The 56431-nt window shown below is 71.2% G+C and carries 57 protein-coding genes and 1 pseudogene (2 of these 58 running past the window's edge); 47 read left to right on the top strand and 11 right to left on the bottom strand.

Features of this window, described 5'->3' with window-relative positions; translation table 11 throughout:
• The 7 genes from xylA to treZ all read left to right on the top strand — a co-directional run.
• Window positions 1-46: the final stretch of a xylose isomerase gene (gene xylA, locus ABCS02_RS11070; protein ID WP_345835688.1), read on the top strand. Its footprint begins 1145 nt before the window's first position; only the last 46 of its 1191 coding nucleotides appear in the window; the start codon falls outside the window, past its left edge; it ends in the stop codon at window positions 44-46.
• 132 nt (window positions 47-178) lie between these two features.
• Window positions 179-1486 (top strand): xylulokinase, encoded by a 1308-nt coding sequence (gene xylB, locus ABCS02_RS11065; RefSeq protein WP_345835687.1) that lies wholly within the window; start codon window positions 179-181, stop codon window positions 1484-1486.
• 137 nt (window positions 1487-1623) lie between these two features.
• A complete protein-coding gene (locus ABCS02_RS11060; RefSeq protein ID WP_345835686.1) occupies window positions 1624-2301 on the top strand; it encodes a GTP pyrophosphokinase family protein in 678 nt (225 codons plus the stop codon).
• A 313-nt stretch (window positions 2302-2614) separates the two neighbouring features.
• A complete protein-coding gene (locus tag ABCS02_RS11055; protein ID WP_345835685.1) occupies window positions 2615-3103 on the top strand; it encodes a glutaminase in 489 nt (162 codons plus the stop codon).
• Between the two features lie 51 nt (window positions 3104-3154).
• Complete coding sequence (glgX, locus tag ABCS02_RS11050) at window positions 3155-5365, top strand: glycogen debranching protein GlgX (RefSeq protein ID WP_345835684.1); 2211 nt, start codon at window positions 3155-3157, stop codon at window positions 5363-5365.
• A 2-nt stretch (window positions 5366-5367) separates the two neighbouring features.
• Window positions 5368-7728 (top strand): malto-oligosyltrehalose synthase, encoded by a 2361-nt coding sequence (gene treY, locus ABCS02_RS11045; protein ID WP_345835683.1) that lies wholly within the window; start codon window positions 5368-5370, stop codon window positions 7726-7728.
• Window positions 7725-9467: a malto-oligosyltrehalose trehalohydrolase gene (gene treZ / locus ABCS02_RS11040; protein ID WP_345835682.1), complete on the top strand. Its 1743-nt coding sequence runs from the start codon at window positions 7725-7727 to the stop codon at window positions 9465-9467. Before treY ends, treZ begins: the two co-directional genes overlap by 4 nt.
• Before the next feature lie 9 nt (window positions 9468-9476).
• On the opposite strand, the gene ABCS02_RS11035 is transcribed toward treZ, so the two are convergent.
• Window positions 9477-10073 (bottom strand): LysR family substrate-binding domain-containing protein, encoded by a 597-nt coding sequence (locus ABCS02_RS11035; protein ID WP_345835681.1) that lies wholly within the window; start codon window positions 10071-10073, stop codon window positions 9477-9479.
• A 33-nt stretch (window positions 10074-10106) separates the two neighbouring features.
• Here ABCS02_RS11035 and ABCS02_RS11030 point away from each other — a divergent pair, with 33 nt between their 5' ends.
• Complete coding sequence (locus ABCS02_RS11030) at window positions 10107-10493, top strand: DUF1304 domain-containing protein (RefSeq protein ID WP_345835680.1); 387 nt, start codon at window positions 10107-10109, stop codon at window positions 10491-10493.
• Between the two features lie 13 nt (window positions 10494-10506).
• Here the strand turns inward: ABCS02_RS11030 and ABCS02_RS11025 are convergent, their stop codons facing one another.
• The 4 genes from ABCS02_RS11025 to ABCS02_RS11010 form a co-directional block, all read right to left on the bottom strand.
• Window positions 10507-10914 carry a transferase gene (locus ABCS02_RS11025; RefSeq protein ID WP_345835679.1) on the bottom strand — a complete coding sequence of 136 codons (408 nt, stop codon included), beginning with the start codon at window positions 10912-10914 and terminating at the stop codon, window positions 10507-10509.
• 95 nt (window positions 10915-11009) lie between these two features.
• On the bottom strand, window positions 11010-11783 hold the full coding sequence (locus tag ABCS02_RS11020) for a DNA-formamidopyrimidine glycosylase family protein (RefSeq protein ID WP_345835678.1): 774 nt from the start codon (window positions 11781-11783) through the stop codon (window positions 11010-11012).
• A 46-nt stretch (window positions 11784-11829) separates the two neighbouring features.
• Window positions 11830-16488, bottom strand: coding sequence for an ATP-dependent helicase (locus tag ABCS02_RS11015; protein ID WP_345835677.1), 4659 nt, complete (start codon window positions 16486-16488; stop codon window positions 11830-11832).
• A 51-nt stretch (window positions 16489-16539) separates the two neighbouring features.
• Window positions 16540-16722: a PspC domain-containing protein gene (locus ABCS02_RS11010; RefSeq protein WP_345835676.1), complete on the bottom strand. Its 183-nt coding sequence runs from the start codon at window positions 16720-16722 to the stop codon at window positions 16540-16542.
• Window positions 16723-16919: 197 nt separating this feature from the next.
• On the opposite strand from ABCS02_RS11010, the gene ABCS02_RS11005 reads away from it, so the two are divergent.
• Window positions 16920-18107, top strand: coding sequence for a hypothetical protein (locus ABCS02_RS11005; protein WP_345835675.1), 1188 nt, complete (start codon window positions 16920-16922; stop codon window positions 18105-18107).
• A 4-nt stretch (window positions 18108-18111) separates the two neighbouring features.
• Here ABCS02_RS11005 and ABCS02_RS11000 read toward each other — a convergent pair.
• A pseudogene (locus ABCS02_RS11000) lies at window positions 18112-18769 on the bottom strand (alpha/beta fold hydrolase).
• Between the two features lie 128 nt (window positions 18770-18897).
• Here ABCS02_RS11000 and ABCS02_RS10995 point away from each other — a divergent pair.
• From ABCS02_RS10995 to ABCS02_RS10975, 5 genes are all read left to right on the top strand, one after another.
• A complete protein-coding gene (locus ABCS02_RS10995) occupies window positions 18898-19521 on the top strand; it encodes an NUDIX hydrolase family protein (protein WP_345835674.1) in 624 nt (207 codons plus the stop codon).
• Window positions 19522-19591: 70 nt separating this feature from the next.
• On the top strand, window positions 19592-20758 hold the full coding sequence (locus ABCS02_RS10990) for a histidine kinase (protein ID WP_345835673.1): 1167 nt from the start codon (window positions 19592-19594) through the stop codon (window positions 20756-20758).
• Window positions 20755-21393: a response regulator transcription factor gene (locus ABCS02_RS10985; RefSeq protein WP_345835672.1), complete on the top strand. Its 639-nt coding sequence runs from the start codon at window positions 20755-20757 to the stop codon at window positions 21391-21393. The genes ABCS02_RS10990 and ABCS02_RS10985 overlap by 4 nt, the downstream gene beginning before the upstream one ends.
• A 79-nt stretch (window positions 21394-21472) precedes the next feature.
• Complete coding sequence (locus ABCS02_RS10980) at window positions 21473-22249, top strand: ABC transporter ATP-binding protein (RefSeq protein WP_345835671.1); 777 nt, start codon at window positions 21473-21475, stop codon at window positions 22247-22249.
• Window positions 22246-23703 carry an FtsX-like permease family protein gene (locus tag ABCS02_RS10975; protein ID WP_345835670.1) on the top strand — a complete coding sequence of 486 codons (1458 nt, stop codon included), beginning with the start codon at window positions 22246-22248 and terminating at the stop codon, window positions 23701-23703. The genes ABCS02_RS10980 and ABCS02_RS10975 overlap by 4 nt, the downstream gene beginning before the upstream one ends.
• A gap of 5 nt (window positions 23704-23708) precedes the next feature.
• Here ABCS02_RS10975 and ABCS02_RS10970 read toward each other — a convergent pair whose 3' ends face one another.
• The 4 genes from ABCS02_RS10970 to ABCS02_RS10955 form a co-directional block, all read right to left on the bottom strand.
• Complete coding sequence (locus ABCS02_RS10970) at window positions 23709-24206, bottom strand: hypothetical protein (protein ID WP_345835669.1); 498 nt, start codon at window positions 24204-24206, stop codon at window positions 23709-23711.
• Between the two features lie 186 nt (window positions 24207-24392).
• Window positions 24393-24881: a SprT-like domain-containing protein gene (locus ABCS02_RS10965; RefSeq protein WP_345835668.1), complete on the bottom strand. Its 489-nt coding sequence runs from the start codon at window positions 24879-24881 to the stop codon at window positions 24393-24395.
• Window positions 24882-24916: 35 nt separating this feature from the next.
• Window positions 24917-25432 (bottom strand): hypothetical protein, encoded by a 516-nt coding sequence (locus ABCS02_RS10960; protein WP_345835667.1) that lies wholly within the window; start codon window positions 25430-25432, stop codon window positions 24917-24919.
• A gap of 85 nt (window positions 25433-25517) precedes the next feature.
• Window positions 25518-26381 (bottom strand): fused MFS/spermidine synthase, encoded by an 864-nt coding sequence (locus tag ABCS02_RS10955; protein WP_345835666.1) that lies wholly within the window; start codon window positions 26379-26381, stop codon window positions 25518-25520.
• Between the two features lie 146 nt (window positions 26382-26527).
• Here ABCS02_RS10955 and ABCS02_RS10950 point away from each other — a divergent pair, with 146 nt between their 5' ends.
• The 5 genes from ABCS02_RS10950 to ABCS02_RS10930 all read left to right on the top strand — a co-directional run bounded on the left by ABCS02_RS10950 (window position 26528) and on the right by ABCS02_RS10930 (window position 37409).
• A complete protein-coding gene (locus ABCS02_RS10950) occupies window positions 26528-27283 on the top strand; it encodes a 5-oxoprolinase subunit PxpA (RefSeq protein WP_345835665.1) in 756 nt (251 codons plus the stop codon).
• Window positions 27280-28908, top strand: a complete 1629-nt coding sequence (locus ABCS02_RS10945) for an urea amidolyase family protein (RefSeq protein ID WP_345835664.1) — start codon at window positions 27280-27282, stop codon at window positions 28906-28908. Before ABCS02_RS10950 ends, ABCS02_RS10945 begins: the two co-directional genes overlap by 4 nt.
• A 213-nt stretch (window positions 28909-29121) precedes the next feature.
• The gene (locus ABCS02_RS10940) at window positions 29122-32619 is read left to right on the top strand and encodes a DNA-directed RNA polymerase subunit beta (RefSeq protein WP_345835663.1); all 3498 of its coding nucleotides are present in this window, start codon (window positions 29122-29124) and stop codon (window positions 32617-32619) included.
• Between the two features lie 43 nt (window positions 32620-32662).
• On the top strand, window positions 32663-36538 hold the full coding sequence (rpoC, locus tag ABCS02_RS10935) for a DNA-directed RNA polymerase subunit beta' (RefSeq protein ID WP_345835662.1): 3876 nt from the start codon (window positions 32663-32665) through the stop codon (window positions 36536-36538).
• A gap of 256 nt (window positions 36539-36794) precedes the next feature.
• A complete protein-coding gene (locus ABCS02_RS10930; RefSeq protein ID WP_345835661.1) occupies window positions 36795-37409 on the top strand; it encodes a hypothetical protein in 615 nt (204 codons plus the stop codon).
• A 195-nt stretch (window positions 37410-37604) separates the two neighbouring features.
• Here the strand turns inward: ABCS02_RS10930 and ABCS02_RS10925 are convergent, their stop codons facing one another.
• The gene (locus tag ABCS02_RS10925) at window positions 37605-38180 is read right to left on the bottom strand and encodes a hypothetical protein (RefSeq protein WP_345835660.1); all 576 of its coding nucleotides are present in this window, start codon (window positions 38178-38180) and stop codon (window positions 37605-37607) included.
• A 126-nt stretch (window positions 38181-38306) separates the two neighbouring features.
• Here ABCS02_RS10925 and ABCS02_RS10920 point away from each other — a divergent pair, with 126 nt between their 5' ends.
• From ABCS02_RS10920 to rpmD, 28 genes are all read left to right on the top strand, one after another.
• Window positions 38307-39293 carry an ABC transporter gene (locus ABCS02_RS10920; protein WP_345835659.1) on the top strand — a complete coding sequence of 329 codons (987 nt, stop codon included), beginning with the start codon at window positions 38307-38309 and terminating at the stop codon, window positions 39291-39293.
• A gap of 4 nt (window positions 39294-39297) precedes the next feature.
• Window positions 39298-39774 carry a hypothetical protein gene (locus ABCS02_RS10915; RefSeq protein ID WP_345835658.1) on the top strand — a complete coding sequence of 159 codons (477 nt, stop codon included), beginning with the start codon at window positions 39298-39300 and terminating at the stop codon, window positions 39772-39774.
• Window positions 39775-39838: 64 nt separating this feature from the next.
• Window positions 39839-40504 carry a spermidine/putrescine ABC transporter substrate-binding protein gene (locus ABCS02_RS10910; protein ID WP_345835656.1) on the top strand — a complete coding sequence of 222 codons (666 nt, stop codon included), beginning with the start codon at window positions 39839-39841 and terminating at the stop codon, window positions 40502-40504.
• Window positions 40505-40561: 57 nt separating this feature from the next.
• A complete protein-coding gene (locus ABCS02_RS10905; RefSeq protein WP_345835655.1) occupies window positions 40562-41767 on the top strand; it encodes a DUF5684 domain-containing protein in 1206 nt (401 codons plus the stop codon).
• 234 nt (window positions 41768-42001) lie between these two features.
• Window positions 42002-42370, top strand: a complete 369-nt coding sequence (rpsL, locus tag ABCS02_RS10900; protein WP_029145644.1) for a 30S ribosomal protein S12 — start codon at window positions 42002-42004, stop codon at window positions 42368-42370.
• A gap of 5 nt (window positions 42371-42375) precedes the next feature.
• On the top strand, window positions 42376-42846 hold the full coding sequence (gene rpsG, locus ABCS02_RS10895; protein ID WP_345835654.1) for a 30S ribosomal protein S7: 471 nt from the start codon (window positions 42376-42378) through the stop codon (window positions 42844-42846).
• 44 nt (window positions 42847-42890) lie between these two features.
• Window positions 42891-45005, top strand: a complete 2115-nt coding sequence (gene fusA, locus ABCS02_RS10890; protein WP_345835653.1) for an elongation factor G — start codon at window positions 42891-42893, stop codon at window positions 45003-45005.
• Window positions 45006-45115: 110 nt separating this feature from the next.
• Complete coding sequence (gene tuf, locus ABCS02_RS10885) at window positions 45116-46309, top strand: elongation factor Tu (protein WP_345835652.1); 1194 nt, start codon at window positions 45116-45118, stop codon at window positions 46307-46309.
• Between the two features lie 266 nt (window positions 46310-46575).
• Window positions 46576-47115 (top strand): hypothetical protein, encoded by a 540-nt coding sequence (locus tag ABCS02_RS10880; protein ID WP_345835651.1) that lies wholly within the window; start codon window positions 46576-46578, stop codon window positions 47113-47115.
• Window positions 47116-47534: 419 nt separating this feature from the next.
• Window positions 47535-47843, top strand: coding sequence for a 30S ribosomal protein S10 (gene rpsJ, locus ABCS02_RS10875; protein ID WP_045246810.1), 309 nt, complete (start codon window positions 47535-47537; stop codon window positions 47841-47843).
• Between the two features lie 8 nt (window positions 47844-47851).
• Entirely contained in the window at window positions 47852-48511 is a 660-nt protein-coding gene (rplC, locus tag ABCS02_RS10870; RefSeq protein ID WP_345835650.1) for a 50S ribosomal protein L3, read from the top strand.
• 4 nt (window positions 48512-48515) lie between these two features.
• On the top strand, window positions 48516-49175 hold the full coding sequence (gene rplD / locus ABCS02_RS10865; RefSeq protein ID WP_345835649.1) for a 50S ribosomal protein L4: 660 nt from the start codon (window positions 48516-48518) through the stop codon (window positions 49173-49175).
• The gene (rplW, locus tag ABCS02_RS10860; RefSeq protein ID WP_345835648.1) at window positions 49172-49474 is read left to right on the top strand and encodes a 50S ribosomal protein L23; all 303 of its coding nucleotides are present in this window, start codon (window positions 49172-49174) and stop codon (window positions 49472-49474) included. The genes rplD and rplW overlap by 4 nt, the downstream gene beginning before the upstream one ends.
• Before the next feature lie 26 nt (window positions 49475-49500).
• Window positions 49501-50340, top strand: a complete 840-nt coding sequence (gene rplB, locus ABCS02_RS10855; RefSeq protein WP_345835647.1) for a 50S ribosomal protein L2 — start codon at window positions 49501-49503, stop codon at window positions 50338-50340.
• A 13-nt stretch (window positions 50341-50353) separates the two neighbouring features.
• On the top strand, window positions 50354-50635 hold the full coding sequence (rpsS, locus tag ABCS02_RS10850) for a 30S ribosomal protein S19 (protein ID WP_091484831.1): 282 nt from the start codon (window positions 50354-50356) through the stop codon (window positions 50633-50635).
• Window positions 50635-51033: a 50S ribosomal protein L22 gene (rplV, locus tag ABCS02_RS10845; protein ID WP_345835646.1), complete on the top strand. Its 399-nt coding sequence runs from the start codon at window positions 50635-50637 to the stop codon at window positions 51031-51033. The genes rpsS and rplV overlap by 1 nt, the downstream gene beginning before the upstream one ends.
• Window positions 51033-51794, top strand: a complete 762-nt coding sequence (gene rpsC / locus ABCS02_RS10840; protein ID WP_345835645.1) for a 30S ribosomal protein S3 — start codon at window positions 51033-51035, stop codon at window positions 51792-51794. The genes rplV and rpsC overlap by 1 nt, the downstream gene beginning before the upstream one ends.
• Window positions 51794-52213, top strand: a complete 420-nt coding sequence (rplP, locus tag ABCS02_RS10835; protein WP_345835644.1) for a 50S ribosomal protein L16 — start codon at window positions 51794-51796, stop codon at window positions 52211-52213. The genes rpsC and rplP overlap by 1 nt, the downstream gene beginning before the upstream one ends.
• Window positions 52213-52521 carry a 50S ribosomal protein L29 gene (gene rpmC / locus ABCS02_RS10830; protein WP_345835643.1) on the top strand — a complete coding sequence of 103 codons (309 nt, stop codon included), beginning with the start codon at window positions 52213-52215 and terminating at the stop codon, window positions 52519-52521. Before rplP ends, rpmC begins: the two co-directional genes overlap by 1 nt.
• Window positions 52522-52646: 125 nt before the next feature.
• Window positions 52647-52913, top strand: a complete 267-nt coding sequence (gene rpsQ, locus ABCS02_RS10825; RefSeq protein WP_067165812.1) for a 30S ribosomal protein S17 — start codon at window positions 52647-52649, stop codon at window positions 52911-52913.
• On the top strand, window positions 52910-53278 hold the full coding sequence (rplN, locus tag ABCS02_RS10820; RefSeq protein ID WP_345835642.1) for a 50S ribosomal protein L14: 369 nt from the start codon (window positions 52910-52912) through the stop codon (window positions 53276-53278). Before rpsQ ends, rplN begins: the two co-directional genes overlap by 4 nt.
• 2 nt (window positions 53279-53280) lie before the next feature.
• A complete protein-coding gene (rplX, locus tag ABCS02_RS10815; protein WP_345835641.1) occupies window positions 53281-53640 on the top strand; it encodes a 50S ribosomal protein L24 in 360 nt (119 codons plus the stop codon).
• 2 nt (window positions 53641-53642) lie between these two features.
• Window positions 53643-54233, top strand: coding sequence for a 50S ribosomal protein L5 (rplE, locus tag ABCS02_RS10810; protein WP_345835640.1), 591 nt, complete (start codon window positions 53643-53645; stop codon window positions 54231-54233).
• Between the two features lie 79 nt (window positions 54234-54312).
• Window positions 54313-54711, top strand: a complete 399-nt coding sequence (gene rpsH, locus ABCS02_RS10805; protein WP_345835639.1) for a 30S ribosomal protein S8 — start codon at window positions 54313-54315, stop codon at window positions 54709-54711.
• Between the two features lie 6 nt (window positions 54712-54717).
• Entirely contained in the window at window positions 54718-55254 is a 537-nt protein-coding gene (rplF, locus tag ABCS02_RS10800; RefSeq protein WP_345835638.1) for a 50S ribosomal protein L6, read from the top strand.
• Between the two features lie 2 nt (window positions 55255-55256).
• Window positions 55257-55616 (top strand): 50S ribosomal protein L18, encoded by a 360-nt coding sequence (rplR, locus tag ABCS02_RS10795; protein ID WP_345835637.1) that lies wholly within the window; start codon window positions 55257-55259, stop codon window positions 55614-55616.
• Window positions 55617-55651: 35 nt separating this feature from the next.
• A complete protein-coding gene (rpsE, locus tag ABCS02_RS10790) occupies window positions 55652-56302 on the top strand; it encodes a 30S ribosomal protein S5 (RefSeq protein WP_345836331.1) in 651 nt (216 codons plus the stop codon).
• Window positions 56302-56431, top strand: partial view of a 50S ribosomal protein L30 gene (gene rpmD, locus ABCS02_RS10785; RefSeq protein WP_345835636.1) — the 5' portion only. The gene runs 56 nt beyond the window's last position; only the first 130 of its 186 coding nucleotides appear in the window; it begins with the start codon at window positions 56302-56304; the stop codon falls past the right edge of the window. Before rpsE ends, rpmD begins: the two co-directional genes overlap by 1 nt.

Below are 56431 nucleotides of genomic sequence, written 5' to 3'. Positions count from 1 at the left end.
GCTGCAGCAGCTCGCCACCGAGCACCTGCTGGGCGCCCGCGGCTGATGCCGTTGCCCGCGCTCGGCCCGCACAACTCCTGCACGCCGTGCGGATTCCCGGACGACGCACGGGCTGCGGCGTCCGGCAGACCTGGATTGCAGGAGTTGTGCGGGCGAGGCGCGGGGAGAGGATGACGGGATGACACTCGTGCTCGGGGTCGACTCCTCGACCCAGGCGTGCAAGGTCGTCGTGGTGGATGCCGCGACCGGCGCGGTCGTGCGGCAGGGGCGCGCGGCGCACCCGGGCGGCACCGAGGTCGATCCCGAGGTGTGGTGGACGGCGCTCCAGGCGGCGATCGCGGAGGCGGGCGGGGTCGGCGACGTCGCGGCGTGGGCCGTCGGCGGGCAGCAGCACGGCATGGTCGCGCTCGACGCGGAGGGATGCGTCATCCGGCCCGCGCTGCTGTGGAACGACACCCGCTCGGCGGGTGCCGCGCGCGACCTCGTCGCGGAGTTCGGGGCGGACGCCCTCGTGGAGCGCACGGGCCTCGTGCCGGTGGCGTCGTTCACGATCACGAAGCTGCGCTGGCTCCGCGACCACGAGCCCGAGCACGCCGCTCGCGTCGCCGCGGTCGCGCTGCCGCACGACTGGCTCACGTGGCGGCTCCGCGGCTTCGGCCCGGAGGGGGACGCGCCCCGGGGCCCGCGCCTCGAGGAGCTGGTGACCGACCGGTCGGATGCCTCCGGCGCGGGCTACTGGGATCCGGCGACCGGCGGTTACGACCGGGAGCTCCTGATCGCAGCGCTCGGGCACGACGCGATCCTGCCGCGGGTGCTGGGTCCGCGGGAGCACGTTCTGGACGCGGACGGCCGGCGCGTCGCCCCGGGCGCGGGCGACAACGCGGCCGCGGCGCTCGGGGTGGGCGCGCGGGTCGGGGACGTCGTGGTCTCGATCGGGACGAGCGGCACGGTCTTCGCGGTGAGCGCGCAGCGCACGATCGACCCGAGCGGCACGGTCGCGGGCTTCGCCGACGCCGACGGGCACTTCCTTCCGCTCGTGGCCACGCTCAACGCCGCGCGCGTGCTCGACGCGATCGCCGGCGTCCTCGGCGTCGATCACGACGAGCTGAGCCGCCTCGCGCTCGCCGCCGAATCCGGGGCGGGCGGCCTCACGCTCGTGCCGTACTTCGAGGGCGAGCGCACCCCGAACCTGCCCGATGCGACGGCATCCCTCACCGGGATGACCCTCGCCTCGACGACGCGGGAGAACCTCGCCCGCGCCGCGGTGGAGGGGATGCTGTCGGGCCTCGCCGCGGGCCTCGAGGCCTTGCGCGGCCTGGGCGTGCCCCTCGAGCGCGCGGTGCTGATCGGCGGGGGCGCCCGATCCGCGGCGGTGCAGCGGATCGCTCCGGCGATCCTCGGGCTGCCCGTGCAGGTGCCGGCGCCCGGCGAGTACGTCGCCCTGGGCGCCGCGCGCCAGGCGGCATCCGTCCTGTCGCCGGTCTGACCCGCTCGTCGAGACTCGGCATCCGCCGCGACACACGGTGGGAGCGCAGGAGTCTCGCCGCAGCGGCCGAGTCTCGCTCGGGGATTCGCGCGGTGCTTCACAGGCCCCTCGTATTCGGGCGGCCTAGCGTGGGGACCATGAGCCTTCCCGCCGCCGAGGACGAGGTGACCGTCTCACTCGCGCAGCTGCGCTCCACGCGCGACGAGTTGCAGCGTTTCCTGCTGGAGTACCGCTTCGGCCTCCAGGAGATCGAGACGAAGATCGCGATCCTCCGGGACGAGTTCCTGCATCTCCACGAGTACAACCCGATCGAGCATGTCTCGAGCCGTGTGAAGTCCGCGGACAGCCTCGTCGAGAAGGTCGGGCGCAAGGGCGTGGCATCCGACTACGCGTCGATCCGCGAGAACATCACGGATGTCGCGGGGGTCCGCGTGACCTGCAGCTTCGTCGCGGACACGTACCGCCTGTTCGACCTGCTGACGCAGCAGGACGACATCTCGGTGCGCCTCGTGAAGGACTACATCGCGCACCCGAAGGCGAACGGCTACAAGAGCCTGCACGCGATCGTCGAGGTGCCGGTCTTCCTGTCGACCGGCCGGGTGCAGGTGCCGGTCGAGGTGCAGTTCCGCACGGTCGCGATGGACTTCTGGGCGAGCCTCGAGCACAAGATCTACTACAAGTACGACCGGCAGGTGCCCGACGGCCTCCTCGCTGAGTTGAAGGATGCCGCGGACACGGCGGCCGAGCTCGACACCCGCATGGAGCGCCTGCACCGGCAGGTGCACGGCCCCGCGACCCACGCCATGTCCGTCTGACCCGCCCCCTCCCTCCGGCCCCCTCCCGCTGAGAACGCGCGTGTGTCACGTTCTGGGGGCATTTTCGTGACATACGCGCGTTCTCGCGGGGAGGTGGCCGGGCCTCGCCGGCCCGGGGAGGTGGCCGGGCCTCGCGGGGAGGTGGCCCGGGCCGCCCGGCGGGCGTCGGGCGTGAGGCACGGACGGGGCGGACGTACGCTGGGCGGGTGGGCGTGGGGGGGGGGTGGGCCTACCGCCCCCCACCACCCCCGGCGCCCCCCCCCCGGGGGGGTTGCCGGGGGGGGGGCGGCGGGGGGGGGGGGGGGGGGGGGGGGTGGAGGAGGTCGAAGACCTCCTCCACCACGCGCGGGCCCGCCTCGCGCGGGTGCCGCGCGAGGCGCTCGGCACCTGGCGGGACTCACGCCGCGTGCTGGGCTTCGGGCGCGGCGCGCGGATCGTGCCGGCGGGCGACGCCTGGCACCTCGGGGTCCTGCTGCTGACGGACGACGCGGCGCTCGCGACCGGGGAGATCCTCCGCGCGCGAGAGCCCGTGCCCCGGGGCTACGCCGCGCAGTCGCAGCGTGAACGCGCCGAGCGCGCGGAGGCCGCGTTCCGCGGCGGGTTCCCCGCGGGCGCGCTCGTGCACGTCGGGTGGACCCCGCTGGATCTCATCGCGCTCGACCGCGCCGGGGACGCCGGACCCCTCACCCTCCTCGGCGGGAGACCGGCCGTGCGCTGGAGCCGCGCGGCCGGCGCCATGCCCCTCGCGGACTACCTCGACGAGCGGATCTCCCTCGCCGGCTCTCCATCTCCGGGCGCGTAGCCTGCCGTTACGCGCACCCAATAGGGTGAAGCTCTGGTGAGGAGTCCGTCGATGCAAGCTTGGCCCGGATCCGCCTATCCGCTGGGCGCGACGTTCGACGGGAACGGCACGAACTTCGCCCTGTTCAGCGAGGGCGCCGAACGCGTGGAGCTCTGCTTCTTCGACGACGACGGCGCGGAGACCCGCGTCGAGCTCGTCGATGTCGACGCGTTCGTCTGGCATACATACATCTCCAACATCGAGCCCGGTCAGCGCTACGGCTACCGGGTGTACGGGCCGTACGATCCGGGTTCGGGGCGCCGGTTCAATCCGAACAAGCTCCTCATCGACCCGTACGCGAAGGCGGTCGAGGGCCAGACGGTCTGGGGTCAGCCGGTCTTCGGCTATGACCTCGACCAGCCCGACAGCCTCAACGCCGAGGACTCCGCGTCGCACGCGGCCAAGAGCGTCGTGATCAACCCCTTCTTCGACTGGGGCGGCGACCGTCAGCCGAAGACGCCGTATGCGGAGAGCTTCATCTACGAGGCGCACGTCAAGGGCCTGACGATGCGGCATCCCGGCATCCCGGAGTCGATCCGCGGCACGTACAGCGCGATCGCGCACCCGGCGATCATCGAGCACCTCAAGAAGATCGGCGTCACGGCGATCGAGCTCATGCCGGTGCACCAGTTCGTGAACGACGCGCGCCTCGAGGAGCAGGGCCTCTCCAACTACTGGGGCTACAACACGATCGCTTTCCTGGCGCCGCAGAACACGTACTCCTCGACCGGGCAGCTCGGCCAGCAGGTGCAGGAGTTCAAGGGGATGGTGCGCGCCCTGCACCAGGCCGGGATCGAGGTGATCCTCGACGTCGTCTACAACCACACGGCCGAGGGCAACCAGCTGGGTCCGACATTGTCGATGCGCGGCATCGACAATGAGGCGTACTACCGGCTCGACCAGAACGACAAGCGCTCCTACACGGACTACACCGGCACGGGCAACAGCCTCAACGTCGGCAATCCGCACACGCTGCAGCTCATCATGGACTCGCTGCGCTACTGGGTCCTCGAGATGCACGTGGACGGCTTCCGGTTCGACCTCGCCGCCACTCTCGCGCGGGAGTTCTACGACGTCGATCGCCTCGCCGCCTTCTTCGAGCTCGTGCAGCAGGACCCGGTGGTGTCGCAGGTGAAGCTCATCGCCGAGCCGTGGGACGTCGGACCGGGCGGCTACCAGGTCGGCAACTTCCCCCCGCAGTGGACGGAGTGGAACGGGCAGTACCGCGACACGGTCCGCGACTACTGGCGGGGCGAGCCGCAGGCGCTCGGCGAGTTCGCCTCCCGCCTCACCGGATCGAGCGACCTGTACGAGCACTCCGGGCGGCGGCCGGTGGCCTCCATCAACTTCGTGACGGCGCACGACGGCTTCACCCTCCGCGACCTCGTGTCGTACGAGCAGAAGCACAACGAGGCCAACGGCGAGGACAACCACGACGGCGCGAACGACAACCGCTCGCGCAACTTCGGCGTCGAGGGTCCGACGGACGATCCCGACATCCTCACGCGCCGCGCGCGTCAGCAACGGAACTTCATCGCGACGCTCCTGCTCTCGCAGGGCGTGCCGATGCTGCTGCACGGCGACGAGCTGGGCCGCACGCAGCGCGGCAACAACAACGGCTACGCACAGGACAACGACACCAGCTGGATCGACTGGGATGCGGTCGACCAGCCGCTCGTGGAGTTCACGGCGGCGCTGGCCCGCCTGCGCCGCGAGCACCCGACGTTCCGCCGGAGCCGCTTCTTCAACGGACGCCCGGTCCGCCGCGAGGAGGGGCGCGTCCCCGACATCGTGTGGCTGAAGCCCGACGGCACGCAGATGCAGCCGGAGGACTGGGACTCCGGGTTCGGGCGTGCGATCGGCGTGTTCCTGAACGGCAACGGCATCCGCGAGCGGGACCGGCGCGGCGGCGACATCACCGACGACCACTTCATCGTGCTGTTCAACTCCGGGGACGACGTGGTGGACTTCACCTTCCCGGACGTCGACTTCAGCCCCCGCTGGGACGTGCTGGTCGACACGGCCGGGGTGTACGCCAACACGCCCCCGATCGAGCCGGGGCGCACGCTCCCCGTGCACGCGTCGTCGCTGCTCGTGCTGTGCGAGCACCGGGAGCCCGAGCTCGAGGCCGACCACTCGGTCGCCGCGTCGCTCGCGGCGGCGCACACGACCGCGATCGACGAGGTGCCGGCCGCGGCCCCCCGCACCGAGCTGCCGCGGTAGCCATGCGCGTGCCCGCGTCGACGTACCGCCTGCAGATCCGCGCGTCGTTCGATCTCGACGCGGCCGCGCACGTCACCGGCTACCTCCACGACCTCGGCGTGGACACGGCGTACCTGTCGCCCCTGCTGACGGCGGCGGCGGGGTCCGACCACGGCTACGACGTCGTGGACCCGACACGCGTCGACCCGGCTCGCGGTGGCCGCGCCGGGCTCGAGCGCTTCGCCGCGGCCGCCCGCGAGGCGGGACTCGGCATCCTCGTCGACATCGTGCCCAACCACATGGGCATCGCCGCGCCGGCCGAGAATCCGTGGTGGTGGGACCTCCTGCAGCACGGTCAGGCGTCGCGCCACGCCGACGCGTTCGACGTGGACTGGGCGTACGGCGGAGGCCGCGTGCGCCTGCCGATCCTCGGGGACGAGCTCGACGCCGTGCTGGATCGCGGCGAGATCACGGTCGAGGCGGATGCCGGGGTGCTCCGCTACTTCGGGCACGTGTTGCCGCTCGCGCCCGGATCGCGGGACCGGCTGACGGATGCCGCGGATCCGGCATCCGTCCGGGCCGTGCTGGACCGGCAGCACTACGAGCTCCTGTTCTGGCAGCGCGAGGCGTCGGAGCTGAACTACCGCCGGTTCTTCGCGGTGTCGACGCTCGCCGGCCTCCGCGTCGAGGACCCGCGGGTCTTCGAGGAGAGCCACGCGGAGGTCCTGAGCTGGATCCGCGAGGGGCTCGTGGACGGGCTGCGCGTCGACCATCCGGACGGGCTCGCGGCCCCGGGCGAGTACCTCGAGCGGCTCGCCGCCGCGACGGGCGGGGCCTATGTCGTGGTGGAGAAGATCCTCGAGCACAGCGCGACGGCGCACCCCGAGGCGCTGCCGGCCTGGTGGGCGACGGCCGGCACGACGGGCTACGACGCGATGGCGGAGGTCGACCGCGTGCTCGTGGACCCGGCCGGCGAGGCGCGGCTCGACGCGCTCGACGTGCGTCTTCGGGGTGGCGCCGCGCAGACGTGGCCCGACCTGATCCACGCCACGAAGCGGATGGTCGTCGACACGCTCCTCGTGTCGGAGGTGCGCCGCCTCGCGCGCACGCTCCCGGTCGCCGTGCCGGACGCCGAGGACGCGCTGGCCGAGCTGCTCGCGTGCTTCCCCGTGTACCGCGCCTATCTGCCCGTGGGGCACGAGCACCTGGAGTCGGCCGCGGCCGAGGCATCCGCCCGCCGCCCCGAGCTCGCCGACGCGATCGCGACGCTCCTGCCGCTGCTGGCGGACACGTCGCTCGAGGTCGCCCGGCGGTTCCCCCAGACGACCGGTCCGGCGATGGCGAAGGGGGTCGAGGACACCGCGTTCTACCGCGCGACCCGGCTCGGCAGCCTGACCGAGGTCGGCGGGGATCCGTCCGTGTTCGCGCTGTCGGTGGACGGGTTCCATCGCGCGTTCGCGGCCCGGCACGCCTCCTGGCCGCACGCGATGACGACGCTGTCGACGCACGACACGAAGCGCGGCGAGGACGTGCGCGCGCGGCTGTCCGTGCTCGCCGAGATCCCGGACCGGTGGGCGGAGGTGCTCGACGCGCTCCGCTCCGTCGCGTCGACGGGGCACGGTCCGTTCGATGCGCTCCTGTGGCAGGCGATCGTCGGTGCCTGGCCGGCGTCGCGGGAGCGGCTGTACGCCTACGCGGAGAAGGCTGCGCGCGAGGCCGGCGAGGCGACGACGTGGTGGCGGCCCGATCCGGCATTCGAGGAGCGCGTGCACGCCATGGTCGAGGCGGCGCACGGGCCGGCGGCCGGGCTTGTGACCGCGTTCGTCGACGAGATCGCGCCCGCCGGATGGTCGAACGGACTGTCCGCGAAGCTCCTCCAGCTCGCCGGGCCCGGGGTCCCGGACGTGTACCAGGGGTCGGAGCTGTGGGAGACCTCGCTCGTCGACCCGGACAACCGCCGGCACGTCGACTTCGCCCGGCGCGCGCGGATGCTCGCGGGCCTGGATGCCGGGATGCTCCCGCCCATGGATGCCTCCGGCGCCGCGAAGCTGCTCGTGACGTCGCGGGCGCTGCGGCTGCGACGTGACGCGCCGGGGCTGTTCACGCGCTACACGCCGCTGCCGGCCGCCGGCGCGGCATCCGGGCACGTCGTCGCGTTCGACCGGGGCGGGGCGATCGCGGTCGCCACGCGCCTCCCGGTGGGCCTCGCCGCCCGCGGCGGCTGGGGCGACACGGTCGTTCTGCTGCCGCCCGGCGCCTGGCGCGACGCCCTCACGGGCGCCGTGCACGCGGGCGGCCCCGCGCCTCTGGCCGCGCTGCTGGCGCGGTATCCGGTGGCGCTGCTCACCCGCGAAGTCTCGGACGCGGAAGGAGGACTCGCATGATCGAGGTGTGGGCGCCGCGGGCCGAACGCGTGCGGGCGCGGCGGCCGGGCCGGGCGGATGCCGAGCTCGCGCGGGACGCCGCCCGCGACGGCTGGTGGACGGCGGATGTCGTGCTCGCCGACGGCGACGAGTACGGCTTCGTGCTCGGGGACGGCGACGTGGTCCGGCCCGATCCGCGGTCGCGCCGGCAGCCGCGGGGCGTGCACGAGGCATCCGCGTACTTCGATCCGGACGCGTTCGCGTGGACGGATGCCGCGTGGACCGGCCGGCAGCTCGCCGGTGCGGTCGTCTACGAGCTGCACATCGGGACGTTCACGCCCGAGGGCACCCTCGACGCCGCGATCGGGCGGCTCGGTCACCTCGTCGACCTCGGCGTGACGCACGTCGAGCTGCTGCCCGTGAACGCGGTCAACGGCGAGTGGAACTGGGGCTACGACGGCGTGCTCTGGTACGCCGTGCACGAGCCCTACGGTGGGCCGGCCGCTTATCAGCGCTTCGTCGACGCGGCGCACGGCCTTGGGCTCGCGGTGGTGCAGGACGTCGTCTACAACCACCTCGGTCCGTCCGGCAACTACCTGCCCGAGTTCGGCCCGTACCTCCGCGATGTCGCGCGCAACACGTGGGGCCTGTCCGTCAACCTCGACGAGCCCGCCGTGCGCGCGTTCATCGTCGAGAACGCCCTCCTGTGGCTGCGGGACTTCCACGTCGACGGGCTCCGGCTGGATGCCGTGCACGCGCTGCACGACGAGCGGCCGGTGCACATCCTGCGCGAGCTCGCGGAGGCGACGGATGCGCTGTCCGCGCATCTCGGCCGACCGCTCGCGCTCATCGCCGAGTCCGACCTCAACGACCCGACGCTCATCCTGCCGCGCGAGGCGGGCGGGTACGGGCTCACCGCGCAGTGGAGCGACGACTACCATCACGCGCTGCACGTCGCCACGACCGGGGAGACGGTCGGCTACTACGAGGACTTCGGCGCCGCCCGCGCCCTCCCCAAGGTCTGGACCGGCGGCTTCTTCCACGACGGCACGTACTCGTCCTTCCGGGGGCGCGACCACGGGCAGCCGATCCCCGCGGCCGTCCCGGCGTGGCGGCTCGTGACGTTCGCTCAGGACCACGACCAGATCGGCAACCGCGCGATCGGCGATCGCCTCAGCCAGGCCCTGAGCTACGACCGGCTCGCCGTCGCGGCGGTGCTGGCGCTGACGACGCCGGGCACCCCGATGCTGTTCATGGGCGAGGAGTGGGGGGCCTCCACCCCGTGGCAGTTCTTCACCTCGCACCCCGAGCCCGACCTCGGCGAGGCGACCGCGAAGGGGCGGATCGCGGAGTTCGCACGGATGGGGTGGGATCCCGCGGTCGTGCCCGATCCGCAGGATCCCGCGACCTTCCACCGCTCGAAGCTGGACTGGGCCGAGCGCACCGAGGGCGATCACGCGCGGCTCCTCACCCTGTACCGCGCGCTCATCCGCCTGCGGCGCGTGCGTCCGGAGCTGACGGATCCGTCGTTTTCGGCGCTCGCGGCAGAGATCGTGGTGGATGCCGCGGATCCGTCGCGTCGTGCGTTCGCGCTGCACCGCGGCCCGCTGTCCGTGCTCGTGAACCTGACGCCCGGGTCCGTGTCGTTCCCCGTGCACTCCGGGGCCGAGGTGCTGCTCGCGACCGCCGCCGTGCCCGTACCCGCCGGTGGCGCGGTGGCCCTCCCCGCGGACTCCGCCGCCGTGGTCGCCCCCGCCTGATCCCCGGGGTCAGCGGCGTGAGGAGTTCGCCGTGCGACCTCGGACGATGCCCACGAACGCCTCCACCTCGGGGGTCGTGCGGTCGGCGAGCCAGGCCAGGGCGACGCCCGAGACCGGTCCCTCGCGGAGCGGGCGGTACTCCACGTCGCGGCGGTGGTGCAGGCGCGCGAGCGACATCGGCACGATCGTGACGCCGACGCCGGCGGCGACCAGCTCGATCGCGTCCCCCGCGCTCGCGGGGGGCTCGAACGCCGGCGTCGCCGCCTCCGGGACGTGCGCGCCCAGCACGTCATCCGCGGGGACGATCAGCACCTCGCCGGCGAGGTCCGCGGCATCCAGCTCATCCACCGCGAGGAGCGACGAGTCGATGGATGCCACCACGACGGGGCGCTCCTCATACAGCGGGATCACGTGCAGCGCGCCCTTCTCGACCGGCTGCCGGACGAGCGCGGCGTCGACGCGGCCCTCGAGGAGCGCGGCGACCTGGTCGGCCACGGTCAGCGGGACGAGCTCGAGCGGGATCCGCGGCATCCGCTCCCGCCAGGCGTCGATCCATCGGCCGGGGGTCGCACCGGGGATCGCACCGAGCACGAAGCGATCCGCCATGGGTCCAGGCTATCCGCGCGGTATGGTCGGGCCATGATCATCGCCATCCTCGCGAGCGTGTTCGGCGCGGCGGCAGCGCTCCTGCACGTCTACATCTTCGTCATGGAGAGCGTGCAGTGGACGCGGCCGGCCGTCTTCCGGCGCTTCGGCGTGCCCGACCGCGAGACGGCGGACACGCTCCGCTCGATGGCGTACAACCAGGGCTTCTACAACCTGTTCCTCGCGATCGGTGCGGCGCTCGGCATCATCCTCTTCTGGGCGGGAACGGATGCCGCGGGCAAGACCCTCGCGCTGTTCAGCCTGCTCGCGATGGTCGCGGCCGCGGTCGTGCTGCTCACGACCGGCGCCCGCTACCTGCGCGCGGCCCTCATCCAGGGCACGCTGCCGCTGATCGGCGCGGTGCTGTTCCTGTTCGCCTGATCAGGCGGCAGGGTCAGGCGGCGAGCCAGAGGCCGCGGCGGTCGGTCGCGACGCGTTCGCCGTCGCCGATCGTGACGTCGTCGCCGATGAGCGAGGCGGCCGCCACTTGCGCGTCGCGCCCCACCTGCGTGCGGACACCGATCCGGGCGCCCGCGCCGATCGCGGCGTGCCGGCCGACGTGCGCGTGCGGGGCGATCTGCGCCTCCGGGCCGATCACGGCATCCGCCTCGATCCAGGCCCCGGCGCCCACGTGGGCGCCGGCGGCGATCTGAACTCCCGGTTCGACATACGCGCCCGCCTCGATGGTCGCGGTGGCGTGCACCTTCGCGCCGTGCGCGATGAGGCCCCGCCCCTTGGCGTGCTTGCGGTACCGCAGCGTCTCGCCGCGGTCGTTCTCGATGTCGACGTAGTTCTTTCCCACGATGTCCTCCGACGGGCGGATTGCCCTGACGTTGTGCCTAACACTCGCGCACCCGGATCCATTCCCGGGAATCGGTCCGGTCCGTTTGCGCCGCGTCAGCGCTGGCAGCGCGGGCACCAGAACACGGTGCGCTGGCGGGTGGGGTCGGCGCCGAGCTGGCCGGATTCGATCGCCGTTCCGCACCGGCGGCAGGGTCTACGGGCGCGCCCGTAGACCCACGTGGTGGCGCCGGGACGGGTGTCGCCCGTGAACGTGCGGACCGGACGGTCGCGGTTCGCGCGGATCATCCGCATCCCCGTCTCGAGCAGCGGGACCACGTCGACCTCGGTCGCCGGACGGAACGGCAGGATGCCGCGCACGAACAGCAACTCGTTCGCATACTCGTTCCCGAAGCCCGCGAGGTGCCGCTGGTCGAGGAGCGCGACGTGGATGGGACGCGGGTCGGCGGCCACACGACGTGCGGCCTCCGCGAGATCCCAGTCGTCGCCGAGGAGATCGGGCCCGAGATGCCCGACGACGTTCGCTTCCTCGCGGGTCGGGAGCACGTCCACCATCGCGAGGTCGAAGCCGACGGCCTGCCGGTCGGCGTTCTGCACGATTGCACGCGCCTTGTGCGACGGCACCCGCCACGGCTCCCCGACACGGTAGACGCGCCACTCGCCGTCCATCTTCAGGTGCGAGTGCAGGGTCCATTCCCCGATCCGCACGAGGAGGTGCTTGCCGCGCGCGACGACCTCCTCCACGGTCTCGCCGGTCAGATCGGCCGCGGCAGCGCGCGGCACGCGGATCTCGAACCGGGTCACCGCGCGACCGGCGAGCGCCTCGTGGAGCCGCTGCGCCGTGCGGAAGACGGTGTCGCCCTCAGGCACGAGGGATCACCCTCCTTCCACGCCGGCGGGCGGACGCGCGGCGCGATTACGCATGCGAGGTCGTCTCCAGGGAGCGACGGAGGGTCAGGCCGCGGGGCGACTCGACGAAGCCCGCCTCGCGCAGCATCCGGGACAGCGGCGTTGTGAAGACCGGCTCACCGTCGACCTGCTCGATCGTGAGCGTCTCGAGCCGCCTGCGGCGGGCCGTGTCGGCGAGCGAGCCGACCGCCGAGGCCAGCGCCTCGGGGTCGTCGCCGAAGGTGAGCGCGGTCTTGCCGCCGCGCTCGAGGTAGAGCGTCAGGGCGCCGTCGACGAGCACGACGAGGGCACCCGCCTTCCGGCCCGGTCGATGCGACACGCCTGCGCGCGCGGGCCAGCCGAGCGCCGCGCCGTAGGGGTTGGCCGGATCGGTCGCGGCCAGCGTCACGGCGGCCCGCGGCGGCGGATCGGCGAGGCCGCCGAACGTGCGCAGTCGGTCGACCGTGGCGGATGCCGCGAACTGCGCCGCCCCGAGCTTCTCCACGAGGTAGCCGCGCCGCGCGTGTCCCGCGTCCTCGAACCGGGACAGCACCCGGTACACGTGGGCGAACCCGCCCGTGATGCCCTCGGCCTGGACCGCGCCGCGCGTGACGACGCCGTACCGCTCGAGGAGCTGCGACGCGGTCGCGGCGGCGAGGACCGCGGCATCCGTCTCCCGCTCCGGCAGCAGCGACCAGCGCCCGCCCGCGGACGGCGTGCGCGGCCCGGGGAGCGTGGCCCGCGCACCGCGGTAGAGCCGCGAGCGCGGTGCGCGACGGACGGTGCGGTGCGCCTGCCCGCCCGAGCCGAGAAGCGCCCGGACCGGTGCGAACGTGTCGTTCGTCACGCGGCCCGCCCAGGCGAGGCTCCACAGCGCCTCGACCACGGACTTCTCGTTCTCGGCGCCTGTGAGGCCCGTGAGCTGGCCCGCGAAGAATGCGCCGCCCGACGCCAGCGCGCCGAGGAGCTGCGCCTCGAGCCCCTCCGCGGGGATCTCCACGTCGTCGTCGGGGAGCGTCACCGCGACGGCGTCGGCGGGATGCAGCGCGATCCACCCGTCGTGCCCCGGGAGTGTGCCGTGCCCCGACCAGACGATCTCGCCGGTCGCGGTCAGCTCGTCGAGCATGGACGGCGCGTAGTCGGCCACGCGCGACGGGAGGATGAGCGTCTCCCACGCGCTCGCGGGGAGCGCGACCCCGGCGAGCTGCTCGACGACGAGCGCGACCCCGTCGATCCCCTCCAGCGGCCGGTCAAGGTGCTGCCACGACGGCAGGAACCGGGCGAAGGCGTCCTGCGAGACCGGCTCGACGCTGCCGCGGATCGCCGCGAGCGACCGCATCCGCAGGCGGCGCAGCACCTCCGCGTCGCACCACTCGGTCGCATCGGCGCGCGTGGCCCCCGTAGCGGGGAGGAAGAAGCCGCTCGCGATCCGCCCCTGACCTTCGAGCCGCTGGAGCGTGGCACGCGCGACGGCGACGCCGATCCCGAGCCAGGCGGCGAGGTCGTCGGGGAGGAACGGGCCGTGCGTGCGCGCGTACCGGGCGACGAGGTCGCCGAGCGGGTCGTCCACGGAATCCAGGAACGCGGTCGGGATGCCGACCGGGAGCGCCGCCCCGAGCGCGTCCCGGAGGCGCGCCGCGTCCTCGATCGCGGCCGTACGGGATCGGCCGCCGACCGTGACCGGGATCGCGCGCCGTGCCGCGACCAGCTCGGCCAGCAGTTCGGCTGCGGATGCCGCATCCTCGGGGCGCAGCCGCGCGGAGACCTCCGCCGCGTCGAGTGGGCCGAGCACGCGCAGGAGGTCGGCCACGCCCTCGACGCCGCGCGCGTGCCGCTCCGGGTCGAGGCGCTGCAGCTCGCGCTCGGTCTGCGCGATCACCTCCGGGTCGAGCAGCTCGCGCAGCTCGACCGTGCCGAGGAGCTCGCCCAGGAGGGCCGGATCGACCGACAGCGCGGCCGCCCGCCGCTCGGCCAGGGGAGAGTCGCCCTCGTACATGAACGCGCCGACATACCCGAAGAGGAGGTCGCGCGCGAAGGGCGAGGGCTGCTGCGTGGTGGTCTCGACGAGCCGGATGCGGCGCTCGCCGATCCCGCGCGCGAGGTCGAGCAGGGCGGGGACGTCGTACACGTCCTGCACGACCTCCCGCAGAGTCTCGAGGATGATCGGGAACGTCGGGTGTTTGTGCGCCACCTCGAGCAGCTGCGCCGAGCGCTGCCGCTGCTGCCACAGCGGGCTCCGCCGGTTCGGGTTCGTCCGCGGCATGAGGAGGGCGCGCGCCGCGCACTCGCGGAACCGCGACGCGAACAGGGCGGAGCCGCCCACCTCGTCGATCACGATCCGCTCCAGCTCGTCGGGGTCGAACACGAACAGCTCGGCGCCCGGCGGTTCGGCCGCGGCATCCGGCACGCGCGCGATGATGCCGTCGTCGCTCGCGACCGCCGATCCATCGACGCCCAGGCGCTCGCGGATGCGCGCGCCGACGGCCAGCGCCCACGGTGCGTGCACCTGCATGCCGTACGGGGAATGCAGGATGACGCGCCAGTCGCCGACCTCGTCGCGGCCACGCTCGACCGTCAGCGTGCGATCGCTGGGGATACTCCCGGTCGCCTCCCTCTGCTCGGACAGGTAGGCGAGGAGGTTGTCGATCGCGCGGTCGTCGAGGCCGGCCGCGCGCAGCCGCTCGGTCGCCTTCTCCCGCGTCGCGGCGTGCACCTCGCGCGAGAGCTTTCCGAGCGCCTCCCCGAGCTCGGCCGGCCGCCCGATCCCGTCGCCGTGCCAGAACGGCCCGCGGCCGGGCTGGCCGAAAGCGGGCACGACGTTGACGCGGTCGTGCGTGATCTCGACGATCCGCCAGCTCGTCGTGCCGAGGGTGAACACGTCGCCCACGCGCGATTCGTACACCATCTCCTCGTCGAGCTCGCCCACGCGCGCGTTCTGGGTCTCGCCCGCCACGAACACGCCGAACAGCCCCCGATCCGGGATCGTGCCGCCGCTCGTGACGGCGAGCCGCTGCGCGCCCGGCCGCGAGGTGAGCGTCCCCAGGTCGCGATCCCAGATGAGGCGCGGCCGGAGCTCCGCGAACTCGTCGGACGGGTAGCGGCCGGCGAGCAGATCGAGCGTCGCCTCGTACGCCGAGCGCGGCAGGGCGCGGAACGGCGCGCTGCGGCGGACCGTCTCGTACCAGTCCTCGACCTCGAGCGGCGCGAGGGCGGTGGCCGCGACCGTCTGCTGCGCGAGGATGTCGAGCGGGTTCTGCGGGATCCGGATCGACTCGATGCGGCCCGCCAGCATCCGCTCCGCCACGACCGCCGTGTGCAGCACGTCGCCGCGGTGCTTCGGGAAGAGGGCGGCGCGGCTGATCTCCCCCACCTGGTGGCCCGCGCGGCCCACGCGCTGGAGGCCGGAGGCCGCCGACGGCGGCGCCTCGACCTGGATGACCAGGTCGACCGCGCCCATGTCGATGCCGAGCTCGAGGCTCGAGGTCGCGACGACGCAGCGGAGGATGCCGGACTTCAGCTCGTCCTCCACCTGCGCCCGCTGCTCCTTCGAGACCGAGCCGTGGTGCGCCTTCGCGAGCACGGGCTCGGCGCCCGCCGTCGCCCCGCCCTGCGCGGGCATCGCCGCCGGAATCGCGGGCTCGGGAAGCTCGAGGCCCAGCCGCTCCGCATAGATCTCGTTGAGCCGGCCGGTGAGCCGCTCCGCGAGCCGCCGCGAGTTCGCGAACACGATCGTGGAGCGGTGCGCGAGCACGCGGTCGACGATCGCCTCCTCGACGTGCGGCCAGACCGACCCGGTCATCTCGGTGTTCTCCGGCGGTCCGTACCACTCGCCGTCGGAGCCGGCCTCGTCGGCGGGCGGGTCCGGCCGCACGGGCGGGGGCGGGTTCGTGAGGTCGTCGACCGGGACGACGACCTGGAGATCGAACGTCTTCGACGCGGGCGGCGCCACGATCTCGACCGGCGCCGAGCCCCCGAGGAACCGCGCGACCTCCTCGAGGGGCCGCACGGTGGCGGACAGCCCGATCCGCTGCGCGGGAGGACGATCGGGATCCTCCGCGCGACGCAGCGCGTCGAGGCGTTCGAGGCTCACGGCCAGATGGGCGCCGCGCTTGGTCGCCGCGACGGCGTGCACCTCGTCGACGATCACGGTCTCGACCCCGGTCAGCGTGCGGCCCGCCTGGCTCGTGAGCATGAGGTAGAGCGACTCGGGCGTCGTGATGAGGATGTCGGGCGGGTCGGTCAGGAGCCGCCGGCGATCGGCCGTCGTGGTATCGCCCGAGCGCACGCCCACGGTCACGGCCGGAGCCGGGAGCCCGAGGCGCCGCGCGGACTGGGCGATGCCGACCAGGGGCGAGCGCAGGTTGCGCTCCACGTCGACCCCGAGGGCCTTGAGGGGCGAGATGTAGAGGATGCGCGTCCGCGGCATCCCTTCCGCGGGCGGTCTCGCAACGACCTGGTCGATCGCCCAGAGGAAGGCGGACAGGGTCTTGCCCGAGCCGGTTGGGGCGACCACGAGCGCGTGCCGGCCCCGCGACACGGCATCCCATGCACCGCGCTGCGCCGGCGTGGGCTCGGGGAACGCGCCGCGGAACCAGTCCTGCGTGGCGGGCCCGAACCGCGCGAGCACGTCAGCGGTCGCATCGCCCCCCTCGGGCGTTGTGCGCGCCGGCGCGTTCCGCGTGCTCATGCGTCCATCTTGACTGCCCCCGCCGACACGCGGCGCGGACCCGTGAGCGGATCAGCTCTCGGCCGGGATGAGGATCCAGAGCAGCAGGTAGACCCACAGCGAGAGGCCGAACAGCAGAAGGGAGGCGACGAAGAGGATGCGGACGGGGATCGGGTCGACGCCGAAGCGCTGCGCGATCCCGGCGATCACGCCGGCCACGAGGCGCCCCTGGCGCGGACGGGTGAGCGAGTTCATGCGCTCATCCTCCCGCAGCGGAAGATGTCGCAACAGTGACCCCCCGCTGAACGCGGGCCGGAATCTCCGCGGCGCGCTTGACAGGATCGCGACCGCTTCGATTTCGTGGCTTCACGCGTGGTCGTCGACCCGCTTGGGGGCGGGAACGGTGGGGAAGCAATGACGGGCGACGGATCGCCGCACGCGACGGTGCGCGCATGACGCTCTTCGAGCCGTCGCCGCCGCGGATGCCGCGGTCCTGGCGCGGGGAGGATCCCTCGCCGTTCGCGGCGGTCCACCGGCATCGCCGCCGACGGGCGCTCGCGTGGCTGTGGGTCGGCTCGCTGCTGCTTGCGCTCGCCCTCGCCGGCACCGTCGCGCTGCTGGCGCTGCCGCTGGAGACCCGTATCGGCCTCGGCGAGGCGATCCCGGCCGCGCGCGGTCTGCTGCACGTGCCTGATCCGCCGACCGCGGAGGTCGCGGCCCTCGCCGATCGCATGTACCTGACGGACGAGGGCCGGCAGCTGTTCTACGGCACGAAGCCCCGTCTCGGCGGCGACGAGGTCGCCGAGCTCTGCGCGCGCCCGGGGGACGATCGCCAGCACGGCGTAGCCGACGGGTGCTATCGCCCGGGCGTGGCCGGGGTGGGGAGCATCGTCATCTACCGGCCCTCGGACGAGCGGCTGTCCGGATCCATGATCACCACCGCCGCGCACGAGATGCTCCACGCGGCATATGACCGGCTGGATGTCGACATCCGGGTGCGGGTAGACCAGCTCGTCGCGGCGGAGACGGCGCGCGTGCCCGCGGAGGACCCGGTCCACCGGCAGATCGAGTGGTCCGTGGGCGGGTATCCGGGGAACGTCGGGACGGAGGAGTTCGCCTACCTGGGCTCGCAGATCGAGCTCGACGGAGGCTTCGCGCCGGAGCTGGAGGCGGTCTACGCCCGGTACTTCACGGACCGGGCCGCGCTCGTGGGCGCCTACACGCAGTCGAACGCCGTGCTCCAAGGTGTCGCGGACCAGCTGCAGGCTGCGTCGAATGCGGCCGCCGACGCGGAGCTGTCCGCCGCCACCGCGCGGGCGCAGTACGAGGCGGATCGGGCCTGGGACACGGACGCGGTGCAGACCTACAACGCGGATGCCGCCCGCTACAACGCCGCGGATCCTGCGACCCGCGATCGCGTCCGCGTCGCCTGGGTGCTGCGCGACGGCCGGACGACGACCGGGAGTTGGGGCGACGTCCTCGCGAGCCGGCTCAGGGAGCTCGATGCGCTTCGGGCGGACCTCGATGCGCGCGGGCCTCAGGTCGTCGCCCAGGAGCAGTCCGCCGCTGACCTCCGCACGAAGGCCGAGGCGATGGCCGCCGACGTCAAGGCCCTCTTCGCCGACGCTGCGCCCGGGTAGGGGCTCAGGCGAGCTCGGCGAGGCGCTGGTCGAGGAAGGCGCGGATGTCGTCGAGCTCGGGCTCCGACACGCTGTGGGTGAGGCCCGGATAGACGCGACCGCTGAGGTCGGCGTGGTCGGGCAGCCATCGCGTCGTGTGCTCGACGAGGAAGCTCGGGATGACCTCGTCCCGGGCGCCGCGGCCCCAGAAGACGGGCGGGCGGCGGGCTGCGAGCGCGGCGTCGCCGGGCAGGGCGCCCGGCTCGGCGTAGCCGCTGAGGTTCACGGCGAACGCGAACCGCTCGGGCTCGAGCCGGAGGGCCTGGAGCGACACGGCCCCGCCCTGCGAGAACCCGAGCAGCCCCACCGAGGGCGCGGCCGGCGCCTCGGCGTCGAGCCAGGCGAGGAGCGAGGACGCGGCATCCGTCACACTGCCGGCATCCCGTCCGTCGAGGCTCTCGATCGGGTACCACGAATAGCCGGGCGCGGGCCAGGGGGGGCGCGAGCGGAGCGCGGACCGCCGCCACGAGGAACGCCTCGGGAAGGTAACGCACGAGCCCGAACAGATCGCGCTCGTCGGCGCCGTAGCCGTGCAGCAGGACGAGGAGCGGTCGACCCGAGCGCTCCTCGGCGGGTGCGGACCACAGGACCGCCCCGGCATCCAGCTCAGGCGTCTCATCCACCGTTTCATCCTGGCAGCCTCCCCCGCGAGAACGCGCCTATGTCACGTTTGGGGGCCCATTTCATGACACGGGAGCGTTCTCGGGGAGGTGGGGGACGCCGCTGCGGGCGCGTGGGGTATACAGGAGTCATGCCGGTCCGCACCCCCGATCCCGAACCGGGCGCAGAGGGCGAAGGGCGCGATCCGCTCGAGGGGATCGACGACGCCTTCGACGCCCTGTCCACCGTCTCGAACGCGAATCCCGCCTGGCTCACGGACGTCGAGCTCACCGAGGTCCGCCGACGGCTGCCGATGCTGTACGTCGAGGCGGTGCCGGTGCGCACCGATGGTCTCGGCGCGGTGACCGAGGTCGGCATCCTCCTCCGTGCGACGCCGCTCGGCGAGATCACCCGCACGATCGTGTCGGGGCGCGTGCGTTACGGCGAGACCGTGCGCGACGCCCTGTTCCGGCACCTCGAGAACGACCTCGGGCCGATGGCGTTCCCCCTCCTTCCCCCGTCGCCCACGCCCTTCACCGTCGCGGAGTACTTCCCGATCCCGGGTGTCAGCGCGTTCCACGACGACCGGCAGCACGCTGTGTCGCTGGCGTTCGTCGTCCCGGTGTCCGGCACGTGCGAGCCTCGGCAGGATGCCCTCGAGGTGACGTGGATGCCGCCGGAGATGGCCGCCACCGACGCGCTCGCGGCCGAGATGGAGGGCGGCCGCGGGACTCTCGTGCGCCTCGCGCTCGCGAGCGTCGGCGCGCTCCGGTAGTCCCCAGGGCTCGTGCGGATACATCCCAGGACGGATGCCCCGGCGTACCGCGCTCACGTACCGTGAGGGGATGTTCCGCGCGCTGAAGTCCTATCAGGTCGCGGTCGACCTGATACTCGCGGGGATGTACCTGGCGTTCGCCCTGCTCGCCGACGGGGCGCTGCGGGGCGCCGGCCCGTCGTTCGTGCAGATCGCGTACGTCGTCCTCTTCGCGGTCGCGGTGGGGCTACGGCGCTTCGCGCCGGGGCTCGCGCTCGCGGTCGCGTGGACGGCGGCGATCCTGCAGATGGTCGGCGCACTGCCGCCGGCCCCCGCGGACATCGCCGTCTTCGCCATCCTGTACGCGACCGCCGCGTACGGCACGCGGGTGGAGTTCTGGCTCGCGCTCGCGTCGGCCGGCGCGGGTGCCGTCGCCATCACGGTCTACCTCTTCTGGGGTCCGCGCTCGCTCCTGCTCGACGGCCGCCTCGCGCTCGTGCCGGTCGTCGTCGTGGTGCTCGCCGCCGCGCTGTTCGCGCTGTCGCTCGCCTGGACCGCCGGCGCCCTGGTGCGCTCGGTCAACCGCACGCGGGAGACCCGGATCGCGCAGGCGCGGGCCGAGATCGAGGCCGCGGCGGAGCTCGAGCGCGTCCGCATCGCGCGCGACATGCACGACGTCGTCGCGCACTCGCTCGCCGTCGTGATCGCGCAAGCAGACGGGGCGCGCTATGCCGCGGCATCCGATCCGCGTGCCACCGACGAGGCGCTCACCGCGATCGGCTCCACGGCGCGCACGGCGCTGGCCGACGTGCGCGTTCTGCTCGGACAGCTCCGGCAGCGTCAGCCGGCCGGGCCCCAGCCCACGCTCGCCGACCTGGACGCGCTGTTCGCGGACTTCCGCGCCGCGGGGATGGTGCTGCGTGCGCACGTCGAGCCGTCCGCAGACGAGGTGCCCACGGCCGTGCAGCTCGCCGTGTACCGGATCCTGCAGGAGGCGCTCACCAACGCCCTCCGACATGGCGACGGCGGCCCCGTCTCCGTCGCGCTCGCTCGTCTACAACCGGAGCGGGGGCGCGCCCGACCGGAGCTGCGGATCGAGGTGCGCAACGGGGTCGTGCCCGGAGCGGCGCCGGGCGGCGGCCACGGGCTCGTCGGCATGGGCGAGCGCGCGGGGCTGGTGGGCGGCGCCCTGCGGGCCGGGGCGGACCAGGGGGAGTTCGTCGTGCGGGCCGAGATTCCGCTGGGGTCCGCGGCATGATCCGGGTCGCGCTCGTGGACGATCAGGCGCTCTTCCGCGCCGGCATCCGTATGCTCGTCGACTCACAGCCCGACCTCGAGGTCGTGGGCGAGGCGGGCGACGGACGGCAGGCGGTCGGACTCGTTCGCGAGGTGCGCCCCGACGTCGTGCTGATGGACATCCGGATGCCGGTCATGGACGGGCTCGCCGCGACCGAGGAGCTCCTCCGGGATCCGGATCCGCCGCGCATCGTCATGCTGACGACGTTCGACCTCGACGAGGCCGCCGCCCGCGCGATCCGGGGCGGGGCGAGCGGCTTCCTCTTGAAGGATGCCGACCCGGAGTTCCTCCTGGCCGCGATCCGCACCGTCCACGCGGGGTCGGCGGTGGTGGCCGCGTCGGCCACGCGCGACCTGTTCGCGCACTTCGCCTCGCCGGGCGTCCGCGCGGTGCCGCCCGCATACCAGGACCTCACGGACCGCGAACGAGAGATCTTCGCCCTCGCCGCCCGCGGCCTGTCGAATGCTGAGATCGCCGAGCGCGAGTTCCTCTCCGAGGCGACGGTGAAGACGCACGTGAGCCGCATCCTCGGCAAGCTGGCGTTGCGCGACCGGGTCCAGCTCGTGGTCTTCGCATTCGAACACCACCTCGTCTGACCGGGATCATCCTCGGGATGTAGGCGGATGCCTCTCGAGGCGGATGTGCGCGGCCGGCCGGGTTCCTAACGTCGAAGGCATGCAACTGACATCGACGGAGTTGGGCCTCGCGGCCCGCGTGCATCAGCTGACGAAGACCTACGGCACGGGCGAGGGAGAGGTCCGCGCGCTCGACGCCGTCTCGGTGGGCATCCGACGGGGAGAGTTCACGGCGATCATGGGTCCGTCCGGCTCCGGCAAGTCGACCCTCATGCACATCATGGCGGGCCTCGACGCGCCGACCTCGGGCAGCGTCTGGATCGGCGACACCGACATCACCGGACTCTCCGACGGCGAGCTCACGCTGTTGCGCCGCCGCCGGGTCGGCTTCGTGTTCCAGGCCTTCAATCTCGTGCCGACGCTCGATGCGGCGGCGAACATCCTCCTGCCGTTCGACCTGGACGGACGCCGCCCGACCGCGCTCGAGCGGGCGCGGATCGACAGTCTCATCGACACGCTCGGCCTGCGGGACCGCTTGGGCCATCGTCCGCACCAGCTGAGCGGCGGGCAGCAGCAGCGCGTCGCGATCGTGCGCGCGCTCGCGACGGCGCCCGACCTCGTGTTCGCGGACGAGCCGACCGGCAACCTCGACTCGCGCAGCGGACGCGAGGTGCTGGGCCTGCTCGCGGACGCGAGCCGGACGCACGGGCAGTCGATCGCGATGGTGACCCACGACGCGCTCGCCGCGAGCCACGCCGACCGGGTGCTGTTCCTCGGCGACGGCCGGATCGTCGCCGACAAGCCGCGGCAGACGGCGGAGGAGATCGCGGCCTACATGCTCGCGGCTGAGCTCGGCACGGTCGGGGCGCGGGCATGAGCACGGTGGCGGAGGCGCGGATGCCGCGCCGTCGGGGCTCGCTCGGATGGCTGCGCGATCGCGGCATGGGCGCCAGCATCCTCGTCGCGGCGGTGTCGTCCGCGTTCGGTGCGATCCTGCTGTCGGCGGTCGGCTACATCTCGGCGCTCCTGCGCGCCGATCCGCTGATCGGCGACAGCCACACGCTCGCGCTCGTGCTGTCGGTGCTGGCGGTCCTGTTCGTCGGGGTGGCGGTGTACGTCGGCGCGATCGTTACGGCGAACACGTTCGCGACGGTCGTCGCCGGGCGCACCCGGCAGATCGCGCTGCTGCGGCTCATCGGGGCGTCGGCGCGCTCGCAGCGGGCCGAGGTGACGCGACAGGGACTCGTCGTCGGATGCTTCGGAGCGGCCGCGGGACTCGTGTTCGGCATCCTCGTCGCGTTCGCCAGCATCCCGATCGTTGAGGCGTCCTTCACTGTGGCACACGTCTCATACGGGGTGCTGCAGCCAGTGCTGCTCGTGCCGGCGGTCGTGGTGGCGCTCACGACGTGGGCCGCCGCGGGGATCGGCTCGCGGCGCGTGCTGACGGTCACGCCGCTGCAGGCGCTGGGCGGCTCGACCGAGGCCGCGCACGCCGCGCTCGCGCACCGCGGGGGCCGCAACCGCGTCGCGGTGGCGCTCATCCTGGCGGGCGCGGTCCTGCTCGGGGGCGGCGTCCTGCTCGGCCTCCTCACGCCGCTCGGCATCGGGGTCGCCTTCTTCGGCGGCGTGCTCTCGTTCACCGGGCTCTCGCTCGGGGCGACGGTCGTGATGCCGCCGGTCCTCCGGCTGGTAGGACGCTGCTTCGGACGGTCCGCGGTCGCGCGGCTCGCGGCGGAGAACGCGATGCGGTACCCCGAGCGGTCGTCGCGGATGGCCATCGGCGTCGTCATGGGTGTGACGTTGGTGACGATGTTCGCGGTCGCGATCGCGAGCGTGCGGACCGTCCTCACGGCTGCCGCGGGCGGCCAGCTCCCACCCGAGATCGGCACCGTGCTCGACACGTTCACGACGATCATGTCCAGCCTCGTGGGAGTGTCCGCCGTGATCGCGGCGATCGGACTCGTCAACCTGCTGACCCTCGGGGTCGTGCAGCGGCGCCGTGAGCTCGGGCTGCTCCGTGCGCTCGGGCTCTCGAAGGGCCAGGTGCGGCGCGTGGTGCTGCTCGAGGCCGCGCACATCACGATCGCGTCGGTCGTGGTGGGCCTCCTGCTAGGGGTGCTGTACGGGTGGGTCGCCGCGCAGTCGCTGCTCGGCTCCGTCCGTCCGACGGTCGGCGGCGCCGCGTCCGCGCCCGAGCTCGTGGCGCCCGGCATCCCGTGGATCCCGCTGGCGGTCGTGGTCGCCGGCGCGGTCGTGCTGACCCTGATCGCCTCTGCGACCCCCACCCGCCTGGCGACCCGAGTGCCTCCGGTGGCGGCGCTCGCGGAGTAGCCGGCTCAGGCGGTCGGCGGCTCGGGATCGTGCGCCCAGCTCGGGGCGAGGGAGCGGATGCGGCTCGCGCGCCACTGCCACGTTGCCCACAGCACGGGCCACAGGGCCGGGGCCGCGCGGCCGCCGATCACGAGGCGCTCCCGCCACAGGGTGCGTGACCCGTCCTCGGCCGGGGCGACGGCGATCTGGTGATCCCAGACGTCGAGTGCGGCGAGCGGACCGGAGAGGGGGATGCCGCTGTCTCGGAGGATCCGGACATCGCCCTCGCGGGAGGCGACGACGCGATCACTGACGTGGATCAGCTGTCGCCCGAGCGGCACCACCCCGCCGAGCGCGAGGTCGACCGCCGCCTCACCGCCGGCCTCCCATGACGACGGCATGACCGCAAGCGGCTGCAGCTGGAGCAGCGGACCGTACAGTTCCGCGAGGGCCGTAGGTGAGTGCAGCGCCCGCCACGCGGCATCCGCGTCGCAATCCACGATGAGCTTCAGCAGGACCCGCATGCCCCGAGTCTCCCACCCCGGCCCCGCATCCCGCCCCCGCACCACCTGCGCCGTCCGTCCCATTCCGGTGACGGAGGGAGGAGATGTGACGACGGGAGGATCATCCGCCCCGGTTTGCTCCTCCCTTGCTCCCATCTCCTCCCTCCGTTACGCGCCGCGTCTCGCCCCGGCGGCCCGCGGGCGAGGTCAGCGGGGGAGGAGAGCTGCGGCGCGGGCGGCGGGCGTGATCTCCCGCCGGGTCCACGTCAGGAGGTAGCGCTCGTCGAACTGCGGTGCGCACTTCGCGCACGAGGTCGGACGGCTCGTGCGGCGGTGGCGGTACGCGACGTGACCCGCGGAGCAGACCCCGACCCACGGGGCGAGCTCGGTCGCGGTCTCGCCGTCGTGCGTCGTGCCGCCGACGTAGCCGAGCTCGCGCGCGGTGCGCTTCCAGACGCGGCCGTGCCCCGCCGTGGGGCCCGCCAGCGCGTGCGCGACCTCGTGCAGCAGCGTCTGGTGATTCGTGTCGTCGTCGTACCGCGACGCGAGGTAGCGCGACACGGTGATGCGCTTGCGCGTGTAGTCGCACAGACCGGCGCGGCGCTTGGCGTTGTCGAACCCGAAGCTCCACGAGTCGTCGAGATGGAGCGCGATGAGGGCCTCGGCCCACCGGCGCACGCGACTCAGATCCGACATAGCGGCAGAATACGATGCGCCTCGGACACGCGGGGTCAGATCGCGATCGCCGATTGCGCCAGCCGTCGGTCGGCCGCGTCGATCGCGAGCAACATGGTCTCGAGCTCGGCCGAGTCCTTCCGGAGGAACAGTGCCCGCTTGAAGTCCGCGCGGGCGCCGTCGTAGTCGCCCGCGTCGAAGCGGGTCTTGCCGCGGTGCTGGTACGCGAACGCGCCGATCGGAGCCCAGCCGTGCCCTTCGGCCTCCTCGGCGCAGGCCGTGAGCTCCTGCTCGGCCGCGGCATACGCGCCGCGGAACTGGAGGACGGTGGCGTGCAGGATCCGCGCCCGCAGGAGATCCTTGCGCGTGCCGGCCATCCGCGCGGTCCGCACCGTGTGCGCGGCGACGTCCCCGGCCTCGTCGAGTTCGCCGAGGACCTTCAACAGCCAGACTCGCTCGAGCAGGGCCGGCAAGGACCGCTGCCCACCGATCTCCTCGAGGCGCTCGGCGCACTCCCGCGCATCGACGATCTCGCGGAGGGTCGCCGGGTCGTATCCCTTGATGTAGGTCACACGACTCCCCTCGGCACGGGACTATCCTTCCGGCCCTTCCGGCCGCCGCGTCGGAGACTCGCCGCGGCCGAGTCGGTGCGGGTGCTCAGCGGTCGAACAGGGTGGGGATCGGGCGGGGCGAGGGGGTCGCGTCCGCGTCGGTCGCGGGCCGCACACCCCGGACGAACTCGTCGAGCTCGTGCCCGTACGCGACCTTCGCGGGGTGGGGTCCGGCCGCCATGAGCCGGGGCAGCCAGCCAACCGGCAGCGGGGCATCGGATGCTGCGATCACGAGGTTCCCGAACCGCCGGCCCTTCAGCGTCTGCACTTCGGCGAGCACGACCACGTGCTCGAGCACCGCCCGCACGGTCGCCACTTCGCGGCGCGCGAACGCCAGGCCGGATCCGTCCGCCACATTCGCCATCAGCACGCCGCCGGGCGCGAGGAGTCGCGCCGCCTCCGTGAAGAACTCGACCGTCGTGAGGTGGGCGGGTGTCTGGGCGCCCGCGTACACGTCGCTCACGACGAGCTCCGCGGCGCCGGTCAGGGCCGCGGGCAGTCGCCGGATCCCCTCCCGCGCGTCGCCGATCCGGATGCGGATGCTGGCGCCGGGCGGCAGCGGCAGCTGCTCCCGCACGAGGTCGGCGAGCGCGGGCTCCAGCTCCAGGACCTGCTGCCGCGACCCGGGCCGCGTGGCCTCGACGTACCGCGGGATCGTGAGCCCGCCGGCGCCCAGATGCACCGCCGTGATCGGCTGCCCCGGGGCCGCGAGGAGGTCGATGACCGCCCCCATCCGCGCGACGTACTCGAAGTGCAAGTGCGTGGGATCGTCGAGGTCGACGTGGGACTGCGGCGTCCCTTCGACCTCCAGCTCGTAGCCGCTCGTGAAGCGGGACGGCACGACCCGGGCGATGGATCCATCGGACAGTCGCGTCTCCGGAGCCTCTTCGCGCGCCCGCCGCCGTCCCATCCCCTCACGCTAGCCCCCGTCCGACCTCGGTCTCCGGCGTGCCCGCCGCACAACTCCTGCGAACCTTGCGCGGCGGGCCCCGAGCCGGGCGTTCGCGACCGTCTGCGGACCGGATTGCAGGAGTTGTGCGCGGGTACCGTGGGGGCATGCGGGCGATCGACCTGAATGCGGACCTCGGCGAGACCGTCGACGGGGTCCCGACGGCCGACGACGAGGCGATGTTCGCGCTCATCTCCAGCGCCAGCGTCGCTTGCGGCGGGCACGCCGGGGATGCCGCCTCCATGGCGGCGTCCGTCGAGCGCGCCGCGCGGTTCGGCGTCGCGATCGGCGCGCATCCCTCGTATCCGGATCGTGCGGGCTTCGGCCGCTCCGCGCTCCGGATCGAGCCCGCGGCGCTGAGCGCGTCGATCGCGGAGCAGCTCGCGGCCCTCGTCGGGGTCGGCGCCGAGGTCCGCTACGTGAAGCCCCACGGTGCGCTCTACCACGCGGCGGGCCGCGACCCGCTGGTCGCGCGGGCCGTGGTCCGGCCGGTGGCCGCGCTCGCGGAGCGCCTCGGCCGCCCGCTCCCGATCCTCGCGCTCGGCGACGCGCTGCGGGATGCCGCGCGCGAGGCCGGCCTGCCGTTCATCCGCGAGGCGTTCCTCGATCGCGGCTATCGCGCCGACGGCGCGCTCGTCCCGCGCGGTGAGCCCGGCGACCTCCTCCGCGATCCGGACGCCGTTGCGGCGCAGGCCCTGAGCCTGGCCCGCGACAGCCGCGTCACCGCTGTCGACGGCACGGTGGTGGAGACGGATGCCGCGTCGCTGTGCCTCCACGGCGACAGCCCGGGCGCGGTCGCCCTCGGCCGCGCCGTGCGGCGCGCGCTCGACGACGCCGGTGTGCCGGTGCGCGCGTCGTGGTGACCGAGCCCGCATCCCTGCGGATCCTCCCGATGGGGGACCGCGCCCTCCTCGCGGAGGTCGCCGACCTCGACGCGGTCCTTCTGCTCCGTGACGCGCTCGCCGCCTCACGGCCCGACGGCGTCGTCGACCTCGTGCCGGCCGCGCGCACGGTCCTCGTCCGTGTCGATCCGACGGTCCTTTCGTTGGCGGCCGCCGAGGCCTGGATCGCGCGCGCCGCCGGAGCCTCGGCATCCGCGGTGCCCACCGAGGCCGCGCGCGTCGAGCTCGACGTCGTGTACGACGGTCCGGACCTCGCCGCCACCGCGGACCTGCTCGGCCTCAGCTCCGAGGCGTTGGCGGCCCGCCACGCGGCGGCCGTGTGGCGCGTCGCCTTCACGGGCTTCGCGCCGGGCTTCGGCTACCTCGTGAGCCTGGACTGGCCGTTCGACCTCCCGCGCCTCACCGCCCCGCGCACGCGTGTCCCGGCCGGATCCATCGGCGTCGCGGGCGGGTTCTCCGGCGCGTACCCCCGCGAGTCGCCCGGCGGCTGGCGCCTCCTCGGGCGCACGGACGCGGTCCTGTTCGATCCCGCCGCCCCCGCCCCGGTCCTCCTCCCGCCCGGCACCGAGGTGCGCTTCCGCCCGGTCCCGGCTCTCCGCCCAGCCCCCGTCCTCACCCACCCGGATCAGGTGATCTCGCGTATTCAGGACGAATCAGCCGCATTCGGTCCTGATTCGGCGAAATCACCTGATCTCGGCGGCGCGGGGCGCGGCCGCGGGCGGGCGATCGAGGTCGGGCAGCCGGGGCTCCTCGCGACCGTGCAGGACCTCGGCCGCCCCGGACGGGCCGCGCTCGGGATCGCCGGATCCGGCGCGCTCGATCGCGGCGCCCTCCGCACCGCGAACCGGCTCGTCGGCAACCCCGAGTCCGCGGCCGGGATCGAGATCACGCTCGGCGGGCTGACCGCCACCGCCCGCGGCGACCTCTGGGTCGCGGTCTGCGGCGCGTGGGGATCGATGCGGATCGACGGTCGCGCGGTCGGCGCGTACGAGGCGCATCCCTGGCCGGACGGCACCCGGCTCGAGGTCGACGGGTTCGCGAGGGGGACGCGCGGCTACCTCGCGGTCCGCGGCGGCATCGCGGTGCCCGAGGTCGCCGGGGCTCGCTCCAGCGACCTCCTCGCCGGGCTCGGCCCCGCCCCGCTGCGCGCGGGCGATGTCCTGCCGGTCGGCGTCGCGGCCGGCCCGGTGCCCGCGCTCGAGATCGCGCCCTGGGGGATGCCGCACGACGACGCGCTCGTCGTGGAGCTCGCTCCCGGCCCGCGCGCGGACTGGTTCGCGGCATCCGCCCGGCGTGCCCTGTTCGAGGAGCTCTGGCGCGTCACGGCGGAGGCGGACCGGATCGGGATGCGGCTGTCCGGCCCGCCGCTCGACCGGGTCCGGGCGGGCGAGCTGCCGAGCGAGGGGATGGTGCCCGGTGCGATCCAGGTGCCGCCGTCGGGCATGCCCACGATCCTGCTCGCCGACGGTCCGGTGACCGGCGGATACCCCGTGATCGCGGTCGTCGCGGATGCCTCGCTCGACGCGCTCGCGCAGGCCCGCCCGGGCGCCGGCATCCGCTTTCGTGGCTTATACCGCAGGATCTGAAAGTCGTCAAGAATTCCGCTGGACACGGCGAGCCTTCTGGCGTAGAGTCGATCTCTGCGCTCTTGGATTCCCCTATGCCCTCATATGGTGGTCGGCTGAGCCTCTTCGTCCCCGAGATTCACGGTGTGCGACGCGAGGCTTCCGGGATGACTGAGCACTCCACCTGACGACAGAGGATCACGAGCCCGCTCCCGGGCCCATGGAGGTTATCCCTTGGCTGCTGCGCCCCACGCATCCAACCCCACCACCACCCCCAAGAACGGCCGCGGAGCATCCCGCCTCTCGTTCGCCAAGATCTCCGACACCCTGACGGTCCCCGACCTTCTGGCGCTGCAGACCGAGTCCTTCGACTGGCTGGTCGGCAACGAGGCCTGGAAGGCGCGCGTCGAGGCGGCCAAGGCCGCGGGTCGCACGGATGTCCCGGAGGCGAGCGGCCTGGAGGAGATCTTCGAGGAGATCTCCCCGATCGAGGACCTCTCCGAGACGATGCAGCTGTCGTTCACGAACCCCTACCTCGAGCCGGAGAAGTACTCGATCGAGGAGTGCAAGGAGCGCGGCAAGACGTACGCCGCCCCGCTGTACGTCGAGGCCGAGTTCATGAACCACCAGACCGGTGAGATCAAGACGCAGACGGTCTTCATGGGCGACTTCCCGCTCCAGACCGGCAAGGGCACGTTCATCATCAACGGCACCGAGCGTGTCGTCGTCTCGCAGCTCGTGCGTTCCCCGGGCGTCTACTTCGACAAGACCCCCGACAAGACGAGCGACAAGGACATCGTCTCGGCGCGCATCATCCCGAGCCGCGGCGCGTGGCTCGAGTTCGAGATCGACAAGCGCGACCAGGTCGGCGTCCGCGTCGACCGCAAGCGCAAGCAGTCCGTCACCGTCTTCCTGAAGGCGCTCGGCCTCACGAGCGAGCAGATCCTCGAGGAGTTCGCGGGCTTCGTCTCGATCGAGGACACGCTCTCGAAGGACACGATCCTCACCAAGGAGGACGCGCTCCGCGACATCTACCGCAAGCTCCGTCCGGGCGAGCAGGTCGCCGCCGAGGCGGCGCGTGCGCTCCTCGACAACTTCTACTTCAACCCGAAGCGCTACGACCTCGCGAAGGTCGGCCGCTACAAGCTGAACCAGAAGCTGGGCCTCGACGAGCCGCTGACGGCCTCGGTCCTCACGGTCGAGGACATCGTCGCGACGATCAAGTACCTCGTCCGCCTGCACCGCGGCGACTCGGTCTTCGACGGCCTCCGCGGCGGCAAATCCGCCGAGATCCGTCTGGACGTCGACGACATCGACAACTTCGGTAACCGCCGCATCCGCGCGGTCGGCGAGCTCATCCAGAACCAGGTCCGCACGGGCCTGTCCCGCATGGAGCGCGTCGTGCGCGAGCGGATGACGACGCAGGACATCGAGGCGATCACGCCGCAGACGCTCATCAACGTGCGTCCGGTCGTCGCCGCGATCAAGGAGTTCTTCGGAACCTCGCAGCTGTCGCAGTTCATGGACCAGAACAACCCGCTCGCGGGCCTGACGCACAAGCGCCGCCTGTCGGCGCTCGGCCCCGGCGGCCTGTCGCGTGAGCGCGCGGGCGTCGAGGTCCGCGACGTCCACCCGTCGCACTACGGCCGCATGTGCCCCATCGAGACTCCGGAAGGCCCGAACATCGGCCTCATCGGCTCGCTCGCGTCGTTCGCGCGCATCAACGCGTTCGGCTTCATCGAGACGCCGTACCGCAAGGTCGTCGATGGCCGCGTGACCGACCAGATCGACTACCTCACCGCCAGCGAGGAGGAGGACTTCGTCGTCGCGCAGGCCAACGCCCCGCTGAAGGCCGACGGCAGCTTCGCCGAGTCCCGCGTCCTCGCCCGCCAGAAGGAGGGGGAGGTCGACCTCGTCCCGGCCGACGAGGTCGGCTACATGGACGTCTCGCCGCGCCAGATGGTGTCGGTCGGCACGTCGCTCATCCCGTTCCTCGAGCACGACGACGCGAACCGCGCCCTCATGGGTGCGAACATGCAGCGCCAGGCCGTTCCGCTCGTGCGGAGCGACTCGCCGTTCGTCGGCACGGGCATGGAGGGCTACGCCGCGATCGACGCCGGTGACGTGCTCACCGCGCGGCGCGCGGGCGTCGTCGTCGAGGTCTCGGCCGACGTCGTCTCCATCCAGACCGACGAGGGCGGGACGGACGAGTACTTCCTGCGCAAGTTCGACCGCTCCAACCAGGGCACGTCGTACAACCAGCGCGTCATCGTCTCGGCCGGGGAGCGGATCGAGGCCGGCGAGGTCATCGCCGACGGTCCCGCGACCCAGAACGGCGAGCTCGCGCTCGGCAAGAACCTCCTCGTCGCGTTCATGACGTGGGAGGGCCACAACTTCGAGGACGCGATCATCCTCAGCCAGGACCTCGTGAAGGAGGACACCCTCTCGTCGATCCACATCGAGGAGTACGAGGTGGATGCCCGCGACACGAAGCTCGGCAAGGAGGAGATCACGCGCGACCTGCCGAACGTGAGCCCCGACCTGCTGAAGGACCTCGACGAGCGCGGCATCGTCCGCATCGGCGCCGAGGTGCGTCCCGGCGACATCCTCGTCGGCAAGGTCACGCCGAAGGGCGAGACCGAGCTGTCGGCCGAGGAGCGTCTGCTCCGCGCGATCTTCAACGAGAAGAGCCGCGAGGTGCGCGACACCTCGCTGAAGGTCCCGCACGGTGAGCAGGGCACGATCATCGCGGTCAAGGAGTTCAACGCGGAGGACGGCGACGACGAGCTCGGCTCGGGCGTCAACCGTCGCGTGGTGGTGTACATCGCCCAGAAGCGCAAGATCACCGAGGGCGACAAGCTCGCCGGCCGTCACGGCAACAAGGGCGTCATCGCGAAGATCCTCCCCGTGGAGGACATGCCCTTCCTCGCCGACGGCACGCCGGTCGACGTCATCCTCAACCCGCTCGGTATCCCGGGTCGCATGAACTTCGGCCAGGTGCTGGAGCTCCACCTCGGGTGGATCGCCAAGCAGGGCTGGAAGGTCGAGGGCACCCCGGAGTGGGCCGCGCGTCTGCCCGAGGCGGCACTCGAGGCCGCGCCCGGCACGAAGGTCGCGACGCCCGTGTTCGACGGCGCCGCGGAGTCGGAGCTGGCGGGTCTGCTGGACTCGACGATCCCGCTGGACGACGGCACGCGCCTCATCGACTCGACGGGCAAGACGCAGCTGTTCGACGGCCGCTCCGGCGAGCCGTTCCCCGCGCCGATCTCGGTGGGCTACATGTACATCCTGAAGCTCCACCACCTCGTCGACGACAAGATCCACGCCCGGTCGACCGGTCCGTACTCGATGATCACGCAGCAGCCGCTGGGTGGGAAGGCGCAGTTCGGCGGCCAGCGCTTCGGCGAGATGGAGGTGTGGGCCCTCGAGGCCTACGGCGCCGCCTACGCGCTGCAGGAGCTCCTCACGATCAAGTCCGACGACATCCTCGGCCGCGTCAAGGTCTACGAGGCGATCGTCAAGGGCGAGAACATCCAGGAGCCCGGCATCCCGGAGTCGTTCAAGGTCCTCATGAAGGAGATGCAGTCGCTCTGCCTGAACGTCGAGGTCCTCTCGGCCGACGGCACGGCGGTCAACCTGCGCGACACGGATGACGACGCCTTCCGCGCGGCGGAAGAGCTCGGCATCAACATCTCCACCCGGTTCGAGTCCTCGTCCATCGACGAGATCTGACCCTCACCGGCCCTTACGAAGAATTTCCGACACAGGAGAATCAGTGCTCGACGCAACCACATTCGATGAGATTCGCATCGGCCTCGCGACCGCCGACGACATCCGCCGCTGGTCCTACGGCGAGGTGAAGAAGCCGGAGACGATCAACTACCGCACGCTCAAGCCGGAGAAGGACGGCCTGTTCGGTGAGCAGATCTTCGGCCCCTCCCGCGACTGGGAGTGCGCCTGCGGCAAGTACAAGCGCGTCCGCTTCAAGGGCATCGTGTGCGAGCGCTGCGGCGTGGAGGTCACCAAGTCCTCCGTCCGCCGCGAGCGCATGGGCCACATCGAGCTCGCCGCGCCCGTCACCCACATCTGGTACTTCAAGGGCGTACCCTCGCGCCTCGGGTACCTGCTCGACATGGCCCCGAAGGACCTCGAGAAGGTCATCTACTTCGCCGCCTACATGGTCATCTCGGTCGACGAGGAGGCGCGTCACCGCGACCTCCCGACGCACGAGAACAACCTGCGCCTCGAGCTGAAGACGATCGCGGACCGCCGCGACGCGCGCGTGGCCGCTCGCCTCCAGAAGCTGGAGGAGGAGCTCGCCGCGCTCGAGGAGGAGGGCGCCAAGGCCGACCAGAAGAAGAAGGTCAAGGACGCCGCCGAGAAGGAGATGGCTCAGGCCCGCAAGAGCGCGGACGAGCAGATCGCGAAGCTCGAGCGTGTGTGGGAGGACTTCCGCACGCTCGAGGTCGGCGCCCTCAAGCCCGAGGACGACGTGTTCCACGAGCTGCAGGACCGCTTCGGCCAGTACTTCGACGCCCACATGGGCGCCGAGTCGATCAAGCGCCGACTCGAGGCCTTCGACCTCGCGGCCGAGGCCGAGAACCTGCATCTGCAGATCGCCGAGGGCAAGGGGCAGCGCAAGATCCGCGCGATCAAGCGCCTCCGCGTCGTCAACTCGTTCCTGACGACGGGCATGAGCCCGGCGTCGATGGTGCTCGACGTCGTCCCGGTCATCCCGCCGGAGCTGCGCCCCATGGTCCAGCTGGACGGTGGCCGCTTCGCGACCTCCGACCTCAACGACCTCTACCGTCGCGTGATCAACCGCAACAACCGCCTTCGTCGCCTGATCGACCTCGGTGCGCCCGAGATCATCGTCAACAACGAGAAGCGGATGCTGCAGGAGGCCGTCGACGCGCTGTTCGACAACGGCCGCCGCGGCCGTCCGGTGACGGGCACGGGTAACCGCGCCCTGAAGTCGCTGTCCGACATGCTCAAGGGCAAGCAGGGCCGGTTCCGCCAGAACCTGCTCGGCAAGCGCGTGGACTACTCGGGCCGTTCGGTCATCATCGTCGGTCCGCAGCTCAAGCTCCACCAGTGCGGTCTGCCCAAGCAGATGGCGCTCGAGCTGTTCAAGCCGTTCGTGATCAAGCGCCTCATCGACCTCGGTCACTCGCAGAACATCAAGGCCGCCAAGCGCGCCGTCGAGCGCACGCGCCCCGAGGTGTGGGACGTGCTCGAGGAGATCATCCGCGAGCGCCCCGTGCTCCTGAACCGCGCGCCCACGCTCCACCGCCTCGGCATCCAGGCGTTCGAGCCGCAGCTCGTCGAGGGCAAGGCCATCCAGCTCCACCCCCTCGTGTGCGCCGCGTTCAACGCGGACTTCGACGGTGACCAGATGGCGGTGCACCTGCCGCTGTCGGTCGAGGCGCAGGCCGAGGCCCGCATCCTGATGCTCGCGTCGAACAACATCCTGAAGCCGTCGGACGGCCGCCCGGTGACCCTGCCCTCGCAGGACATGATCATCGGCCTCCACCACCTGACGACGCTCAAGGAGGGCGCGCTCGGTGAGGGCCGCGTGTTCGGCTCCGTCGGCGAGGCGATCCTCGCGAAGGACGAGGGCACGCTCGACCTGCAGGCGAAGGTGCGGATCCGCGTCCCGGGTCTCGCGTTCCTGGAGGGCGAAGCCCCCGAGGGCTACGAGCGTCACGGGCTCGTGGACGCCTCGCTCGGACAGGCGATCTTCAACGACACGCTGCCGAAGGGCTACCCGTTCGTGCGCGAGCAGGCCGACAAGGGCAAGCTCTCGCAGATCGTGAACAAGCTCGCCGAGGAGTACCCGAAGGTGGAGGTCGCCGCCTCCCTCGACCGGATCAAGGACGCGGGCTTCTACTGGGCCACGCGTTCGGGCGTCACGGTCGCCCTGAGCGACATCCTGACCCCGCCGAACAAGGCGGAGATCGTCGCGGGTTACGAGAAGCAGGCCGCGAAGGTCCAGTCGCAGTACGAGAAGGGCCTCACGACCGACGCCGAGCGTCGTCAGGAGCTCATCAAGATCTGGACCGAGGCGACCGACGAGGTCCAGAAGGCGATGCGCGCCCACTTCCCGGCCGACAACACGATCAACCGGATGGTGTCGTCGGGTGCCCGTGGTAACTGGCTGCAGATCCGCAACATCGCGGGCATGCGCGGTCTCGTGAACAACCCGAAGGGCGAGATCATCCCGCGCCCGATCATCTCCTCGTACCGCGAGGGGCTGTCGGTCGCGGAGTACTTCATCGCGACGCACGGTGCCCGTAAGGGTCTCGCCGACACCGCCCTTCGTACGGCCGACTCGGGCTACCTGACGCGTCGTCTCGTCGACGTCTCGCAGGATGTCATCATCCGCGAGGAGGACTGCGGCACGACCAAGGGCCTCGAGCTGCCGATCGCGGCGGCCGGCGTCGATGGCACGCTCATCAAGGATGCGAACGTCGAGAACTCGGTGTTCGCGCGGACGCTCGCGTCCGACGTGGTCGCGGAGGACGGCACGGTGCTCGCGGAGGCGGGCGAGGATGTCGGCGACGTGCTCATCAACCGGCTCGTCGAGGGCGGTGTCACCTCCATCAAGGTGCGCTCCGTGCTCACCTGCGACTCGGCGGTCGGCGTCTGCGCGAAGTGCTACGGCCGTTCGCTCGCGACCGGCAAGATCGTCGACATCGGCGAGGCGGTCGGCATCATCGCGGCCCAGTCGATCGGTGAGCCCGGCACGCAGCTGACGATGCGCACGTTCCACACCGGTGGATCGGCCTCGGCCGAGGACATCACGCAGGGTCTTCCCCGCGTGCAGGAGCTCTTCGAGGCCCGTACCCCGAAGGGTGCGTCGCCGATCGCGGAGTCGGACGGCCGCATCACGATCGAGGAGACGGAGAAGTCGCGGAAGGTCATCCTGACCCCCGACAACGGCGACGAGCCGCACGTCTACCCGGTCCTGAAGCGCGCGACGCTCCTCGTCGAGGACGGTCACCACGTCGAGGTCGGCCAGCCCCTCCAGGTCGGCACGCTCGACCCGAAGGAGATCATGCGCGTGCAGGGCGCCCGTGAGGTGCAGAAGTACCTCGTCGGCGGCGTGCAGGGTGTGTACCGCTCGCAGGGTGTGCCGATCCACGACAAGCACATCGAGGTCATCGTGCGCCAGATGCTGCGGAAGGTCACGGTCGTCGACCACGGCGACACGGGTCTCCTCCCGGGTGAGCTCGTCGACTCGCGTCGCTTCATCGACCTCAACCGCCAGGCGGTCGGCGAGGGCAAGCGCCCGGCGTCGGGTCGTCCCGAGCTGATGGGTATCACGAAGGCGTCGCTCGCGACCGAGTCGTGGCTGTCGGCCGCGTCGTTCCAGGAGACGACGCGCGTCCTGACGCAGGCCGCGATGGAGGGCAAGAGCGACCCGCTCATGGGCCTGAAGGAGAACGTGATCATCGGAAAGCTGATCCCCGCCGGAACCGGGCTTGCGAAGTACCGCAACGTCACGGTCGAGGCGACCGAGGAGGCCAAGAGCGAGCGGTACCCCAACCGCATCTTCGCCTCCGACGGGGTCTACAGCGACGCCGACCTGAGCTACGTCGACTTCGACAGCTTCTCGACGGACGACTTCACCCCGGGCACGTACAACTGACACGCTCCCTCTGACGAAAGGCCCCGGCTCCGCCGGGGCCTTTCGCGTCCCACCCCCGTCCGGGCGTGTCCCCCCTCCACCCCCGACCCCGGGGCCTGTCCCCACCTCCGCGAGAACGCGCGTATGTCACAGACACGCCGTGCTTTCGTGACACACGCGCGTTCTCGCGAGGGGGTGGGCGGACGCTCACGGGCGGAGCGGGCGCGCCGCCCGCGTCGCGCGGGGCGGACGTCGTACCGTGTCGGTGGAGGACGACATGGCGCGCATCGGCGGACGCAGCACCCTGCTGGCGGTACCCGTGGGCATCCTCTGCGCGGCCGTCGTGGCGGGCCTCCTCTGGCTCGCGGTCCCGGCCATCCCGTTCGGCGTGCAGTGGATCGGCGACACCCTCCGCGGCCCCACCTCGGCGCCCGCGGCGCAGGCGACCCACGGACCCGGACCCGCCGCCGCGCCCTCGGTCGAGGCCTGCCGCGGCATCTATACGGACGCGCTCTGGCAGGAGCTCTCCCAGCGTGCAGGCGGAGACCCGAAGCAGGATGCCGCGGCGCCCGAGACCTCGGCGTCCAGCCTCGTTGCGGCTCTCGCGCCCACCGTGCGTGAGACCTGCACCTGGAAGGGCGCGCAACTCGGCGGAATCGTCACGACCGTCTCGGACGTCCCGGCGAGCTCGACGGGGGTCGCCCGCGCCGCGTTCGAGAGCCAAGGCTTCTCGTGCAGCGGCTATGGCGATGGCATCCGCTGTCTCCGGACGACGGGCGACGTCACGGAGGACCAGGCCATCCGCGGCGGTGTCTGGCTCGCCACGACCTTCACCTCGTGGCAGCCGCAGCAGTACACCGAGCGCATCGCCCCCCAGCTCTGGCCCCGCTGACCCCCTGTCGCCGGCCCCTACCCCTCCCGCCCCACCCCCCGCTCACCCGTCGCGTGTTGCGCTCCCGCTCGCTGGAAGCGACAGGTGAGCAGAGTTCACCCGTCGCAATGTGCAGCCGGCGAGGTCGGAAGCGACGGGTGAGCGGATAGCGCGAGGCGAGGCGAGGCGCGGGAACCCGGAGGCGGACCCGCGGGATCAGGGCCAGAGGTGGGCGATGAGGCTCGAGGTGTAGCCCGTCGGCGCGATGATCGAATAGCGCGTGTCGATCAGGACGCCGTCCCGCCAGAAGAGGGTGCGGCCGTCCATGACGGGAGAGGTCGCGTCGGCCCAGGTCTTCTCGCACCGGGTGCCGCCGTCGGACGTGAAGCAGGTGAAGCCCTCGTCCTTCTGCAGCTCGTCGAGCATGTCCAGCGCGGGGGCGCGGTCGAGGTAGGAGAAGGCGGTCCACAGCCGCCCCGTGTCGGTGTATGCGCGACCCCAGATGCAGTGCATCGATCCGTCGGGCTGCCGGCCCGCGTCGCTGCCGAACCCCGGATCGTTGAGCAGCACGCCGTCGAGCTGCGTGAGCACCTCGGGGCCGAGGACCGCGCGGCAGTCCGTCGGAAGGGCGATGAGCGTCGGTGTCGGCGACGGGGTCGCGGTCGGGGAGGGGGATGCCGTGGCCGTGCTTTCCGGCCCGGTCGGGACCGCCGAGGGCTCCGGGACGCATGCGCTGAGCACGACGGCGGCGAGAGCCAGGCCGACGGCGAGAAGGGCGGGGGCGGCGCGCATGCCAGCACGATAACCCGGGCGCCGGCGTCCGGATGCCGGAGACACGCATCGTGCCTCCGCGCCTCGGCAGGGTGCCCGGGTTAGCCTCGGTGAGCGGGCGTGTGCCCGCGTGAGGAGCAGCATCCGATGAGTGACTCGAAGTCTTCATACGGCGAGCCGGTCGAGGAGCCGAAGCCGGAGGGCGACGTCGTCGACCGCGCCAACGAGGGCCTCGCGGATGCCGAGGCCGCCGGCCGCGACGCGGTGCCCGAGGTCGCCCCCGCCGAGCCCACCGCCCCCGAGGCCGCCGCCTCCGAGGCCGCTGCAACGGCTCCCGCGGATGCCGAGCCCGGGGCCGAGTCGGTCGCCTGGTACGACCGCCCGCTCGAGGAGACCCCCGGTGCCGCCGAGCCCGAGGTCGCGATCACGCCGAGCGAGCCGGTCGCCGAGACGGTCGTCGTCGCGGAGGCCGCAGTCCTCGCCCCCGAGCCGGTCCTCGCGCCCGAGCCCGTCGCGGCCCCCGAGCTCGCGCCGGTCGCGCCCGAGGTCGCGGGCATCGCCCCGGCGCTGCAGCCCATCTTCGTGCAGGCCCCGGAGCCGCCCCGCCCGCGCAGCAACCGCGGTGCCGCCGGCCTCATCGGGCTCGTCGCCGCCGCCGCGTTCGGTGTCGTCCTGCTCCTCGTCGATCTCGTGGTCGGCCTCATCCTGGGCGATGCCCTGTCATCGGCCGGCGGCCACCTGCTCCAGGCGCTCACGCACTGGTCGTTCTGGGTCCCGGTCGTCATCTTCTTCCTCGCGTTCTGGATCCTCGGCGCCCTCATCAACCGCGGCTCGTGGGGTCATTGGGTCGTGTGGGGTCTCCTCGTGGGCGTCGCGTCGTACCTCGGCTTCCTCGTCGGCCAGCTGTTCCAGGCGCCGTTCTGGGAGCTCACCGCGCGCCAGGGCCTCGACCTCCTCCAGCTCTCGCTGCTTGCCCCGCTTGCGATCGTGTCCTTCGTGGCCGGTCGTGAGCTCACGATCTGGTTCGGCGCGTGGGTCGCTGCCCGGGGTCGGAAGATCACGGAGCTGAACGAGGCCGCGCAGCGCGAGTACGAGCGCACGCTCGAGGCCGGCCCGCAGCTCTACCAGCAGTAGTCGCGTGTCGTCCCGCCGCCGAGGACCGGTCGCGCCGCGCACGGCGCTCGCGTTCTCGCTGATCGGGTTCGCCGCCCTGCTCATCGCGAGCCTCGGCATCACGAGCCTCCTCACCTCCTCGGACGTCATCGCCGTCCCCGGGGTGGGCGAACTGCCGGGGATCCTCGCGGTGGTCGCCGCGCTCGCGATGTTCGCCGGCGTGCTCTGGGTCGGCATCCGGCGCGAGCATCCCTCCTATTGGACGGCGCTGTGGACGGCCGTCGCGACCTTCCTCGCGTACCTGTTCGGCGCCGCGATCGGCGCGCTCTTCTCCGGGCATGGCATCGCGGCCTCGCTCGCGGTCGTGAGCGCGCTCGTGACCCGCTGGTACGGCGTCGTCGTGTTCGGCACGGCCGTCGTCTCGGCCTGGGCCGGGGTCGCGCTCGTCCGCACCCGGTCGGGGCGCCCACGCTGGCCGTGGGAGTCCGACGAGGACGAGTAGCGGATGCCGGGCTCCGCGGCCCGCCGTGAGGGACAGGCCGCGCGGCCTGGCGTACCTTGGAGCCGTGGAGCGGTCGCTCGAGACCCAGGTCAGCCAGGCGGTGGACGCCTGGCTGCGCTGGCTGCCCCGCTGGGAGCCCGCGACGCATCACGGGCGCGTGGCGCCGTGCCGCCGCTGCTTCGGCTCGCCGGTCCTCTCCGCCGCCGGTCTCGGATCGGACGTGCCGCACGGCGTGCAGCACGGCCTCTCCACCCGCATCAAGACGATCGTCGACCACGCGGTGGGCGACTACACGGCGCGCAACCTCCCGATGCTCCAGGCCGAGCTGGACCAGCAGGCGGCCCGTAACCGGGCCCGCAGCTACCGGCCCGCGGAGGGCCTCGATCCCGAGTTCGAGGGGCTTCCGCTCGATCCCGAGCCGGCCCCCGGCGCGCCTTTCCTCTTCACGATCGCGGGCCTCGCGGAGCAGTCGGATGCCGATGTCCCGGCGCTCCCCCCGCTCAGCGACGACGCCAAGGCGGCCCTGCGCCAGGAGCTCGGGCTGGCCGACGACTACGCGAACATGATCGGGCGCGAGGTGTGCTCGATCCTGCTCCACCACCGCCTGCGGATCCAGGCCGCGGTCACGACGTACGTCGAGCCGCAGATCTCGGCGATGCTCGACGAGCTCTCGCGCTCGCTCGACGACCCGTTCGGCATCCCTCCCGACCAGGGCGCGACGCCCCTCTGAGCCCGTTCCGCGGCGATGCGGCGGGGCGCGCGGGCACCGACGCCCTATGGTGTAACGGTGACCGACACCGGCCTGATCGCGCTCGGCGTGAGCGGACTCGTCGCCATCGCGCTCTACGTCTGGACCGCGATCGCCTTGTCGGCCGTCTTCCGCAAGGCCGGCGAGGCCGGCGGCAAGGCCTGGGTGCCGTTCCTCAACGCGGCCGTCGTGCTGGCGCTCGGCGGCTTCTCCGGTTGGCTCGTGCTGATCGTCCTCGTGCCGCTGTTCGGCGCGCTGCTGCTCTACGTGTCGATCGTCGTGGCCGCCCACCACATCAACCGGGCGTTCGGTCTCGGCGGCGGGATGACGGTGCTCGCCGCTCTCCTGTTCCCCGTCTGGGCGAGTGTCGTCGGCTTCGGCTCCGCGCGCTGGCTCGCGAGCGACGAGAACGTCGGTCCGAGCCGCAATGCCACGGTCGCGCTGTCGTTCCCCGACCTCGACGGCTCCGGTCGGGGGCGCACGTCGAGCCTCCTCGACGGCCCGCGGCCCTACCCGGAGGACGGGCTGCGGGTCATGCCCCTTCCGCCGGAGCCCGTCCCCGTCCCCGCGCCCGCGTCGGTCGCCCCCGCACCCGCCCCCGATCCCGCGTCGTGGTTCCGTGCCGGTGACGAGGTCGCCCCGCCCGCACCGCGGCCCCAGCCCGAGCCCCCACGGCTCGCGCCCGAACCGCTGCTCACCCGCCCCACGCCCGCCGACCCGGGGATCCTCCGCGCGCCGGACGCGTACGCCGGCACGGAGGACGAGGCGTTCCCCGAGGCGTCCGGCGCGGTGTCGGCCGTCGTCGGCGCTCCCCGGGCCGGGGCGCCGCGCTCGGCGCTCTCCTCCGTCTCGGCCCAGCACGCCGAGCCCGAGTCGGACTTCCCGGACGAGACGATCATCGCCCGCCGCCGGCGCCCCGCGTGGTCGCTGCATCCGGCCGGCGGCGCGCCCGTCCCGCTGGCGGGGGAGCGCGTCATCGTCGGCCGCCGCCCGGCGCCCGACCCCCTGCAGCCCGACGCGCAGCTCGTCGCGATCACCGATCCGACCCGTACGGTCTCCAAGACGCACGCGCTGCTGAGGCGCCGGGGCGAGACGTGGTATCTCACGGACCTCGGCTCGACGAACGGCGTCGTGTTCATGACCGTCCTGGGGGCCGAGGTGGATGCCGAGCCCGGTGTCGAGGTGGAGGCGGGCGAGCGGTTCCTGCTCGGCGACCTCGAGGTGCGCATCGCACGCGACGCCTGATCGCGCACCGCCCCATACGCCTGATAAGCTAGTGCGGGTGTGCGCTCATGCGCGCCTTGTGTCGTGCGCAGTCACGGGACGAGCGTCGGAGCGCCACATCCAGGGATGCGCCTGTGAACAGGCGGCCCCCACGGCATATCCATCACAGACGACGAGGCAGCAGGTCTGTCGCGTCGATGGGTTCGCGTGGCAAACCACGAACGCTGTCACCGTGCAGCACAACGAGGAGAGAACGTGCCAACCATTCAGCAGTTGGTTCGCAAGGGGCGGACGCCGAAGGTCTCGAAGACCAAGGCTCCCGCGCTGAAGTCGAACCCGCAGCAGGCGGGTGTCTGCACCCGCGTGTACACGACCACGCCCAAGAAGCCGAACTCGGCGATGCGCAAGGTCGCCCGTGTCAAGCTCCGCAACGGCACCGAGGTCACCGCCTACATCCCCGGCGAGGGCCACAACCTGCAGGAGCACTCGCTCGTGCTCGTCCGCGGCGGTCGTGTGAAGGACCTCCCCGGTGTCCGCTACAAGATCGTGCGTGGCGCTCTCGACACGCAGGCCGTCAAGAACCGTAAGCAGGCTCGCAGCCGCTACGGCGCGAAGAAGGGCTGAGAACAATGCCTCGTAAAGGTCCCGTCACCAAGCGCCCCGTCATCAACGACCCGGTCTACGGTGCGCCCATCGTCAGCCAGCTCGTCAACAAGATCCTCGTCGACGGCAAGAAGTCGATCGCGGAGTCGATCGTCTACACCGCTCTGCGCGGCGTCGAGGCCAAGAACGGTCAGGATGCCGTGACGACGCTGAAGAAGGCGCTCGACAACGTGCGCCCGACCCTCGAGGTCAAGAGCCGCCGCGTCGGCGGTTCGACCTACCAGGTGCCGATCGAGGTCAAGCCGCACCGTGCCAACACGCTCGCGCTGCGCTGGCTCGTCAGCTACGCGAAGGGTCGTCGTGAAAAGACGATGACCGAGCGTCTGCAGAACGAGATCCTCGACGCCTCCAACGGCCTCGGCGCCGCCGTGAAGCGTCGCGAGGACACGCACAAGATGGCCGAGTCCAACCGGGCCTTCGCGCACTACCGCTGGTAACCCCCGTACACCGCATCCCGCCTGTTCAGTAAAGGAAGACCCCCGTGGCACAAGACGTGCTGACAGACCTCACGAAGGTCCGCAACTTCGGCATCATGGCGCACATCGACGCCGGCAAGACCACCACGACCGAGCGGATCCTGTTCTACACGGGGATCACGCACAAGATCGGCGAGGTGCACGACGGTGCCGCGACGATGGACTGGATGGCGCAGGAGCAGGAGCGCGGCATCACGATCACGTCGGCGGCGACGACGTGCTTCTGGAACGGCATCCAGCTCAACATCATCGACACGCCCGGCCACGTCGACTTCACGGTCGAGGTGGAGCGCAACCTCCGGGTGCTGGACGGTGCGGTCGCGGTGTTCGACGGCAAGGAGGGCGTGGAGCCCCAGTCCGAGACGGTGTGGCGCCAGGCCGACAAGTACGACGTGCCGCGCATCTGCTTCGTCAACAAGATGGACAAGCTCGGCGCCGACTTCTACTTCACGGTCGACACGATCGTGAAGCGCCTCGGTGCGAAGCCGCTCGTCATCCAGCTGCCGATCGGGGCGGAGAGCGACTTCGTGGGCGTCATCGACCTCGTCGAGATGCGCGCGCTGGTCTGGCCGGGTGACGCCAAGGGCGATGTGACGATGGGCGCCAAGTACGAGGTGCAGGAGATCCCCGCGGATCTCGCCGACCGTGCGGCGGAGTATCGGGAGAAGCTGCTCGAAGCGGTCGCGGAGACCGACGAGGCGCTGCTGGAGAAGCACTTCAGCGGTGAGGGTCTGACGGTCGAGGAGATCAAGGGCGCGATCCGCAAGCTCACGATCGCGTCCGAGGTGTACCCGGTCCTCTGCGGTTCGGCGTTCAAGAACCGCGGCGTGCAGCCGATGCTCGACGCGGTCGTGGACTACCTGCCGTCGCCGCTGGACATGCCGGCCGTCGAGGCGCACGACCCGAAGGACGAGGAGAAGGTCATCCTCCGTCACGCGGACGCGAAGGAGCCCTTCGCGGCGCTCGCGTTCAAGATCATGACGCACCCCTTCTTCGGCCGCCTGACGTACATTCGCGTGTACTCGGGTGAGCTCACCTCCGGCGCGCAGGTCATCAACTCGACCAAGGGCAAGAAGGAGCGCATCGGGAAGATCTTCCAGATGCACGCCAACAAGGAGAACCCGGTCGACGGCGTGACGGCGGGGCACATCTACGCCGTCATCGGTCTGAAGGACACCACGACGGGCGACACCCTGAGCGACCCGGCCGACCAGGTCGTCCTCGAGTCGATGACCTTCCCCGAGCCCGTGCTCGAGGTGGCCATCGAGCCGAAGACGAAGGCCGACCAGGAGAAGCTGGGCACCGCGATCCAGAAGCTCGCCGAGGAAGACCCGACGTTCCGCGTCGAGCAGAACGGCGAGACCGGGCAGACGGTCATCAAGGGCATGGGCGAGCTGCACCTCGACATCCTGGTCGACCGCATGAAGCGCGAGTTCAACGTCGAGGCGAACGTCGGCAAGCCGCAGGTCGCGTATCGCGAGACCATCCGCAACACGGTCGAGAAGCACGACTACACGCACAAGAAGCAGACCGGTGGTTCCGGCCAGTTCGCGAAGATCCAGTTCACGATCGAGCCCCTCGAGGTCACGGCGGACAAGATCTACGAGTTCGAGAACAAGGTCACCGGTGGCCGCATCCCGCGCGAGTACATCGGCCCCACCGACCAGGGCTTCCAGGACGCGATGAACGTCGGTGTCCTCGCGGGCTACCCGATGGTGGGCGTCAAGGCGATCCTGCTGGACGGCGCGTCGCACGACGTCGACTCCTCGGAGATGGCGTTCAAGATCGCCGGCTCGATGGGCTTCAAGGAGGCCATCCGCCGCGCGAGCCCCGTCATCCTCGAGCCGATCATGGCCGTCGAGGTGCGTACGCCCGAGGAGTACATGGGCGACGTCATCGGCGACCTGAACTCGCGTCGCGGTCAGATCCAGTCGATGGAGGATGCGGCCGGCGTGAAGGTCGTCCGTGCGAACGTCCCGCTGTCGGAGATGTTCGGCTACATCGGCGACCTGCGTTCCAAGACCAGCGGCCGTGCCGTCTACTCGATGGTGTTCGACAGCTACGCCGAGGTGCCGCGCAACGTCGCGGACGAGATCATCCAGAAGACCAAGGGCGAGTAGCCCGAGGTTTCCGCAAAGACCCTCTCTACTACACTGATCAACATCCCGTAGAGCGCCCGGTCGCAATCCAGTGACCGGCGCTTCTACACGACCGTCCTGAGGAGGACCCAGTGGCTAAGGCCAAGTTCGAGCGGACCAAGCCGCACGTGAACATCGGAACGATCGGTCACGTCGACCACGGCAAGACCACGCTCACCGCCGCGATCTCGAAGGTGCTCGCCGACAAGTACCCGTCGGCCACCAACGTGCAGCGCGACTTCGCGTCGATCGACTCGGCTCCCGAGGAGCGTCAGCGCGGTATCACGATCAACATCTCCCACGTCGAGTACGAGACGCCGAAGCGCCACTACGCGCACGTCGACGCCCCGGGCCACGCCGACTACATCAAGAACATGATCACGGGTGCCGCTCAGATGGACGGCGCGATCCTCGTGGTCGCGGCGACCGACGGTCCCATGGCGCAGACGCGCGAGCACGTGCTGCTCGCCAAGCAGGTTGGCGTGCCCTACCTGCTCGTCGCGCTCAACAAGGCCGACATGGTCGACGACGAGGAGATCCTCGAGCTCGTCGAGCTGGAGGTTCGTGAGCTCCTCTCGAGCCAGGACTTCGACGGCGACAACGCGCCGGTCGTGCGCGTCTCGGGCCTGAAGGCGCTCGAGGGCGACGAGAAGTGGACGCAGTCCGTCCTCGACCTGATGGACGCGGTCGACGAGTCGATCCCGGACCCGGTGCGCGACAAGGACAAGCCGTTCCTCATGCCGATCGAGGACGTCTTCACGATCACCGGTCGTGGCACGGTCGTGACGGGTCGCGCCGAGCGCGGCACGCTCGCGATCAACTCCGAGGTCGAGATCGTGGGTCTGCGCCCGACGCAGAAGACCATCGTCACGGGCATCGAGATGTTCCACAAGCAGCTCGACGAGGCCTGGGCCGGCGAGAACTGTGGTCTGCTCCTCCGTGGCACCAAGCGTGACGAGGTCGAGCGCGGCCAGGTCGTCGTGAAGCCGGGTTCGGTCACGCCGCACACCAACTTCGAGGGCACCGCGTACATCCTCTCCAAGGAGGAGGGCGGCCGTCACAACCCCTTCTACACGAACTACCGTCCGCAGTTCTACTTCCGGACGACCGACGTGACCGGCGTCATCTCGCTGCCCGAGGGCACCGAGATGGTCATGCCCGGCGACACGACGGACATGACGGTCGAGCTCATCCAGCCGATCGCCATGGAAGAGGGCCTCGGCTTCGCGATCCGTGAGGGTGGCCGCACTGTCGGCGCCGGCACGGTGGTGAAGATCCTCAAGTAACTCTGCTGTATAGACGAGGGCTGGGTCCGAGCGCGAAGCTCGGCCCCGGCCCTCGGTTTTTTATGAGGATGTTTCGGAAAGGTGAACTCCGGTAGCTGTGAGTTGTCGGTTAAGGCGGCACTCGCTAAAGTGGGGCTCGCAGGGGTGGGAGACGCAGAGATCGTCGAGTTGGTGGGCGGTCGTGTCGTGGCGGTACCCGCCCAAATCCAGTCGGAGTCAGCGCACCGGTTCCGCAGCAGATCCCCCACGACCATCGGAGAACTCTCATGAAGAACATTCGCACGAAGATCGCGGCTGTCGTCATCGCCGCGGCCGCGCTCGTCGCGGCTCCCTCGGCTGCCGCTCTCGCCTCGACGTACCCGCCCGCCAACGGCATCACCGTCAGCAACACGACCCCGGCCCCTGGCTCGCCGGTCACTCTGACGGCGAGCGGCTACACGCCCGGCACGCCGGTGACGTTCACCATCACGGGTGAGAACGCCGACCAGATCGCCCTCGTCAAGTTCGCGGTCACCACCAAGACGCTCGGCCCGGTCTCGGCGAACTCGTCGGGTGTCGCGGCGCTCACCATCACCCTCCCGAGCTCGGCCAGCGGGTCGTACGGCATCGTGGCGTCCGCGCCCGGGTTCGCCAACCAGAGCAGCAGCATCACGGTCTCAACGACCGGTGGCAGCGCGCTGCCCCCGACCGGTTTCGACGCGGCGTCGATGGCCGGTATCTGGATCGGCGGCGGCGTCCTGCTGCTCGGCGGCCTCGTGGTCACGGTCGTGGCCGCGCGTCGCAAGAGCTCCTCGCAGGAGCGCTGAGCGCACTCCGCACTCTCCTCGAAGGCCCCCGCAGACGCGGGGGCCTTCGTCGTGCGCGGCGCGACACGCCCGGGTTGCGTGGATGCGCGCGCGCATGGCAGAATGTTCAGGTTCCACACTCCGGTGGCTGCGCAATTGCGTGCCCCGGGTCACTGCCAGGGCAGTGCATAGGCCGGCGCTGAGCGTCGCGAACCTAGGCCGCGGGCAGGGGACAACTCATCCGGTCTCTTCCTCCGAGCACGTTCGCGTGCGCCGGCGGGGGACCGGGGCCGGGAGGCCTCCTTCCGGTTGACAGCAGAACAGCGGTGCAGCATCCCGTGCAAGCGGGAGAGTGCCTGGGCGCGACCGAGCGCCACCGTGCGTCCGATGCCCCGGAGATCCTCCGGAGGTAAGACGCGAGACAGAGAGTGAGCAGACACATGGCGGGACAGAAGATCCGTATTCGCCTGAAGTCGTACGACCACGCGGGCCTCGACTCGTCCGCGCGCAAGATCGTCGACACCGTGACCCGTGCGGGCGCGACCGTCGTGGGCCCCGTGCCCCTTCCGACCGAGAAGAACGTCGTCGTCGTCATCCGGTCGCCGCACAAGTACAAGGACAGCCGCGAGCACTTCGAGATGCGCACCCACAAGCGTCTGATCGACATCATCGACCCGACGCCGAAGGCCGTCGACTCGCTGATGCGGCTCGACCTCCCGGCCGACGTCAACATCGAGATCAAGCTCTGAGGTTCGACGTGGCTGACATCAACTCCAAGGTTTCCAAGGGCCTGCTGGGCACGAAGCTCGGCATGACCCAGGTCTGGGACGCGCAGGGCAAGCTCGTCCCCGTCACCGTCATCGAGGTGACCCCCAACGTCGTGACCCAGGTCCGCACGCCCGAGAAGGACGGCTACAACGCCGTTCAGATCGCCGCGGGCCAGATCGACCCCCGCAAGGTGACCAAGCCCCTCGAGGGCCACTTCGACGCCGCCGGCGTGACGCCGCGTCGTCACGTCACCGAGATCCGCACCGCCGACGCCTCCGACTACTCACTCGGTCAGGAGCTCACGGTGGATGGCGTGTTCGAGGCGGGCCAGCGGGTCGACGTCGTCGGCACCAGCAAGGGCAAGGGCACCGCGGGTGTCATGAAGCGCCACAACTTCCAGGGCGTCTCGGCCTCCCACGGTGCGCACCGCAACCACCGCAAGCCGGGCTCGATCGGCGCCTCGTCGACGCCGAGCCGCGTCTTCAAGGGCATGCGCATGGCCGGCCGCATGGGTGGCGAGCGCGTGACCGTCCTCAACCTGACGGTCCACGCCGTCGACGCCGAGAAGGGCCTGCTGCTCGTCAAGGGCGCCGTCCCCGGCGCGCGCGGCCGGCTCGTCTACGTCCGCAACGCAGTGAAGGGGGCCTGAGCACATGGCTGACTCCACGTCCACGCTCGAGATCCACGCGGCGTCCGGCAAGAAGGCCGGCTCGGTCGAGCTGCCCGCCGCCATCTTCGACGTCAAGACCAACGTCCCGCTGATCCACCAGGTCGTCGTCGCGCAGCTCGCGGCGGCGCGCCAGGGCACGCACTCGACGAAGCGTCGCGGCGAGGTCTCCGGTGCCGGCCGCAAGCCCTTCAAGCAGAAGGGCACGGGCAACGCCCGTCAGGGCTCGATCCGCGCGCCGCACATGACCGGCGGTGGCATCGTTCACGGCCCGAAGCCGCGCGACTACGCGCAGCGGACGCCCAAGAAGATGATCGCTGGCGCCCTCCTGGGTGCGCTGAGCGACCGCGCGCGCGGTGAGCGCCTGCACATCGTCGACTCGTTCGGCGTCGAGGGCGCTCCTTCGACGAAGGCGGCCGCCGCGGTGCTCGAGGCGCTCGCGCCGACGAAGAACGTGCTGGTCGTCATCGACCGCGACGACGAGCTCACGGTCAAGAGCGTGCGCAACCTCGCGTACGTCCACGTGCTCGACTACGGCCAGCTGAACGCTTACGACGTGCTCGTCGCCGACGACATCGTCTTCACCAAGGCCGCCTACGACGCGTTCGTCGCGTCGAAGACGTCCACCGAGGAGGTCTCGGCATGAGTGCCGTCGTCAACAAGGACCCGCGCGACATCATCCTGAAGCCGGTCGTCTCGGAGAAGAGCTACTCGCTGATCGACGAGGGCAAGTACACGTTCTACGTGGACCCCCGCTCGAACAAGACCGAGATCAAGCTCGCGATCGAGAAGATCTTCGGCGTCAAGGTCGCGTCGGTGAACACGATCAACCGCATCGGCAAGGCCCGTCGCACCCGCTTCGGCGCCGGCAAGCGCAAGGACACCAAGCGCGCCATCGTGACGCTCAAGTCGGGCACCATCGACATCTTCACGGCAGTCGGCTGACGGTCGGGACAGAGGACTAGAGAACTATGGCTATTCGCAAGTACAAGCCCACGACGCCCGGTCGTCGCGGCTCGTCCGTGGCCGACTTCGCCGAGATCACGCGATCGACGCCGGAGAAGTCCCTGCTGCGCCCCATCCCGAAGACGGGTGGTCGCAACAACCAGGGCCGGATCACCACGCGCCACATCGGCGGCGGGCACAAGCGCCAGTACCGCGTCATCGACTTCCGTCGTAACGACAAGGACGGCGTGAACGCCAAGGTCGCGCACATCGAGTACGACCCCAACCGCACCGCGCGCATCGCGCTCCTGCACTACCTGGACGGCGAGAAGCGCTACATCCTCGCGCCGAACAAGCTGCAGCAGGGCGACATCGTCGAGTCCGGCGCGTCGGCGGACATCAAGCCCGGCAACAACCTGCCGCTGCGCAACATCCCCACGGGTACCGTCGTCCACGCGATCGAGCTCCGTCCCGGCGGCGGCGCGAAGATGGCCCGTTCGGCGGGCGCCTCCGTGCGTCTCGTCGCCAAGGACGGCCCGTACGCCCAGCTGCGTCTCCCCTCGGGCGAGATCCGCAACGTGGACGCCCGCTGCCGGGCGACGATCGGCGAGGTCGGCAACGCCGAGCAGTCGAACATCAACTGGGGCAAGGCCGGCCGCAAGCGCTGGAAGGGCGTCCGACCCACGGTGCGCGGTGTCGCGATGAACCCGGTCGACCACCCGCACGGTGGTGGTGAGGGCAAGACGTCCGGTGGTCGCCACCCCGTCTCGCCGTGGGGCCAGAAGGAAGGCCGCACGCGTCACGCGAACAAGGAAAGCGACCAGCTGATCGTCCGCCGTCGCAACGCCGGCAAGAAGCGCAAGTAGGTAGGAGCAGAAGATGCCACGCAGTCTCAAGAAGGGCCCCTTCGTCGACGAGCACCTGCTTCGCAAGGTCGTCGTCCAGAACGAGGCGGGTAGCAAGAACGTCATCAAGACCTGGTCGCGTCGCTCGATGATCGTGCCCGCGATGCTGGGTCACACGATCGCCGTGCACGACGGTCGCAAGCACATCCCCGTGTTCGTGACCGAGACGATGGTCGGCCACAAGCTGGGCGAGTTCGCGCCCACCCGCACCTTCCGCGGCCACGAGAAGGACGACAAGAAGGGGCGGCGACGCTAATGGTGGAATCCATCGCACGCGTGAAGCACATCCGCGTGACCCCTCAGAAGGCTCGTCGCGTCGTCGCGCTCATCAAGGGCAAGCAGGCGCAGGAGGCCCTCGCGATCCTGAAGTTCGCGCCGCAGAGCGCCAGCGAGCCGATCTACAAGCTCGTGGCCTCGGCGATCGCGAACGCCCGCGTGAAGGCGGACCAGGCGAGCGAGTACCTCGACGAGCAGGACCTGTACGTGAAGAACGCGTACGTCGACGAGGGCGCGACGCTCAAGCGTTTCCAGCCCCGTGCACAGGGCCGCGCGTTCCAGATCAAGAAGCGCACGAGCCACATCACGATCGTGCTCGGCACGCCGGAGGCCGACGAGGCCGCGGCGACCGCCACCACGAAGAAGGCGAGCAAGTAATGGGACAGAAGGTCAACCCGTACGGCTTCCGCCTCGGCATCACGACCGACCACGTGTCGCGGTGGTTCTCGGACTCGACGAAGCCCGGCCAGCGTTACGCCGACTACGTCGCCGAGGACATCAAGATCCGTAGGCTCCTGCAGACGCAGCTGGATCGCGCCGGCGTGAGCAACATCGAGATCGAGCGTACGCGCGACCGCGTCCGCGTCGACATCCACACCGCCCGTCCGGGCATCGTGATCGGCCGCCGCGGCGCCGAGGCCGAGCGCATCCGCACCGACCTCGAGAAGCTCACCGGCAAGCAGATCCAGCTGAACATCCTCGAGGTCAAGAACCCCGAGGCCGACGCGCAGCTGGTCGCCCAGGGTGTCGCGGAGCAGCTGAGCGCCCGCGTGGCGTTCCGTCGCGCGATGCGCAAGGGCCTGCAGGGCGCTCAGCGCGCCGGCGCCAAGGGCGTCCGCATCCAGGTCTCGGGCCGCCTCGGCGGCGCGGAGATGAGCCGCTCGGAGTTCTACCGTGAGGGTCGCGTCCCGCTGCACACGCTCCGCGCCAACATCGACTACGGCTTCTACGAGGCCAAGACGACGTTCGGCCGGATCGGCGTGAAGGTGTGGATCTACAAGGGCGATCTCACCAACAAGGAGCTCGCGCGCGAGCAGGCCAACGCGCCGAAGCAGTCTCGCGGTCGCGATGACCGCGGCGGCGACCGTCGTCGTGGCCCGCGCAGCGAGGCCCCCGTCACCGAAGGAGCGTCGGCGTAATGCTCATCCCCCGCAAGGTCAAGTACCGCAAGCAGCACCACCCCGGCCGTGACGGCCAGGCGACGGGCGGCACGAAGGTCTCGTTCGGTGAGTACGGCATCCAGGCGATCACGCCGGCGTACGTGACCAACCGTCAGATCGAGTCCGCTCGTATCGCGATGACCCGTCACATCAAGCGCGGCGGCAAGGTGTGGATCAACATCTACCCCGACCGTCCCCTCACGAAGAAGCCCGCGGAGACCCGAATGGGTTCCGGTAAGGGCTCGCCGGAGTGGTGGGTCGCGAACATCAAGCCGGGTCGCGTCCTCTTCGAGGTCGCCGGTGTCAACGAGGAGCTCGCTCGCGAGGCCCTGACCCGTGCCATCCACAAGCTGCCCCTGAAGGCACGCATCATCAAGCGCGAGGAGGGCGACGCGTAATGGCGATCGGCACCAAGACGCTCGCCCCGAGCGAGCTGGACACGTTCGAAGACCAGCGACTCGTCGAGGAGCTGCGCAAGGCCAAGGAAGAGCTGTTCAACCTGCGCTTCCAGTCGGCCACGGGCACGCTCGAGAGCCACGGTCGCATCCGCGCCGTCAAGCGCGACATCGCGCGTATCTACACGATCATCCGCGAGCGCGAGCTCGGCATCCGCGCGACCCCGGTCGCCGTGGAGGCTGCGCCCAAGCGTTCGCGGGCGAAGAAGTCGGATGCCTCGGCTGAGGCAGTGAAGGAAGAGGCCGAGTGATGGCTGACACCACCGAGAAGAAGGCTCCGGCCGCGAAGAAGCCGGCGGCGAAGAAGGCCGCTGCGGCGGTCGTGGAGGAGACTCCGGTCGCGCAGGCGGCGGGGCACGAGAGCGCCGCGCACGATGTGCGCGACGCCGACGCCCGTGGCTACCGCAAGGCCCGCCGCGGCTACGTCGTGAGCGACAAGATGGACAAGACCATCGTCGTAGAGGTCGAGGACCGCGTGAAGCACCCGCTCTACGGCAAGGTCATCCGCCGCACGTCGAAGGTCAAGGCGCACGACGAGGCGAACACCGCCGGGATCGGCGACCTCGTCCTCATCAACGAGACCCGCCCGCTGAGCGCCACGAAGCGCTGGCGTCTGGTGGAGATCCTGGAGAAGGCCAAGTGATTCAGACCGAGACCCGGCTCAAGGTCGCCGACAACACCGGCGCCAAGGAGCTGCTCACGATCCGTGTCCTCGGCGGTTCCAACCGTCGTTACGCGGGCCTGGGCGACGTCATCGTCGCGACCGTCAAGGACGCGATCCCGGGCGGCAACGTCAAGAAGGGCGATGTCGTCAAGGCCGTCATCGTGCGCGCCGTCAAGCAGACGCGTCGCGCCGACGGCTCCTACATCAAGTTCGACGAGAACGCGGCCGTCATCCTCAAGAACGACGGCGAGCCGCGCGGTACGCGCATCTTCGGGCCGGTCGGACGTGAGCTTCGCGACAAGAAGTTCATGAAGATCGTCTCGCTGGCGCCGGAGGTCATCTGATCATGGCGAACATCAAGAAGGGCGACCTGGTTCAGGTCATCTCGGGCCCCAAGCCCGAGCGCGGCGGCGACCGGGGCAAGCAGGGCAAGGTCCTCGAGGTCCTCGTCGAGCAGGACCGCGTCATCGTCGAGGGCGTCAACTACGTGACCAAGCACACCCGCGTCGGCCAGACGCAGCGCGGCACGAAGACCGGCGGCATCGAGACCGTCGAGGCGCCCATCCACATTTCCAACGTCCAGGTCGTCGACCCCGGCACGAAGAAGCCGACCCGTGTCGGCCACCGTGTCGAGGAGCAGACGAAGGACGGCGTGAAGCGCACGGTCCGCGTGCGCTACGCGAAGAAGAGCGGCAAGGACCTCTGAGCATGAGCATCGACACTGCCGCGCCGGCTGGCAAGATCCAGCCGCGCCTGAAGCAGAAGTACAACAGCGAGATCAAGAAGGCGCTGCAGGAGGAGTTCGGTTACGCGAACGTCATGCAGATCCCCGGTCTCGTGAAGGTCGTCGTGAACACCGGTGTCGGCGAGGCTGCTCGCGACAGCAAGGTGATCGACGGCGCAGTCGACGATCTGACGAAGATCACCGGCCAGAAGCCGATCGTGACGAAGGCCCGTAAGTCCATCGCGCAGTTCAAGCTGCGCGAGGGCCAGGCCATCGGCGCGCACGTGACGCTGCGCGGCGACCGGGCCTGGGAGTTCCTGGACCGCCTCGTGAGCCTCGCGCTGCCCCGCATCCGCGACTTCCGCGGTCTGTCGGCGAAGCAGTTCGACGGTCACGGCAACTACACGTTCGGCGTGCAGGAGCAGTCGATCTTCCACGAGATCAACCAGGACCGGATCGACCGCGTCCGCGGCTTCGACATCACCGTCGTCACGACCGCGACCACGGATGACGAGGGTCGCGCGCTCCTGCGTCACCTCGGCTTCCCGTTCCGCGGCGCCGACCAGCAGGCCTGACCCCTACCGAATATCCAGTCATAGCAGGTCGTCTGTCGTGTAACGGCAGCCGAAACCTCATGAACGAAAGAAGCACCACATGACGATGACAGACCCGGTCGCAGACATGCTGACCCGTCTGCGCAACGCGAACTCGGCGCACCACGACTCCGTGTCGCTGCCGAGCTCGAAGCTCAAGACCCACATCGCGGAGATCCTCAAGCAGGAGGGCTACATCGCCGAGTGGGGCGTCGCGGACGCCCGCGTCGGCTCCACGCTGACGCTCACGCTGAAGTACGGCCCGAACCGCGAGCGGTCGATCGCCGGCATCAAGCGCGTCTCGAAGCCCGGCCTCCGCGTGTACGCGAAGTCGACCGAGATCCCCAAGGTCCTCGGCGGCCTCGGCGTTGCGATCCTGTCCACCTCCTCCGGTCTCCTCACCGACCGCCAGGCCGAGCAGAAGGGCGTGGGCGGGGAAGTCCTCGCCTACGTGTGGTGATCTGACATGTCGCGTATTGGACGTCTCCCGATCGACATCCCCGCTGGCGTGACCGTGACGGTCGACGGCCGCGATGTCGCCGTGAAGGGCCCGAAGGGCGAGCTCGCGCTCACCATCGCGCGCCCGATCGAGGTCAAGGTCGAGGAGGGGCAGGTGCTCGTCACCCGTCCCGACGACGAGCGCGCATCGCGCTCGCTCCACGGCCTGACCCGCACGCTCATCAACAACAACATCGTCGGCGTGACCCAGGGCTACACGAAGGGCCTCGAGGTCGTCGGCACCGGTTACCGCGTCGCGCAGAAGGGCAGCTCGATCGAGTTCGCCCTCGGCTTCTCGCACCCCGTGCTCGTCGACCCGCCGGCCGGCATCACGTTCACGGTCGAGGGCAACAACAAGGTGACCGTGAGCGGCATCGACAAGCAGGCCGTCGGTGAGGCCGCCGCGAACATCCGCAAGATTCGCAAGCCCGAGCCCTACAAGGGCAAGGGTGTCCGCTACGCCGGCGAGGTCGTTCGGCGCAAGGCCGGAAAGAGTGGTAAGTAACCATGGCCGTGAAGTCAAAGTCCGACGCGCGTGCGCGTCGTCACGCGCGTCTTCGCAAGAAGGTCGTCGGCACGGATGCGCGTCCGCGCCTCGTGGTGACGCGTTCCGCTCGCCACGTGTTCGTCCAGCTCGTCGACGACGGCAAGGGCGTCACGGTGGCCTCGGCCTCCACGCTCGAGGCGGACCTGCGCGGGTTCGAGGGTGACAAGACGGCCAAGGCGCGTAAGGTCGGCGAGCTCGTCGCCGAGCGCGCGAAGGCCGCCGGCATCTCGGATGCCGTTTTCGACCGCGGCGGCAACCGCTACGCGGGCCGTGTCGCGGCGATCGCCGACGGCGCACGCGAGGGAGGGCTGAACCTGTGACCGACGCAAGCAACACCACCGGAGAGACCACGGAAGTGACCGACGCCACCGCGCAGGCCGCGACCGAGGCGCCGACCGACCGCGAGCGGGAGCCCCGCCGCGGTGGTCGCGAGCGCAACCCCAACCGCGACCGCGGGACGCGCGATCGTGCCGAGAGCCAGTTCCTCGAGCGCGTCGTGACGATCAACCGTGTGTCGAAGGTCGTCAAGGGCGGTCGCCGCTTCAGCTTCACGGCCCTCGTGGTCGTGGGCGACGGCAACGGCCTCGTGGGCGTCGGCTACGGCAAGGCGCGCGAGGTCCCGCTGGCGATCTCGAAGGGCGTCGAAGAGGCCAAGCGCAACTTCTTCCGCGTGCCGCGTACGGGGTCGACGATCCCGCACCCGGTGCAGGGTGAGGCCGCTGCCGGCGTCGTGCTGCTGCGCCCCGCCGCGGCCGGTACCGGTGTCATCGCGGGTGGTCCCGTGCGCGCCGTGCTCGAGTGCGCCGGCATCCACGACGTCCTCTCGAAGTCGCTCGGCTCGTCGAACACGATCAACATCGTGCACGCGACGGTCGAGGCGCTGAAGCAGCTCGAGGAGCCGCGTTCGGTCGCCGCTCGTCGCGGTCTCGACTTCGACCAGGTCGCCCCCGCACGTCTCGTGCGCGCCGAGGCCGAGGCCCAGGCTGCGCAGAAGGTAGGTGCCTGATGGCCGCGCGCCTCAAGGTGACGCAGATCAAGTCCAAGGTGAGCGAGAAGCAGAACCAGCGTGAAACGCTGCGCAGCCTCGGTCTGAAGCGGATCGGCGACGCGGTCGTCCGTCCGGACGACGCGCAGA

This window comes from Microbacterium sp. X-17 (assembly GCF_039615055.1).
Note: the sequence above shows the minus strand (reverse complement) of the source record. Positions and strands in the feature narration are given on the sequence as shown.

Coding starts and splice junctions, on each gene's coding strand:
- xylB (WP_345835687.1), top strand. CDS start 179: ATGACACTCGTGCTCGGGGTCGACTCCTCGACCCAGGCGTGCAAGGTC.
- ABCS02_RS11060 (WP_345835686.1), top strand. CDS start 1,624: ATGAGCCTTCCCGCCGCCGAGGACGAGGTGACCGTCTCACTCGCGCAG.
- glgX (WP_345835684.1), top strand. CDS start 3,155: ATGCAAGCTTGGCCCGGATCCGCCTATCCGCTGGGCGCGACGTTCGAC.
- treY (WP_345835683.1), top strand. CDS start 5,368: ATGCGCGTGCCCGCGTCGACGTACCGCCTGCAGATCCGCGCGTCGTTC.
- treZ (WP_345835682.1), top strand. CDS start 7,725: ATGATCGAGGTGTGGGCGCCGCGGGCCGAACGCGTGCGGGCGCGGCGG.
- ABCS02_RS11035 (WP_345835681.1), bottom strand. CDS start 10,073: ATGGCGGATCGCTTCGTGCTCGGTGCGATCCCCGGTGCGACCCCCGGC.
- ABCS02_RS11030 (WP_345835680.1), top strand. CDS start 10,107: ATGATCATCGCCATCCTCGCGAGCGTGTTCGGCGCGGCGGCAGCGCTC.
- ABCS02_RS11015 (WP_345835677.1), bottom strand. CDS start 16,488: ATGAGCACGCGGAACGCGCCGGCGCGCACAACGCCCGAGGGGGGCGAT.
- ABCS02_RS11010 (WP_345835676.1), bottom strand. CDS start 16,722: ATGAACTCGCTCACCCGTCCGCGCCAGGGGCGCCTCGTGGCCGGCGTG.
- ABCS02_RS11005 (WP_345835675.1), top strand. CDS start 16,920: ATGACGCTCTTCGAGCCGTCGCCGCCGCGGATGCCGCGGTCCTGGCGC.
- ABCS02_RS10995 (WP_345835674.1), top strand. CDS start 18,898: ATGCCGGTCCGCACCCCCGATCCCGAACCGGGCGCAGAGGGCGAAGGG.
- ABCS02_RS10990 (WP_345835673.1), top strand. CDS start 19,592: ATGTTCCGCGCGCTGAAGTCCTATCAGGTCGCGGTCGACCTGATACTC.
- ABCS02_RS10985 (WP_345835672.1), top strand. CDS start 20,755: ATGATCCGGGTCGCGCTCGTGGACGATCAGGCGCTCTTCCGCGCCGGC.
- ABCS02_RS10980 (WP_345835671.1), top strand. CDS start 21,473: ATGCAACTGACATCGACGGAGTTGGGCCTCGCGGCCCGCGTGCATCAG.
- ABCS02_RS10975 (WP_345835670.1), top strand. CDS start 22,246: ATGAGCACGGTGGCGGAGGCGCGGATGCCGCGCCGTCGGGGCTCGCTC.
- ABCS02_RS10970 (WP_345835669.1), bottom strand. CDS start 24,206: ATGCGGGTCCTGCTGAAGCTCATCGTGGATTGCGACGCGGATGCCGCG.
- ABCS02_RS10965 (WP_345835668.1), bottom strand. CDS start 24,881: ATGTCGGATCTGAGTCGCGTGCGCCGGTGGGCCGAGGCCCTCATCGCG.
- ABCS02_RS10955 (WP_345835666.1), bottom strand. CDS start 26,381: ATGGGACGGCGGCGGGCGCGCGAAGAGGCTCCGGAGACGCGACTGTCC.
- ABCS02_RS10950 (WP_345835665.1), top strand. CDS start 26,528: ATGCGGGCGATCGACCTGAATGCGGACCTCGGCGAGACCGTCGACGGG.
- ABCS02_RS10930 (WP_345835661.1), top strand. CDS start 36,795: ATGGCGCGCATCGGCGGACGCAGCACCCTGCTGGCGGTACCCGTGGGC.
- ABCS02_RS10925 (WP_345835660.1), bottom strand. CDS start 38,180: ATGCGCGCCGCCCCCGCCCTTCTCGCCGTCGGCCTGGCTCTCGCCGCC.
- ABCS02_RS10920 (WP_345835659.1), top strand. CDS start 38,307: ATGAGTGACTCGAAGTCTTCATACGGCGAGCCGGTCGAGGAGCCGAAG.
- rpsG (WP_345835654.1), top strand. CDS start 42,376: ATGCCTCGTAAAGGTCCCGTCACCAAGCGCCCCGTCATCAACGACCCG.
- ABCS02_RS10880 (WP_345835651.1), top strand. CDS start 46,576: ATGAAGAACATTCGCACGAAGATCGCGGCTGTCGTCATCGCCGCGGCC.
- rpsJ (WP_045246810.1), top strand. CDS start 47,535: ATGGCGGGACAGAAGATCCGTATTCGCCTGAAGTCGTACGACCACGCG.
- rplD (WP_345835649.1), top strand. CDS start 48,516: ATGGCTGACTCCACGTCCACGCTCGAGATCCACGCGGCGTCCGGCAAG.
- rplW (WP_345835648.1), top strand. CDS start 49,172: ATGAGTGCCGTCGTCAACAAGGACCCGCGCGACATCATCCTGAAGCCG.
- rplB (WP_345835647.1), top strand. CDS start 49,501: ATGGCTATTCGCAAGTACAAGCCCACGACGCCCGGTCGTCGCGGCTCG.
- rpsS (WP_091484831.1), top strand. CDS start 50,354: ATGCCACGCAGTCTCAAGAAGGGCCCCTTCGTCGACGAGCACCTGCTT.
- rplV (WP_345835646.1), top strand. CDS start 50,635: ATGGTGGAATCCATCGCACGCGTGAAGCACATCCGCGTGACCCCTCAG.
- rpsC (WP_345835645.1), top strand. CDS start 51,033: ATGGGACAGAAGGTCAACCCGTACGGCTTCCGCCTCGGCATCACGACC.
- rplP (WP_345835644.1), top strand. CDS start 51,794: ATGCTCATCCCCCGCAAGGTCAAGTACCGCAAGCAGCACCACCCCGGC.
- rpmC (WP_345835643.1), top strand. CDS start 52,213: ATGGCGATCGGCACCAAGACGCTCGCCCCGAGCGAGCTGGACACGTTC.
- rplX (WP_345835641.1), top strand. CDS start 53,281: ATGGCGAACATCAAGAAGGGCGACCTGGTTCAGGTCATCTCGGGCCCC.
- rplE (WP_345835640.1), top strand. CDS start 53,643: ATGAGCATCGACACTGCCGCGCCGGCTGGCAAGATCCAGCCGCGCCTG.
- rpsH (WP_345835639.1), top strand. CDS start 54,313: ATGACGATGACAGACCCGGTCGCAGACATGCTGACCCGTCTGCGCAAC.
- rplF (WP_345835638.1), top strand. CDS start 54,718: ATGTCGCGTATTGGACGTCTCCCGATCGACATCCCCGCTGGCGTGACC.
- rplR (WP_345835637.1), top strand. CDS start 55,257: ATGGCCGTGAAGTCAAAGTCCGACGCGCGTGCGCGTCGTCACGCGCGT.